Raw genomic sequence first — 57,671 nt, 5'->3', positions numbered from 1 at the left:
GAAGGGTAATTTCCTGAACATTTTTGAACGTTCCGCCAATGTATTTATTGCCTTCCCATTTTCCACCTTCTTTTACAGAAAGTTCTGCGTAAGAAAAAGGTACTTTCGGGTTCTTTTTAATCGTTTCAATCACAGAAGTCTGCGCTGAAAAATTTGAAGATAATAATACTCCTGCAGCTAATATTTTAAACAAATTAAGTTTCATACTATTTTTCATTGGATAACCTTTTTTAACAAAGAGTTTTCATGATTATTACTTATTGTTTTTCGGTTATTTTTTTAACAATATCATTAAAATACACTTCAATATTATCGTAATTTTTATCTAAATCTCTCCCGTTGGCATCAGCAAATTTTGGATTTAAACCATTTTTTATTTCCCATTCATCAGGCATTCCGTCATTATCTGAATCGGGTAGAGATTTTCCGGTTTTTAAATTTGGGAATCCGCCAACATCTTTCTGAGAATCGATGATTCCGTTGGTACTGCCTTTTGAACCGTTGTAAGTGAAACTTCCATTTTTTACATCTTTTAAAACATGTAAATCGATTGCATCTCTTACCAAACTGGCTCCTCCGACCTGTAAAATTTTATCATAAGCCTCTTTAGGAGTATCTGTTCTTACATTATTCTGAATATCGTGAGGCTGATTGATTTTTATTTCGTTTTTATCTTTAACTGTTAAATTATATGAAGGTTTCATTTGGGCAAAAACACCCTGCGTCCAATTGTCTTTTGATATTTCAGCATTTCCTTCCATTACATTTCCGTTGATGTAATATTTTCCCCAGATATTGTAAACTTCAGTTTCAGATTTTTCATTTTTATCAATGGCTACAATTCGTTGTTTGGTCATGGTTGCAGGTCCCGGTTTGTAGTAATTATTCACAATATTCACATTCATTCCTTCGCCGCCGTAGACATTGTTGTGCCCCCAATTGTAGATCACATTGTTTCTGAAATCGGTAAGATCGGTCAAAGCAAATTTACTTCCCGCATATTCGCCCAATCTTGGATTTCTGCTGTCATGATGCGCATAGATATTATGATGAAAACTTGCGAATTTTCCGCCAGCAATTCCACCGTAACCGTGAGCGCCCTTCTGATGAACAGAATTTCTTAAACTTTCAGCAATCACACACCATTGAAGCGTTGTGTTTTCATTGACATAAATGGAAACCGTCTCATCGGTAGACCAGCTCATCGAACAATGATCCACCATTAAATTTTTGATAAATCTTGCGCCTAATGCATCACCTTCAAAATTTTTCTGATCGCCCATCCTGAAACGCATGTAACGTATAACCACATTATCTGCGCCAACAAAAGTTTCATAATTAGCAATGGTAATTCCGTCGCCGGGAGCAGTTTGTCCTGCAATGGTAACGTCGCCTTCTTTTATTTTTAAAGGAGACTCCAAATAAATGGTTCCACCTGTTTTAAACACAATATATCTCGGTCCTTTTTGATCTAAAGCATATCTTAATGTACCTTCTGAACCGTCATCCGTTAATTTTGTCACAAAATAAACCTTTCCGCTACGACCACCTGTTGTATATCTTCCGAAACCTTCGGCACCAGGAAAACTCAACACATTTTGAGCATTACTCAGTGTAATACCGAATAAAATTCCTATTGTAAAGAGCTTTTTGAAGTGTTTTTTCATGATTGAAAATTCTTGGTGTTTTTTGATTTAATTTATTTCAAACTTTTCAATGGATTCCAGTTGTCTTTTCCTTTAAGAATATTATTTAGGGTGTACTTTTTTCTTTCTACTTTTGTTAGCTGATGTGACCATGAAACTCTTTTTGTTGCATTCGCTCCAGAACCTTTTGAATTAAACTCTCCGTAGAAAGTGGTTTTTTCTGCATCAGGTTTGTTCCAGTTGTGCCAGCCTTCTGTTTTTATGCTTGAATTGATTTCACAATCGATATAAACGGTTTTTGCAAAAGGTCTCCAGGGTCTTCCTAGATACACCGAATTTTCTTTGGCATTACCGATAATTTTAGAATTAATAAAAACAAATCCAAACTCGTTTTCCTGTGGGGTAGAAGCGGCCGTAACGTAACTTGCCGTTTCTTTGGAATAAATCGTACAGTTTTCAAAAACAGCGGTTCCGGCTCCGAAAATATAGTCGGTGGTCCCTTCGATGTAACAGTTTTTAAAATAATTTCTTGACGATTTTGTTTTATCCGGAGAATCCTGAACCCCTTTTAAATATAAAGTATCCTGATTTCCTAGGAACCTGCAGTTTTCAAAAGCTATTCTGTCGCCTGAAGTCAATACTGCAACGGCTTGTCCAACTCTTCCTGAACTGTTTTCAAATGAAATATTTTTGGCTGTAAAATCATTAGAATAAATGAAAATGGTTGAAGAACCTGTAGTTCCGATATCTTTTCCTTCTGAATTCTTTTTTGAAGCAAAATCATCATAAGTGATGATGGTGTTTTGAGAATTTTCTCCTTCCAAAACAATCGCTCCTTTGGTTTCGGGAATGGTAATTTTTTCTTTGTAAGTTCCTGCTTTAATTAAAATTTTTGTTCTTGTTGAAGAACCGTTTTCAATAGCATCAATCGCTTGTTGTACTGTGGTAAAGTTGCCTTTTCCGTCTTTTGAAACCACGATCGTTTTATCAGCAGTTTTAAAAGAAAGAAGACTTAACAGCAGTATTGAGAATATGGAAAAAAGTTTAAAATTTTTATAAATCAGAGGAGCTTTCATAAAGTTTTAATTTGATTTAAAATACAGACTTAACCTAGGGCTAAGCCTGTATTTTTAACTTGATATGAATGTACTTTTAATTTCTAGTATCCGTAATCTTGGGTAAGATTGTAATTGGAATTAACAACATCTAATGCCAATGGAAGTAGTTCTCTCTTGTTTGGCTGGAAATAGTAGGCATAACTCTTAATTGGATCACCACTGATGTATGGTTGTGTCATCGCCAGTCTCCAGTTTACTTTTGTATAGCCGGAAGGTGTTGCCACACTTTGGTTCGGAGTATAGAAAATATCTGCTTTTGCAACACCGGTTGCTGTGTAGAAATCTATATCTGAAATATTCTGTTGAGCCGTTTTTGTTTTGTCATATGCTACTTTCTTATAGAAAATATATTCCGGCACATTGGCGTAAGCTCCTGTACCATTCATGAATTGGGTAAGCTTAGCTCTTGTTTCATTAATTTTAGTTTCTAATAAATTCCATCGGATAAGATCATATTTTCTAAGTCCTTCTCCACCAAATTCTAGCTGTCTTTCTTTCACAAGATAATTAAAGAATCCTGTTTTATCTGTAGGTATAGTTCCCACCTGTCCAAGATTACCGGTGTAAGCTCTTTGTTTTACCGACATTACAGCGTTAATGGCATCTGCAGAAGGACCATTATGAAGTTCATTATCTGCTTCAGCAAACATGAGCAGGATATCCGAATATCTTAATAAAGGCCAGTCGATACCAAGGTTTTGTGAAGTTCCGGTAATATTTGACCATGATTTTCTGAATTTACCATCATTCCAGTTGATAGATGTCTGCAGTTCCTCCTGTTTTGTTGTATTTACTCTGAAGATCGCAACATTGATGTCTCTTCTTACATCATATTTGCTGAATTCATAAAAATAGGTTGGGATAGCGCTGATTCCTCCTGAAGATTTCCAGTCTGTATCATCATGCCTTAACCCATTGTAGTAACCAATCTTACTGTCGGTTCTAGAGTTTCCTCCGAATGCTCCGATCGCATAAATAACCTCGTTTGTTGCATCTTGAGAATTAGTATGTAATGATCTGAATAATCCTTCATAGCTAGGGTTTAGCTGATGCTGCCCGGAATTGATGATATCTTTACATTCATCATAAGCGATCTGATAATATTTTTGAGGATTGGATCCCTGTAGCATTTGCTGAGGAGCTCTTCTTAATGAATATCCGGCTCTTGCCAATGCGATTCTGGCTCTTAATCCTTTCACGGCACCTTTCGAAATTCTTTGTGCTGTTGTTGCTCCTTCAGATCTCCACGGAACAAGGCTTTCTGCTTTTAATAAATCATCGAGAATTTTTTCGTAGATAATGTCTCTGTCCGTTTTTGGAAGATATAAATCAGGAAGATCTGCTGACGGTACATCCTGAAAAGGTACATCGCCCCAGTTTTTGATAAGATCAGAATAGAATTGAGCTCTCAGTGTTAAAGCTTCACCCAGATATCTGTCCATTAATTTTTTATCTGCTTCAGAACCTGTTTTATAAACTGGCGAAAGCGGAATATTTTTAATAACAAGGTTGGCTCTCTCAATACCAGCATAGGTATCCAAAAAAGGTCTTAAAAGTTCTGTATTGGTAGGTATTGCTCCAAAACAACTGATCCCTCGTCTGTCATTGGCATTATAGTCTCCGGAAGTTCTTAAATCATCTCCGGATTGGGTAAGGATAAGATTCATTCTCTGACCATAGGTATTATCACCCATAGTGGCGTTGTAAACACCAACCAAGGCAGAGAAAGTGTCGGAAGCAGAATCGAATTGTTGTGCTTCTGCGGTATTGGATAAGCTTTCCACATCCAGATATTGGTCGCATGAATTTAAAGTTATTAATCCTGCAATGGAAAATACTATAGCTAAAAATTTATTCTTCTTCATAATATTAGGGTTTAAAAAGTGATGTCAACTCCTGACAAGATAAATCTGCTGCGTGGGTAAGCGGCATAATCTACACCAGGTGTTAAAGGATTTCTTCTTGTATTAGCTTCCGGATCATATCCAGAGTATCCGGTGATTGTAAATACATTGTTCATTGTAAAATACAGTCTGAAATTTGAAAGACCTAATTGTTTAGTAAATTCTTTTCCAAGAGAATAACCGATTGTTACGTTATTTAATCTTAAGAAAGAACCGTCTTCAATAGCATACGAGTGTAAGAAATAAGCACCTGCAGGAGGAGTCCATCCTGTAGTATTGGCATTTAATGCTGCCAGAGCAGTTGGGTCATTTACCTTTTGCCCTGCATCATCAAACCATCTCCATCTGTCAGCAACTTCTGCTAACATATTGTTGTCTTTGTATAAATATTGGGTTGAGTATTCGATTTTATTGGCGTTGTATACTTTATTTCCTACAGAGAAGTTGAACAGTAAGCTCATATCCCAATTTCTGTAACGGAAAGTCTGGCTGAAACCACCATAGAATTTAGGTTGTGCATTTCCTAAATCAGTCATGTCCTTATTATCAATCACACCATCACCATTCAGATCCTGAAGCTTAAGATCTCCCGGCTGTACTAGTTTTGCTCCATTTGCTGCAGCTGCAGAACTTGGAATACCAGCTTTTAAAGTGTATACCTGTGTTGCTGCATTATAGTCGAAATCACTTACTTCATATCTTCCTGCAGTTACATATCCCCAAAAAGTACCTACCGGCTTACCAACCTGTACCAGGAAGTCATTCAAGCTGTTTTGCCAGCCTGAAGGGTACAGATAAGAAAATGAACTTGGAGAGGCATTGTCTCCTAAGCTCTTGATGGTGTTTCTATTTGACGAAATATTGGCATCCATTTTCCATGTGAAGTTATCATTGCTGATGATGGTGCTTCCCACGGAGAATTCAATACCCTTATTTGTTGTGCTTCCTGAGTTTTGATATTGATATTCGTACCCTGTAGTTTTAGGAATCTGCGCTAAAAGCAATAGATCTTTAGTATCAGTCTGGTATAAATCCAGAGCACCATACACTCTTCCTTTAAATAATCCGAAATCTAAACCAATATTTTTAGACGTTGCAGATTCCCATTTCACATTTTTATTTGCCAAGATATTTCCGGTCGTAGCACCAGGAGTTACATTGGTGCCAAATGCGTATCCGTAATCAGATGATGTTGTAAAGAAAGTATCGTATAAGAAAGATCCGATTCTGTTATTTCCTGATAAACCATATCCCAAACGAAGTTTTAATTCGCTGACTGTTTTGTTACCTTTTAAGAAATTTTCTTCAGTAATCTTCCAGGCTGCAGAAGCTGCAGGGAAATATCCCCATCTGTTTCCAGGTCCGAAAACACTTGAACCATCTGCTCTCATGGAAGCGGTAAGGATATATTTATTTTTGAAAATATAATTGGCTCTGCCAAAAAATGATGCCAGACGATCAGGGTTTCTTCCTGCTCTCGGTGCGTCCTGTACCAATCCTCCAGGTGGAGAAGCTGACTGAATGTTGGCAAATGCTTCTTCAGCACTTATAGATTTTGGAAACCATTTAATGGTCATTGCCAACGATTCTCCATCTGTTTTTACCATTTCCTGACCTACCAATAAATCTAATTTATGATTTCCAAATGTCTTTCTGTAATTTAAAGTATTGGTGTTGGTAATTCTTCTTGTTTGAGATTTATTTAAAAGGACAACTGGCTGATCATTATTCTGTCTTGCCACTGATGTTATCGGTCCGGAAAACTGATTGATAAATTCATCTCTCTGTACATATCCGATCACACTTCTGAATGTAAAATCTTTACTGATTTTATATTCTAAAGTTCCATTAAGTAATAAATCATTTCTGCCATTTTCTTTTATCTCGTTATTCGCTAAAAGAATAGGGTTTACAAGATTGGTCTCATTGGCAAATAAAGGATCGAAATCATCAACATCCACTGCAGAACCGCCTTCAAAAGGCTGATACCTAACGGCATTTCTCAGTCTGTTGGTACTTTGCGAACCTGTAGAAGATGTTCCGGCTCCGAAAATAGTCTGTCTGCTGTATCTGGCATTCAGAGTCATATTTAATTTCTTAGAAATCTCATAATCATACTTGAAGTTGGCCATATTTCTTTTAAATCCTGAACCAATCATGATCCCGTCTTCCTGCACATTATTTAATGATAATGAGAAAGAAGAATTATCAGATCCTCCGGTTACAGAAAGGTTGTGAGTAAAGTTGAAAGCCTCTCTACCGAATACTTCATCCTGCCAGTCTCTTTTTTTAACTTTTTTGTAGTCCTCAATTTTGTCATAAGTACCATATCTTGCTACAAATGCATCCATATCTGTCTGTACGCCACCCTTATTGTACAATTCATACTGATAAAGTACAAATTGATATGGGTCTAATACATCAATTGTATTCTGTATTTTTCTTACGCCTAAAAATCCGTTATAGTTGATAGATGTTTTAGCTCTTTTACGGCCTCCTTTCGTTGTAATTAAAACTACTCCGTTTGCCCCTCTGGCGCCATAAATATTGGTAGAAGAAGCATCTTTTAAAACCTCAATAGACTCGATCTCTTTTGGTGATAAAATTGATAGCGCATTATCCATCTGTACTCCATCCACGATATAGAGCGGTGCATTACTCCCCGTGATAGAGTTACCTCCACGAATTACGATATCCACATCAGCTCCCGGCGAACCTTCACTTAATGAAACCTGTACTCCGGCCATTCTTCCTTGGATTGCTTCAGCAGCATTGGTGGACGGCATATCTTTAATAGCATCTGCTTTTACAGAAGCAACAGAATTGGTAACATCCTTTTTAGAAACTTTGGTATAGCCTACCAAAACCACTTCATCAATGTTTTTTTCGGTTTCCTTTTTCGGTTCTTTTTCTTGAGCCATAGCAAGGACAGGAAGTAGAAAGACAGTTAAATATAACCACTTTATTGAATGTACTTTTTTATCCATTTTGTATCCTTATAGTTTTAATTCTTTTGTTGAAAGTCTTTTCTCAATCTTTGTTTTTTTGTGGATTTTGTAAGTATTCTATGTTGATGATAGTGGTAATATTTTAAAAGTTTTACGCTTTTTAGAAGTGCAATCGATTGCGTAATTATTCGTAATAAAATATCTTGGCTTCTAAACTAATATTATTTTCCAATATGCAAAGAAAAAAATATTATTTTTTCATTAATTTGACTGTTTGAGTTTTTAAAATTAACAAAACATTTGTTAGTTAGGTTACTTTAAATTATTGTTAATCAATTGCTTTTGTATTTTATTTGATTTTATTAATACTATTTAAAAAAAATAAAAAATCTTTATGTTTAATATTGAAAAACTTAAAATTTGCTTAAAAAATGACCTGTTTTTATCTTAAAAAATTCCCAAAATTAGTAGTTAAGACCAAAATTTTAACAAGTTTCCTGATTTTTGTCATCTTTTTGGGTTGATATTTTTAACCAAATTTTGCACTTAATAACAATTAATCTTATTGTCTATAATATATAGTAAGATTATAAGATATTTTTGTCGAATCAATATTGAATGTTTTGTGGTTTTATTTTGGCATGATTTTATATTTATTATGTTGTTAAGCATTAATTTTGGTTATTTTTAACCGTCCTTTTTTCTTTATATTTTTCTCTTTTTCTAAAAAAAATAAATTTTATTTAATTGTAAATCAGTAATTTGAAAATTTAAATTAATTTTTTGTTAACTAATTGAAGAATAATTATATATTTATCCCACAAGTATTTCTATCAAATTTTAGTGTAATTTTATGCAATCGATTACGCAATGTTTAACAGGTTTTGATAAAACCGCAAAAAGAAAAAGTATAAAGTAGTATGACAAAATCAGAATTTCGTTACGCCCATCATCCCGAAGATGTAAAAAAATATACAACTGAAGAATTGAGAAGGGAGTTTTTGATGAATGATTTATTTAATGAAGATCAGATCAATGTAGTGTATTCTATGTATGACAGAATGATCGTTGGTGGTGCAATGCCTTTAAAAAGTGCTTTGAAACTGGAACCGACAGACGATCTTAAAGCTGAGAATTTCTTAGACAGAAGAGAATTGGGAATCATCAATGTAGGCGCGCCTGGAAAGGTGACTGTTGATGGTGAAGTTTTCGAGTTGGGAAATAAAGAAGCTTTATACATTGGGAAAGGAGCAAAAGATGTAGTTTTTGAAAATGGAAATGAAGGTCAGACTTTATTTTATTTCAACTCTGCGCCGGCTCATCATTCTTATCCTACAAAGAAAATTACTAAAAACGAAGCTGAAATTGTAGAATTGGGCGAAACAAAATATGCAAACAGAAGAACAATCAATAAACTGATTGTCAACAGCGTATTGGAAACGTGCCAGCTACAAATGGGAATGACTGAGTTGCACGAAGGAAGTGTTTGGAACACAATGCCTTCTCATACTCACACCCGCAGAATGGAAGTTTATTTTTATTTTGATCTGGAGGAAGGTCAGGCGGTAAGCCATTTTCTTGGTCAGCCTAATGAAACGCGTCATATTTTTATGAAAAATAATGAAGCGGTATTGTCTCCGGAATGGTCTATTCACTCAGGAGTTGGAACTTCCAACTATACATTTATCTGGGGTATGGCTGGAGAAAATATGGATTATGGCGATATGGACGCTGTTAAAACTAACGAACTAAAGTAATTTTTCTAATGAATTTATTTGATTTATCCGGTAAAGTAGCAGTCGTTACAGGCGGTACTCACGGATTAGGAATGGCAATGGCAGAAGGTCTTGCCGCTGCAGGTGCTGAACTGGCGATCACAAGTACGACACCATCAAAATTAGAGGAAGCTTTAAACTATTATCATTCCAAAGGATACAAAGCAACCGGTTATCTTTTTGATGTGACGGACGAGCTGGAAGCCGCTCAGAAAGTAGCTTTAATGGAAGCTACCCATGGAAAAATAGACATCCTGGTCAATAATGCAGGAATCATCAAACGTATTCCGGCTATTGAGATGGAAGTGGAAGACTTTAGAAAAGTAATCGATGTAGATCTTACAGGACCTTTTATCATGTCGAAATTAGTCGGCAAATATATGATTAAAAGAAAATCCGGTAAGATTATCAACATCTGCTCAATGATGAGTGAGCTGGGTCGTGACAATGTAGTGGCGTATGCTTCTGCAAAAGGCGGTCTGAAAATGCTTACCAAAAATCTGGCGACAGAATGGGCAAAGCATAATATTCAGGTGAACGGAATCGGTCCCGGATATTTTGCGACTTCTCAGACAGAACCAATCCGAGTGGATGGACATCCTTTCAATGATTTTATCATCAGCAGAACGCCGGAAGGAAGATGGGGAAATCCTGAAGACCTTGCTGGAACGGCTATTTTCCTGGCTTCGGATGCTAGCAGATTCATCAACGGACAGATTATTTACGTTGATGGCGGAATTTTGGCGACCATCGGGAAACCTGCTAATGAGTAACAACAGAATTAGATTAGAATGAAACCTTTTATTACAGATAATTTTTTATTACAAAATAAATACGCTGAAGAATTATACTTCAAATACGCGGAAAAGCAACCCATCATTGATTATCACAATCATTTGATTCCTAAAGATATTGCAGAAGACACTGTTTTCGAAAATATTTCAAAGGTGTGGATTGCGGGCGACCATTACAAATGGAGAGCTATGCGTACGATGGGCGTGAACGAAAAATTCATCACGGGAGATGCTTCAGATAAAGAAAAATTTGAGGCTTGGGCTAAAACAGTTCCGTATACATTGAGAAATCCTTTGTATCACTGGACGCATTTAGAATTAAAAAGATATTTCGGAATTGATGAATTATTAAATGCAGATAATGCATCTGAAATTTACGAAAATATCACTGCTCAGCTTCAGACTCCTGAAAAATCGACAAGAGGTTTGTTAAAAATGATGAATGTAGAATCTCTGTGCACAACGGAAGATCCTACAGATATTTTGAATTACCATCAGGATTTGGCGAAAAGCGATTTTAGCATTAAAGTAAGTACCGCTTTCCGTCCTGATAAAGCTATTTTGATTGAAAATCACAATTTTGCAGATTATATTTCAAAATTAGGCGAGTCAGCTGGAATTGAAATTAATTCTTACCAGACTTTGTGCGATGCTTTACTAAAAAGAATTGAATATTTCCACGAAAACGGATGCAGATTGTGCGACCACGGATTGAATAATATTTCTTTCGAAGAATTTACAGAAGCAGAAGTTAGCACGATTTTCAATGATAAAATTTCAGGAAAAGTAATCGCTGAAAAGCAGGTAAATCAGTTCAAAACAGCTATTTTATTATTCTTAGGTGAAGCTTACCATAAATACGGTTGGGTTCAGCAGTTCCACTTGGGCGCTTTGAGAAATAATAACGAAAGAATGCACAGAATTCTAGGTCCTGATACGGGTTGGGATTCTATCGGTGACTTCGTTCAGGCTGAAACCTTGTCTAAATTATTGAACACTTTAGACGGTAAAGATAAATTAACAAAAACCATTTTATATAATTTAAATCCTGCCGACAACGAGATTTTTGCGACAATGATCGGGAATTTCAATGACGGCAGTATCAAAGGAAAAGTACAGTTCGGTTCAGGATGGTGGTTCCTGGATCAGAAAGACGGAATGATCAAGCAGATGAATGCCCTTTCCAATATGGGATTGATCAGCTGTTTCGTTGGAATGTTAACGGATTCCAGAAGTTTCCTTTCTTACCCGAGACACGAATATTTCAGAAGAGTATTGTGTAATCTTTTCGGAGAGGAAATGAAAAACGGAGAATTACCAGATGATATCGAACTGATTGGTAAAACCATTTCAGATATTTGTTATCATAATGCTAAAAATTATTTTGATTTTTAAATAATTAAGGCTGTAGAATGCGGAATGCTTCGACAGGCTCAGCATGACAGCGTTGACATTAACAGTTAGTATTAGAAATGTCACACTGAGCCTGTCGAAGTGTTTTGTCTTTGATTTCAACAAAAAGTATTAAATAAAAAATAGAATAAACTCTATTTAAATTAAGAAAATGAGCAACAAAATAGTCACATTCGGAGAAGTCATCATGCGACTTTCGCCACCCGGAAGCAGAACGATGAAGCAAAGCCACGAAATGGAATTCTTTTTTGGCGGAACAGAGTTGAATGTAGCATCTTCATTAGCAACAATGGGTTGTGACGTAAGACATATCAGCAGTGTTTCTGATGATTTTGTAGGGGAGTCAGCGCTTTCTTTTGTAAAAAGCTTCGGAATTGATACCCATTTTATTTCTAAAAATGAACATCCTTTGGGATTATACTTTTTAGAAGTAGGATCATCAGTTCGTGCAAGCAGAATTGCTTACAACAGATTAAATGGTTCTTTTGCAAATATTCTGCCTGAGGAAATTGACTGGAAAAAAGCGCTTGAAGGCTGTCAATATTTTCATTGGACAGGCATCAGCCCCGGAATTTCCGAATCGGCTTATGAAAGTTTAAAAGAAGGTTTACAAACTGCCCGTGAACTGGGAATTGAAGTAACAACCGATCCGGCTTACCGTTCCAACCTTTGGAAATATGGAAAAAAAGGAAACGATGTTTTGAAAGAACTGGTTTCTTTATCAACGATTTTCATCGGTGGAGTGAATGAAATTAATGAAATCCTTGGAACTCAGTTTTCATCAGATAAAGAAGGTTTTTTACAGGCTTGTAAAGAATTGAAAGAACAATGTCCTTCTATTCATAAGATTTTCGATAAAATAAGAATAGGTGTTACAGCAAGTTCTCAGCAAACGCAGGGAAGAGCTTTGGTAAACGATCATTATTTTGAAACTGAATTGCTCGAAGTCAATCCTGTAGTCGACAGAATCGGAACAGGAGATGCTTTTGCGGCAGGTTTAATTTACGGTCTAATCAATTTTGATGATGAAAAAGCATTGAATTTTGCCAACGCAGCCTGCGCAATAAAACACACTATTTTAGGTGATATCAATTACAGCAGCGCTGAAGATATTCTGGAAGTCATGAATGGAGATTCAGGCGGAAGAATAAAAAGGTAAATAGTTTAGCAATTTACTAACCGATATAACATTGTCAGGCTGAGCTTGTCGAAGCCTTAGCATAAAAAAAGTCAAAAAACATGACAAAAATTCAAACCGTTACAAATGCTATTATCAATCAGGGGATTTTACCTCTGTATTATAACGCTGATGAAACAGTAACGATAGACATATTAAAATCGCTTTACAAAGCAGGAATCCGTGCCGTAGAATATACAAGCCGAGGTGAAGCTGCATTGAGTAATTTCACTAAAATGGTTGAAATCCGTAATGCGGAAATGCCGGAAATGCTTTTGGGAATCGGAACAATAAAGAATGTACAGCAAGCTGAAGAATATTACAAAGCGGGTGCAGATTTCTTTATCAGTCCGGGTTTTGTGGAGGAAGTTGCGGAATTTTTAATTCCAAAAGATATATTGTACAGTCCGGGTTGTATGACACCGACAGAAATTATTACCGCGGAAGCTGCAGGAGTAACTTTCATTAAATTATTTCCTGGAAATGCTTTAGGAACAGGATTTATGAGCGCTATTAAAGATGTTTTCCCGAATCTTAAATTTATGCCGACTGGTGGGGTTGATACGACAAAAGAAAGCATCGAAAGCTGGTTCAAAGCTGGAGTTTCAGCAGTTGGAATGGGAAGCAAACTGGTAAGCAAAGAATTGATGCTTGCAAAAGACTACGTAACGATTGAAAACGAAACTAAAAAAGTTCTTGAAATCATTCAAGCTTTAAAATAATAATGATAAAGCAAAGCAAAAAACTTTGTGATCTTATTTAAGTCAAGCGCCTTTGCGCTTAAAAAATCATTATTAAAACGAACACAACAAAAACGAACTAATTCTAAAACTAATATGAGTTTAGTTAAATCTCCTAAACCGAGTACTTTCAGATGGACGATATGCTTTTTGCTGTTCATTGCGACTACGATCAATTATCTTGATCGTCAGGTTTTATCTTTGACGTGGAAAGATTTTATCGCTCCGGAATTTCACTGGAACAATAATGATTACGGAAATATCACCGCCTTATTTTCTATTTTTTATGCGGTGGGAATGCTTTTCGCTGGAAAATTTGTGGACTGGATGGATACTAAAAAAGGTTTCCTTTGGGCGATAGGAATTTGGTCTATCGGCGCGGTTTTACATGCATTTTGCGGAATTGCCACTTCAGGAATTCTTACCGGAAACTGGATGGCCGGTTTTCATGGTTCTAAAGAATTAATAGGAACGGTTTCCAATACTTCTGCCATCATCAGTACCAGTGTGTCTCTGTTTATTTTTGCACGTTTTGTACTGGCTATCGGGGAAGCAGGAAATTTTCCGGCAGCAATTAAAACAACCGCTGAATATTTTCCTAAAAAAGACAGAGCTTTATCCACAAGTATCTGGAATGCAGGAGCTACGGTTGGAGCTTTAGCAGCACCCATTACGATTCCTTTCATTGCTAAATCAATGGGTTGGGAATGGGCGTTTATCATTATTGGTGCTTTAGGATTTATCTGGATGGGACTTTGGGTATTTTACTATAAAAAACCTCACGAACATCATAAAGTTAATGAACATGAATTAAACTATATTCAACAAGACGTAGAAGATTTTCCGGTTGAAGAAAATAAAACAGAAATAGAAGAAAGGAAATTCACTTTCAAAGAATGTTTCAGTCATAGACAGACTTGGGCTTTTGCTTTCGGAAAGTTTATGACAGACGGTGTTTGGTGGTTCTTTTTATTCTGGACGCCTGCTTATTTAAGTTCGGTTTACAAAATGGATTCCACGCAAAGTGCATTCCCGCTATTCGTTCTTTATATGATTACATTATTATCAATCATTGGCGGGTGGCTTCCAAAATATTTCGTTGAAAAGAAAGGGATGAACGCCTATTCAGGAAGAATGAAAGCAATGTTAATTTTCGCATTTTTCCCATTATTAGCGCTTTTAGCACAACCCTTAGGGTCAGTGACCTATTGGATTCCTGTTTTAATCATCGGAATTGCAGGAGCAGCGCATCAGGCGTGGTCGGCAAATATTTTCTCGACTGTTGGCGATATGTTCCCTAAAAAAGCCATCGCAACCATCACCGGAATTGGCGGAATGGCAGGTGGAATTGGTTCATTCATTATTAATAAATCTTCAGGAGTGTTATTCGATCACGCTCACAAGGCCTGGTCAACGGTTGATGGAACTCCTTTATTGGAAAAATATCCTCAATATATTAACGAAAGATTACCGGACGGATTTTTTGAGCAATTGGAAAAATCTGGATCAGTAGTTGTAGACGGAATTGATAAAGGCTATATGATTATATTTTCAGCATGTGCAGTAGCATATCTTATTGCATGGAGTGTAATGAAAACATTAGTCCCAAAATATAAAGTAATTAAATAATATCTTATTCTAAACCTTGGAGGTTGGATTAAGATAAAACTCTGCGATCTTATTTAAGTGAAACGCCTTTGCGAACTTAAAATATACATCAAGTTTTAAAAGAAAAATCTTTGCGCCCTTTGCGTTTAAAATAAAACCAAAACAAGCGCAACAATATTAGAAAAGATGGAAAATCAGATAAAACAAAAATTAAATCGTGAATTAAACGGTTCTCAGGAAAAACTACCAACCAAAATTATACAGTTTGGAGGTGGAAATTTCATGAGAGGATTCACAGATTATGTGATTGATAAATTAAATAAAGAAGCGGGATTCAATGCAGGAATTGTCAACGTTCAGCCAACTCAGGGCGGTTCGGTTCACAAACTGGAAGAGCAGGACAATCTGTACACGCTTTTTACAAGAGGAATTAAAAAAGGTGAGATTATTGATGAAAAGCAGATAATTTCTGCCATTCAGAAGTCGATAAATCCTTATACTAATTATAACGAATTTCTGGAATTAGCAAAAGAAGAAGAACTTGAATTTATCTTCTCTAACACTACAGAAACAGGAATCGCTTATGATGAGACTGAAAACAATTTTCAGGGACCTCACAAGAATTTCCCTGCAAAATTAACTGTGTTGTTATTTGAAAGATTCAAACATTTCAATGGAGCAGCAGATAAAGGCGTAAGAATTATTCCTTGTGAATTAATTGAAGACAATGCGTTTGTGTTGAGAGATATTATCTTAAAATATGCCCAACTTTGGGATTTAGATATTAACTTTGCGCAATGGATTACGCAAAATAATTATTTCCATAATACATTGGTTGATAGGATTGTTCCGGGGTATCCAAAAGATGATGCAGAATCTTACGAAGACCAATTGGATTATGAAGATAAAATGATGGTGGTTTCTGAAACGTTCTTACTTTGGGTTATTCAGGATGCCGGAAATTTGAAGGAAAGATTTCCTTTTGATCAAATTAATGAACAGATTTTGGTAGTTGATGATATTCAGCCATATCGTTTAAGAAAAGTAAGAATTCTGAACGGTGGACATACGTTGATGTTGGCTCCGGCGGTTTTATCAGGAAAAGAAACGGTAAAAGAATCTATTGATGATGCATTTATTGGTCAGTTTTTAAGTGAAACGATTTTTAATGAAGTCAATCCAACATTGGGTTTAGATGAAAAGGAATTAAAAGATTTTGCGGAAGAAGTTTTCGACAGATTCAGGAATCCTTTTATTAAACATTATCAGGCGAGCATTGCATTGTACTTTGTTTCTAAATTTAAAGTAAGAATCCTTCCGAGCTTGTTAGGATATGTTGAAATCAACAAAAAATTACCGCTGAATTTAGTATTCTCTTTAGCAAGTTTGATCAGATTCTATCAGGGAAGTTTTGGCGAAAAAGCTTTACCAATCAATGATGAAGAAGCTATTGTTGCTAAATTCAAAGAAATCTGGACAAACGAAGATTATGAAAAAGTAGCAGAACTTTCATTAAGCGAAACTGCTTTTTGGGATACAGATCTTACGCAGGTTGAAGGCCTGAAAGTCGCAGTCGCAAAAGCTTTGTGGGAAATAGACCACAACGGCGTAGAAACGGCCTATCAAAACTTTATACAATTTTATTCTTAGAAAAAATGCAAAAGAAAGTACTAAAAGTAAATCCCAAGGATAATGTAGCGGTGGCGCTGGTAGATCTGGCGCAAGGGGAGACTGTTACTTTGGGTGAACTTACTTATGAAATTATAAAAGATACGAAGGCGAAACACAAATTCGTGACTGAAGATCTTGCCGCAGGTGATTCTATCATCATGTACGGTGTTTTGGTGGGAAAAGCCAATCAGCCCATCCAAAAAGGAGAGGTGATTACCACGGAAAACGTAAAACACCAAAGCGCAAAAGTAGAAGGAAAAACAGAAACAACTTCTTGGACGGCTCCGAATGTTGATAAATGGAAAGATAAAACTTTCATGGGCTATCATAGAGAAGACGGGCAAGTAGGAACGGAAAATGTTTGGTTGTTTTTCCCGTTGGTTTTTTGTGAAAACAGAAATGTGGAGATCTTAAAAGATGTTTTTGAAAAAGAATTGTTATTCGAAAAAGTAACAAAACATCAGCTTTTATTAAGATCATTAATTAATAATTCAGAAACGGAAGCTGCTGTCGAAGAAGAGCAGGATTCAAGAGTTTTTAAAAATATCGAAGTTAAATTCATTACGCACCAAGGCGGCTGTGGCGGTATTCGTCAGGATGCGGAAGCATTGGGAAGATTATTGGCAGGATATGTTAATAATCCGAACGTAGCCGGAGCAACGGTGTTGAGCCTGGGTTGTCAGAATTTACAGGTTCAGATTTTTAAGGATGCTTTAGATAAAATCAGTCCGAACAATAAAAAACCAATTATCGTTTACGAACAGCAAAAATCGGGAACGGTGGATGAAATGCTAAGCGGAATCATTAAAGATTCTTACGAAGCCATTAAGCAAGCCAATGAAATAGAAAGAAAGCCGGCACCAATTTCTAAGTTAGTTTTAGGCTTGGAATGTGGTGGTTCAGACGGTTTTTCCGGAATTTCGGCCAATCCTGTTTTAGGACAATTGTCAGATTTGATGGCGGGAATCGGAGGCTCAACCATCCTTTCGGAATTCCCGGAATTGTGTGGAGTAGAGCAGGAGTTGGTTAACCGTTGTGTAAACGAAAATGATGCGGAAAGGTTTTTACAATTAATGAAAGATTTTGAAAATTCAGTCGTTGCTGCAGGATCTGGCTTTGATATGAATCCGTCGCCGGGGAATATTAAAGATGGACTAATAACCGATGCCATGAAATCTGCAGGAGCGGCTAAAAAAGGAGGTTCATCGCCTATAAATGATGTACTCGATTTTACAGAATATATCAAAGAACCGGGCCTAAATTTGCTTTGCACGCCTGGAAATGACGTAGAATGTACGACGGCTTTGGTGGGATCTGGTTCCAATGTGGTTTTATTCACAACAGGGTTGGGAACACCCACTGGAAATCCTGTCGTTCCGGTAGTGAAAATTTCGTCCAATACATCGTTATCAGAGAGAATGCCCGACATCATCGATTTCAACACAGGAGACGTGATCACAGGTGAAAAGTCAATAGACGAAAAAGCAGAAGAATTGTTAGAATTTATTATAGAGGTTGCCAGCGGAGACGTAAAAACTAAAGCTGCAATTCTCAATCAAAATGATTTTATTCCTTGGAGACGAGGCGTAAGTTTATAATTATTGTTTTAATTATATAAATATTAGGGTTGAAAATGCTTTCTACATTTTGTGGGAAGCATTTTCTTTTTGATGATAATGCGGGTTTGTAATCCGTGCTTCCCAAATCCCAAATAAAATGTCACGAATTAAAAATCCGCGACATCATTTATATTTTTATATTGATTCTACTAAAATTATTGCTTGGCTACTTTATTTCCAACTCCTGTAAGTGATGTGTCTGGTTTTCCACTTTTTGTACCGGAAGTTTTATAGAATATGGTATTATTACCTCCTTCCATGACGATTTTATCTACTTTATCAATGTATACCTTATTCCCAGTTCCGGAAATGGATATCTTTTTAGCGCTGCCTTTAATGGTGATCGTATTATCACCTCCTTCCACTTCTACAATACCTCCGTTAAGAGTATAATTCAGCTTATGACCGATGCCTTCTACCTGTATTTTTTTATCGTTGTCTGTTTTTTCTACCCCTTTCATGGATTCTGTCTTTCTGGATTGAGAAAAAGCGGTACCCGTACCCAAAAAGAGAATCGCCAGGATTGCTGCTGTTTTAATACTTTTCATATTGAATTTGAATTTAGTTGAAGGTAAATATAAGTATAAAATGGATTTTCATTGACTGTTTAAAAGTTAAAGGATTATAAAATTTATGACAAATTAGATAGAGAGGATTTGTAATCCGTGCTTAGAATGTTTGCAGAAAGTCACGGATTATAAATATTTGATATCAGATTGAAAATGCTTTATGTGTTGTGGAAGGAATTTCCTTTTTTTGTATATTCGACAAACTAAAATTAATAATCATGACAAATAAAAGCTATGTAATGTGGAACAATAAAGGAGGTGTAGGAAAAAGTACTATAACTTTTCATATTGCCTCCGCGTATGCTGAAAAACATCCAGAAAGAGATGTTATCGTTATAGATATGTGTCCACAAGCTAACTCATCTTCAATGTTAATGGGAGGAGGAAGAGAAAGTGAAGATGCTCTTCAATATCTAATATCAAAACCTGAACCACAAACTATAGTTGGATATATCACTGCAGAAACTTTAACAGGTAATGCTGATATCAAACAGTTTATTACTCAAGTCGCAACAATTAATTCAAATTTATCAGAGAATTTATATCTAATTTCAGGTGACGGTAATCTTGAATTAATAGCACCTCTTCTTTCACAAAGAGCAGGAGCAACACCTCTATCTTCTTCTGATAATCCTTGGATTAAGATCCACACAATCATTAAAAACCTTACTGAAAAAAGAATAGATGAAGATAGACCATGTACTTATTTTATTGATACAAATCCAAGCTTTGCCATATATACCCAACTAGCAATTGTTGGTGGTCAAGAGTTATTGGTACCAGTAAACGCTGATGACTCATCTATTTTTGCTATTACAGGATTATTTAATCTTATTTGGGGTAGCATTGATATTCATCCAGTTTATGGTAAGTATACTTTTGCAGAAAAAGCGAAGGACCATGGTTTAAGCTTGCCGAAAATATCATATCTACTAGGAAATAGATTTACTCAAAAGATTGGTGCTGCAAATGCTTTTAAGGCTCTCTCTGATGAAGCAATTGGTAGAATGTTTACTGAGTATGAAGATGACCCAAATAAATTTGAAAGTAGAGGTGTCACAATTAGGACAAAAGATGATTTTGAACGAGCGTATAGTGTTGAGCTTCGTGACTTTAATAGTGCAGGTGTAGTAGCTGCCAATCAAGGAATTCCCTTGAGTAAAATGACTCAACATACTTATGAAGTATATGGTATGAAAATTCAGGTTTCAAAAGAACAGAGAGAACTTTGTAAAAAAGCAATTGACGATCTTGTTGCAAAATTGTAGGTATATAAAAAGATGACGATTTATCTAGGTAACCAGGAGAAGGCTTTAATAAGGCTTAAAAAATAATTGCCTATAAAATAATAAGCACGGATTATAAATCCGTGCTTATTATTTTATAGAAAAGGAGTGAATGTTTTGTAAATTTTCCTCACACTAGTGCGAGCATCTCGCTTGTGCCAATTAAGAACACACGAACGAGACACTCGCACTAGCGAAATACATGTTATCCCCCCAAAAAAAATTACTGTCCAAAACTCATCCAGAGACCTTATACAGAAGTTCCAACATATTCTACAAAGGTTCCGATAAGTTATGCTACCTATCTAGAGACATTCATCAAAAGTCAAACGGGTTTATTAATGCATCCGATGGCATAAAATATATCTTCCGACCGTTATCTATGGCAATAAAATATAATCTAAATTTTAGCATTCAGATTCCAAGTCTTGAATTTTTATTTCTTTTGTTATCAAGATAAAAGAAAAATCACTTCCTTTTTGAAGACTTTCTGATATAAATCTGCGGCGCCAAAACCACCTTCTTCTCAGTAGAAACTCCAGAACCATTTTCTTTCACACTTTGCAGGAAAACCTGTCCCGCCATTTTTCCCATTGTCACAGGAGTCTGGTCTACAGAACTCATAGGCAGCTCCATAAATTGGGTGAAAGGTTCGTTGGAAAAGCCGATAACAGCTACTTCTTCAGGGATTTTGATCTTACGTTTTTTCAATTCCTGACAGGCACCTAATGCAGCAAAATCACTCGAAGAGAAAATAGCATCAGGAATAGATTTTCTGTCCCATAATTTTTTGATGGCTTCAATTCCCGCATCAATCGAACTTCCGGTAGTGATGATATTTTCATCTTTTACGGCTAAATGATGATCTATTAAAGCTTGTTTATAGCCATTTAAACGGTTTTGATAAATCTCAAGATTCAGATCTCCGGAAAAATGACATATATTTTTGTAGCCTTCCTGAATAAGGTGTTCCGTTGCGATATAACCTCCACGATAGTCATCGATAACTACAGTACTGATTCCCGGAATATCTTTCTTTCTGTCGAAAAATATAATCGGCGTGTTGGTGGTATCCAAAATACTTTGAATATGCTCTGTGTCAATTGTTGTTTTTGAAACCGACATGAAAATTCCGTCAACCTGTGCATTAAGCAAAGTATTTAAGTGTCTTTTTTCAATAGTGACATCTTCATGACTCTGACAGATGATGACATGATAACCAAAATGAGAAAGCTCTTCCTCGATTCCGCGGATGACGGATGAGAAGAAGTTGGTGTTTACAAAAGGAACGATAATTCCCACGTTTTTCGTTTCACCACTTTTTAAGGCTTTGGCCAGATTATTCTGCTTATAGTTCATTTCTTTAGCAGTCTTCTTTACCAAATCTTTTGTTGCCTGGCTTATTCTCGGATGATCGTTAAGTGCTCTGGAAACAGTTGCCACACTTACATTTAGCTTTTTCGAAATATCGTATATCGTGGCACTTTTCTTATTCATATATGTTTTTTTCTAGCTGTTTTTGTATGTCAAAATGAAATACATTATTGACGTAAATTTAATCAAATTATGTCTATCAAAAAGTAAATATTATGTATTTTATACAAGATAATGTTTAATGAAAACCAAATTACCCATAAAATACTTTTAAATGCTTAATTTTCTTTAGATTAAGATAGATTTTACTTAAAATAAAACCCTTTGCAATCTGAAAGTCAAACGTATTTGTATCACAAAAAAGTGTTTAGTTACATTTTAAATGATAAAAAACAGATAAGCTGTTTAACCAAAAAGGACACCGAAAATCGATGTCCTTGAATGACTAAGTATGAATGTGAAAAATATTTTATTTCTTCCAAAGCTTCTCAATTTCTTCTAATGATTTTCCTTTGGTTTCCGGAACCATTTTCCAGACAAAAAGTAATGATAAAACGCTCATCACACCATAAAAACCGTAGGTAAATGCTCCGCTGAATTCCATCATAAACGGATAGGTTGAAGAAATTAAATAATTGGCTGCCCATTGAGCTGCAACCGCGATGGCAATGGCTGATCCTCTGATTTTATTAGGAAAGAGCTCTGAAATTAAAACCCAGCAAATCGGTCCCCATGACATCATAAAAGATGCAGTATAAACGATGATAAATACCAATGTAGCAATCCCGATAATATGCAGATAGGAAAAAATTGCAATTGCAAACATGCCAATAGCCATCCCAATAGAACCTACAATGAGAAGTGGTTTTCGTCCCCATTTATCAACGGTGAAAATGGCTACAACGGTGAAAACTACGTTAACCAATCCCATCACAACGGTCTGCAGCATCGAAGCGTCTTTGTGAACGCCCATACTTTCGAAAATTCTCGGAGCATAGTATAACGCTACATTGATTCCTACAAATTGTTGAAAGACAGACAGTAGAATGCCAATAATGATTACTGTTTTCCCAAAAGCGAAAATTTCACTTTTATGTTCAGCCACTGTTCCTTTTATTTCATTGAAAATCTGATGTCCGCGAAGTTGACCATTAATTTTGGTTAAAATTTTAAGCGCTTCATCGTCTTTTTTAATCAGGGTAAGATATCGCGGTGTTTCAGGAACGAAGAATAATAAAATTCCGAATAATGCGGCAGGAATTGTTAATGATAAAAACATATAGCGCCATCCGATATCATTGATCCATTCTACTGATTTTCCGTCGGCAATTCCCCAATTGACAAAATAAACAACCAGCATCCCGAAAATTATTGCAAACTGATTTAAAGAAACCAGCCTTCCTCTTACTTCTGCAGGGGCAATTTCGCCAATATACATCGGACAGACTGCTGAAGCTAGCCCAACACCAATACCTCCGATAATTCTGTAAAAGTTAAAAGCCAATAAAACACCCATTGAGTGCTCGCCTTGTTTAAAAAATAAAAATTCGGGATAAGCTGCTCCCAAAGCACTGATGAAAAATAAAAATGCAGAAAGCATCAGTGATTTTTTTCTTCCCAGTTTTGATGAAAAATATCCTGAGACCGCTCCGCCGATGATACAGCCAATTAAGGCACTGGAAATTGTTGCTCCGTGTGCTAAGGAACTTAATCCCAAAGGGATAATAAGATATTCCTGAATCGATTTTTCGGCTCCGGAAATTACGGCTGTATCATAACCGAACAAAAGTCCGCCTAATGTGGCTACCAAAGTAAGTACAGTCACATAGGTCATGTTGATTTCCGCTTTTACTCCGTCTGAGGAATATTTGGGTCCGGAATCTATTATTTGCATAGTTTCATAGTAGTTTTAATTATGGGTAAAATTGTTGTTTAACGCAAAGACGCAAAGTTTTATCAGAATATAATGTTCTTAGGACGCAAGAAAATCAAAGATTTTCAGCAAGTTTTATTGAGGCGCAAGAATTAGTACGATAAAACCTAGCTCCTTTGCGTTTTCCCAACCAAAAAAATTATAAATACTGGTTGATCAAGCTCTCCAGATATTCCTGTTTTCCGCTTTCTCTGCCAACTTCTCCAAGACTTTCTGCATGAGAAGCAAGATCAGTTAAAGACAATTTTCCGTCTTCAAAATCTTTTCCTTTTCCGGCATCAAAAGAAGAGTATCTGTTGGCTCTGATCTCAGAATATTTTGATTTTTCGAGAATAGTATCTGCAGCAAGGAAGGCTCTTGCAAAATTGTCCATACCGCTGATATGTGCGATAAAGATATCTTCTAAGTCGGTGGAATTTCTTCTGATTTTTGCATCAAAATTTACTCCGCCACCCTGAAAGCCTCCGGCCTGGATAATCACCAGCATGGCTTGAGTCATTTCGTATAAATCAACAGGGAACTGATCTGTATCCCAGCCATTCTGATAGTCTCCACGGTTGGCATCGATGCTTCCTAAAACATTATTGTCTGCAGCAACCTGAAGTTCATGTTCAAAAGTATGCTGAGCAAGTGTGGCGTGATTAACTTCAATATTAAGTTTGAAATCATCCAGCAAATCATATTGACGAAGGAAGTTTAAACAAGTGGCAGCATCGAAATCATATTGATGTTTTGTCGGCTCCATAGGCTTCGGTTCAAGGAAGAAAACACCTTTAAAGCCCTGTGAACGGGCATAATCTTTAGCTAAATGTAAAAATTTCGCCATATGTTCCTGTTCACGTTTCATATTGGTGTTCAGTAAGGACATATAACCTTCACGTCCGCCCCAGAAAACATAATTTTCACCTTCCAATTTAATGGTTGCGTCCAGCGCATTTTTTACCTGCCCGCCTGCATAGGCCAATACATCAAAAGACGGATTGGTAGCGGCTCCATTCATGAATCTTGGATTAGAAAAACAGTTTGAAGTTCCCCACAACAATTTTACACCTGAAGCTGCCTGTTTTTCTTTAGCATAATCTGTGATAAACTCCAGCCTTTTTGTAGATTCAGTGAAATTGTCGGCTTCATCGATTAAATCATAATCATGAAAACAATAATAAGGAACACCTAATTTGGTGAAAAACTCAAAGGCGGCATCCATTTTTTCTGTTGCTTTTTGTTTAGCGTCTGAAGCGGTCAGCCAATCAAAGTTTTGCGTTCCTACACCGAACGGATCTCCACCTGTAGCACAGAAGGTATGCCAGTAAGCAGTTGCAAATTTGAAGTATTCCTTCATGGTTTTCCCACGAACAACTTTATTTTCATCATAAAATTTAAAAGCCAGAGGATTATCTGATTCCCTGCCTTCAAACTGAATTTTTCCTATTCCTTTAAAATACTCTTTGTTGCCTGTTGTAATAGCCATTATATTTTGTTTAATTTAATTTTTAGATAAAACTTAATTCCTATTTTCCTTTAAAAATATTTTTTTAATTAAAAATTGTAATCGATTGCATTTGTTTTAATTAAAAATCTAAATAGTTTTAAAATGTAAGAATTAAACAATTGAAAACCTTTAAATGTAATAATTTTATATAGAATGTGTTAGATTTTTATGGATTTGTAAATATTAATGGTAAGTCTTTTTGTTTGCTGTTTATTCTCAGTATTTTAAGATAACACCTATTCATAAAAATTATGATAAGGAATGAAGTTTACGGATTTTTATATTTTTTTTCTTCCCCGAATCATCTCCTGAGAAGCCAATTTCCTAAAAGATGATTTCGCCAGAGACTTTGCTATTTTTGAAAGGTTACATGAAATTAAAACTTATAGTAAAATGTCAGGAGTCTAACGGCATGTTTAAATTTAGTTCAAAAAATATCTAAGATTTCGATAGTTCGGTAAGCTCACTACAGGCTAAGCTCAATCTGACACCGTTAAATCATACATTTAGTATTAGGTTTGTCAGTCTGAGCCTGTCGAAGACTAGAATTAATATGTATTGAAAATCATTATAATAAAAATATTAGAAAGATTTTTAAACAGGCTCTAAAAATACAGGTTCAAAGATTAAAATTTTTCCCAGAAATTGATCTCGTAAAATGGATTTTGAACAGTAAAGAGGTAATAAAATACTGATCTTAATTATTTTTAATCTACTACATTTCTACATTGCTTAATATGGTAACTATTTTGTTTACAGTATTTTATGTTTGTGTAGTGTATTTGTAGTAATGATTTTTTTACAGAAAGGTTATACTTTTGCCATGTAATTCAACAACATAGATGATTAAATAAAAATATCCCCTCAACCAAGTTCCCAGACTTTTAAATTTAGATGAAAAAAAATTATTACTGAGGGGATATTTTAAAAATTAATTAATTTTCATCCAGATCAATTTATTGTTTTCCAAAGAAATTTCAATCTGATCACCTTCTTTATATTCGCCTGAAACTATTTTTTTTGCTAATGGTCTTCTCAGTTTTCCCCGGATAATACCTTTTAACGGGCGGGCTCCATATCTGATGTCAAAATCCAGAGTTGATAAATATTCTTTAACTTCCTGACTGATAATCAATTCTATAGATAATCCCTTTACCATGTCAAGAAGTTCTTTTTTAAGATGGATTTCAAAAATTTTTAGTGCATTTTCTCTGTTGATAGGGGCAAAAGGAATCGTTTCTGTCAGTCTTCCTAAAAATTCGGGACGGAAAAAGCGACTCATCATTTCCAAAAGTTTTGATGATGGAGGAATATTTCCTTTTTCAAAAGATTCAACAATAAATTCTGACCCAATATTTGAAGTAAATAAAATAATGGCATTAGAAAAATCACCTTCCTTGCCCAGCCTGTCATGAAGTTTTCCTTCGTCCATGATTTGTAAAAAAACATCAAACACAGAAGCATGAGCTTTTTCAATTTCGTCAAATAGAACTATAGAGTAGGGCTTTTGCCTTATTTTATTGACTAAAAGTCCGCCTTCTTCGTAACCTACATATCCCGGAGGAGCTCCGTACAATAATGCGGCGGAATGTTCTTCTTTAAATTCTGACATATCAAATCGGATAATGGCATTTTCATCCTGAAATAGAAACTCAGCTAAAGATTTTGCAAGTTCCGTTTTTCCTGTTCCGGTAGGTCCTAAAAAGAAAAAGGAACCAATGGGCTGCCCTGCTTTATTTAATCCTGACCGGGTTTCCAATACGGCTTCTGATATCACTGAAATGGCATGATCCTGACCAATAACCCTTCTCGCGAGAATATTTTCCATATCGTTAAGCCTTTGTTTTTCTTCCTCTTTCAATTTTCCGACAGGGATATTGGTTTTTTGAGAAATAATTAAAGCAAGATCTAAATCTGTGGTATGAGTCCTTTTTTCTAAGGCAATTTTCTCCACTTTCTCAATTAATTTTCTGCAAAATGCTAAGGTTTCATGGGTATTTTGAAATTGTGGAATTATATTTTCTTCTTTGTGATCATGTGAGGTGCTGAGAAGATGTCCTGTTTTTTCGGTTAAATCTTTAAGTAACCATTTTGCATAGAGATGACGATCATTTTCAGAAAAATGATCGGTATTGTTTTCTAAATGAATAATTTGGGTGATTAATTGATTTTTTTCTTTTAAAAACAATTCTCCTGCGGTTTTTAAAGCTGACATCGTATGGTCGATGAGATCAATGGCTGAGGCAGGAAGACTTTTTTCTTTAAGATATCTTTTTGAAAGACGGATGGCTTCTTTTATGGTAGAATCATCTATCGTTATATTATGATGTTTCTGATAATCTTTCAGAGTCTGCTTTAACATTCTGAAATGAGTTTCATTTTCTGTTTCTTCAATTCTTACCACTTCAAACATTCCTGCAAGACCTTGTTCTTTTTCAATTTTCTTGGTGTAGTCTTCAATCGTTGAAGTGGCAATAATGGTCAATCCGTTGGAAATTTCACTTTTCAGGATATTTACAATTCCGGTATCAGAACCATGACTCCCAAGAAGGGAATGAAATTCCTCAATGATTAACACAGACTTTGGAAAAGACTGAAGTTCTTCAGCGATGTTTTTAATTCTGTCTTCGATTTCTCCTTTATAAGATGCGCCTGCAGTTAAAGCACCCATGTTGAGCTCAAAAATCTGCAATCCATGCATAATATCAGGAAGTTGGTGCAGGATGTTTTTATATACAAAGCCTTCTATCAATGATGTTTTTCCGATACCGTGGTCACCGATGATTAGTACATTTTGCTTGCTGAAGCGACAAAGAATTTCTGTGATTTTACTGATTTCGTTATCTCTTCCTATTAAAGGTTCTTTTTTATTTTTCTTTTGTATCTGTTCGTTTTTATTGATACAGTATTTTTGTATAAAACCCTCGCTGGTCTTTGAAAATGCTGTTGAATTTGCTGATGATCTAGCTTTGTCATCAACTGAATCTATATTTTTTAGTAACTCATTTCGGGTAAACGGAAAAGTTTTCATCTGGTCAAAGCTAAAGGCAACTCCTGGAGAACTAATGGCTGTAATTAATGCAAATAATGAGATTTCCTCTTCGCCTAAAATTTCTCTTACTGAATCTGCTTCAGCAAAGACTTCATCGATAATTTCATCAGGCTCACAAGAATACTGACCGGGAGATTTTGGACATTCTTCAATCCTTACTTCTGCCCATTCTTCAAGATAAAAAACATCAATTCCCAGTGATTCCAGATGTTTTAAAAGCGATAAATCTCTAATGAGCATTGCTTTTAATAAATGGGCTCCTGTAAAATATGAATTAAGATTTTCCCGTCCTATTTTCTGAGCAACGGTTAATGCTCTGGTCACTTCCTGACTATAAGTTATTTCATTCTGATTCATCATTTGTTTGTGCTTTTATAACAGAAACCGGAAAATAAAACTGGTTTCCAATTTCTCAAATTATTATTCTTTAATCCAGATCATCATTTTCTTTACTTTATACTGTACATTAATGTTTTGGATACAGTTTTTAGAATCTTTATTTAAGCGTAGCGCGGTAATTTTAATTTTTTTGCCCATAATACTTTGACAGAACTGTCCGAAAGGCATCAGTTTTTTATCATTAATAACAACAGGAATATCATAATTTCCGCATACATACTCTTTAAAATCATCTTTTGTTTTAGCCTGTGCTGCCACCTGATTTAATAGAAGCTGAAACTGCTCATTAGAAATTTCCGGTGCTTTTTTCTCAGTTATAAGAGAGTCTTTTTTTGACTTTGATTTTGGGGAAACAGGTATGTACTGAAGCATATCTACCAATGGGTCTTTCTGTGCTGCCCCCCTTGGGAGAGAGAAAGCTTCTGCCGGTTTTTCAAATTCGTATGAACTGATGTCTATTTTTTGTTTTGCTTTTATTGTTTTTGGTGCTACATAGATTGTTTTAACGGCAATATGTTCAATGTCACCATTCACAATCAGGGTTATTTTTTTATCACCTACAGATTTAAATTTATAAACAGGTGTTTTTCCCAGTGCATCTGTGCTGGATGTTTCTCCAAAGCTCCATTCCCAGGATTCCCCGCCTTGTTTTTCGGCATTAAACTGTACATTTTCTCCCACTGTTACTACATTAGGGCTCATAATAACAGGAAGATAGCCTGTGTCTTGGCTTATGCTGGAAATAGTGATCATTTTCTCATGGATACAGCTGCCGTTGATTTTTAATTTGACGATATAGTCTCCGGGTTTCCGGTATTTATGGAAAGTGATTTGCCGCTTGTCAACAACCGTACTGTCGCCGAAATCCCATTCCCAGGTTTTGGCTCCTTTTGTGTTATCCTGATAATCCACAACTCTGTTGATGACATATTCATCTGCATGAACAATGAAATTGGCATCGTCACAGTCCACATGTCTAGTAAATTGATACAGTAAAAATAAAACGCTGACGAGGAGGAGTATTCCGAAAGATAAGTAGATTCTATAATCTACATTAGGGAATAATGTTTGATTATTTTTTTTCATTGAAGTTGTTTGTGTTTGCAGCAAATATATTTAGATTTTCAATACAAACAAATTTTTTATCAAAAAAAAGGGATTTATTTTTTGGAGTATTAAAAAAAATTATATATTTGTAGCAAACACACACGATGAAATTCATTACCAACTATTTACACATATTTGTAGTACTCTCATTTTTGGGTTCCTGTGGAGGAAAAAAGTACATTAGAGAGATTCCTTATAACTACTCTTCCGATCAATATACCAAAGAAAAAAATCAGCAAAAAAATCTATCTACTTCTGATTATTTTATTGTAGATGACAATTCTGAAGGATTAAACGATGATACTTTAAGAGTTAAAGAAAAATATTCTATTATCATGGGAGTAATGCCTAAAGATATTAGAGATTATAAGTTGTATGCCTATCTTGATGAATGGATAGGCACTCCTTATAAAAAGCAAATGCTGGAAAAAGGAATAGGGGTAGATGCCTCTTATTTTGTTCAGGCTCTGTATAGTGACGTATATGATGCGACATTTTCGAAAACTCCGGATGGTATCTTCCGATCAAAAGATATTCAGCTTTTTACCGGGAGAGCTTTTCTGCAGGAGGGTGACATTGTATTTTTCAGATATGATAAAGGACATCCGATTTCTGATGTGGGTATTTACCTTCATAATGACAGAATTTTGGCCTGTACATCGACCGGGCTTAATATTTATAATTTCAACGATGAGTATTTCCAGTTGCGATATGTAGCAGCAGGGCGTTTAAAACAAAAATAACGCATCATGAAAAACTTAGAACATCTTACAAAGCAGATCAATGCACTAAAATATGATATCAGGGCTGAGGTTGTTGTGAATGATTTGCTGAAAAATAACGAAATTGATGAAAGCCAATATATCATTCAAAACGATGGGCAATTTTCCCGTGCCTATAGATTTGATATTCTGGAATCTGATGTGACAGATTTTGACTACGACAGCATGCAGATGCTTAAGCTGAGCCTTTCCAGGGACAGTATTTATGATATGCTTCCTGAAAATTTGACTCATCATACCAAAAATGATACTCCCAATAAGGATGTTGAGGTAATGATCGGGGAACATCAGGCACAAAAAAAACAACAGAAAGCGGCAAGAACGTTTTTTCAGCCTTTTGAAAATGAAATGTTCAGCTATGGGGTAAGTGTTGAAAATCTGGAGAATGAATTTTTATTTGAGCTCAATAGCTATCTGGCACCCGAGATGTTTTATGATTTTTGGGGGATCGACAGGGATTTCCCTCCATTGTTGGTTTCAAAATTCATAAGGCTGTTACCATTTGCATATAAAATTGTAGGAAATATTGAAGAGGCCTGCCACATTTTATCTGTTTTATTAGAAGAAGAGGTGAAGGTTACGTACAGAGGTCATCAACAATATGCGGATGAATCCCAGAATATTGAATTGGGTGTGAATAGGCTAGGATTGGACCTGATTGCAGGTAATTCATATGATGATTATTCCAATCACCTTGATCTGCAGATTGGTCCGTTACAGAATTCATTATTTACGGATTATATTCATGACGGAAAAAAGAAAAAATTTGTAGACATGTTTTACGATCATTTTTTTCCCATCGAGGTTGAAATAAAAACCATCATTCTCTTACCAAAAGACAGGCAGGATTTTGAATTTGCAGGTTCTGAAAGCCCGGTATTAGGCTATAATACAAGAATATAAAAACACAAACAAATGACACAAATCAATATCAAAAAATATTTTATTAACCTCCTTGATCCTAAATTGCTGGTAATGCTTGTCATCGTATTGGCATTGTGTGTCCTATTGACCATGATTTTTAATCAGAAAGCTTCGGATCCAAAGCAGACTAAAAGTAAATTTTATACATATTTATTTTCTTTTGCCTTTGTATATGCTATCATTGGACTTCTTGGATATAATAAATTATTTTCAGATGATAATTTGTATGAATTTATTTTTTATCAGCTGAGCTCGCTGGTTATCGGTATTATTCATTGTATTCTTTACCGGAATTTTTTCAACAAATTTGAATCTGCTAAAGTAGGAACGGAATATTTTTTTGCCCTGATCGCGGTATTGTATGCAAGTATTCCTTTCTCAATTATTTATACATTTCTGAACGGTGCTGATTTCGTTTTTCTGATGTTAGGCAATTTTATAGTGTTTTTCATTCCTACATTTCTGAATGATACTTTTAATAAGGCAATGGCGATCCCTCCCAAAATTTACAAAACCTGGCAGTTTCCGGAAGATTATCTTGAGGATAAAGGATTGAGTGAAGCAGAAAGGAAGGATATGGTAGTATTTACTTTCTTAATGGATAAAAATAAAGAAGCTTTAAAATACAGTGTTTACAGAGCAAAAGGTCCTACAAGAGTAGATTTCGGAAGGCTTTTTTACAATTTCGTTCTGGATTATAATGATAAGCATCCTGAAGATGAAATTCAGATTGAAGATGAAAACGGATTATTCAGCTGGGTATTTTTTCTACAGCCTAAATGGTATGAGTCAACAAAATATGTGGATCCCGGATTGACGTTATATATGAACGGAATCGAAGAAAATACAGTGGTATTCTGTATGAGAACAGATCAGGTGATGGATGATGAAAGAGAAAAACCTGAAGTGACAGACTTCGAATACAGTCAGGAGAATGAAAAGAAAAGAATAGCAAAAAAAGAGGAAGAGGCAGAAGCAATAAGCCAAGGATGAGATGAATTTTATCAATGAGTTTACGTAATATCAAAAAGAATGAATCAGAATGTGTTATATAAAAGGCAGGCTTTCCGTAAGGGATATAAAGTCGAGCAGACCATTTTTGAAAATGGTAATGAAAAGATGTATATCGCTTTTGTGATGGAAGTGGAAAAAACTGACTCCTGTCAATATCTGATTGAAAGAAGAGAAATATTGATTAATAATCAGCTTCCAAGCCTTGTGTTAGAACAGGTTTCAGATAAAATAGGAAATCTGTTTTTTCCTCTGAAAGTGGAAACATTTGAAAACGGACATTTAAAACATATAACGAATCTGGAGGAAATCAGAAAGCGCTGGAAAAATTTAAAACCTGAATTTTCATATTATTATAAAGGAGAATATGCTCAGAAATTAATCCAGATTATAGAAAATGAATTAGGATTTAAGAGTAAAATACAAAACAGAATATTAAACAGCTTATTCTATCGTCTTTACTTTTTGCCATTTCAAGATTATATTAATGAAAAAGACCTTTATTTTGACTTGTACTTACCCATTTTTCCATTCAGAAATAAAGTAAAATACAGCATTAAAACAATTGAGAAACCTGAATTGTCAGAAAATGGAAAACTTCATATTGAGATGATAGGAAGCTGTTCAGATTCAAGAAATTTTGAAGAGATAATAAATAGTCAGAAAAAAGTAGAATCAGAAAGATGTGAAAATATCTGTCCCGGAAAAATAGAAAGTACTTATCAACTTAACTTGAAAGACGGCTCAGTTCTCTCAATACATACTGAAATTGTACTACAGAGTGAAGACGGAAAAAATAATCGGAAAATAGTTTTTAAACTGAATCCAATATAAAAAACACAAAATATGATGAAAGAGAAACACTTAGTATGCCAGGGAGCAACATGCAAATGTAAATTTGGTACGGCTCCTGATCGACTGAAGGTGAAAACCCAAAGTAAAAGATACATCAATGATAAAGACGGAAAAGAAAAATTAACGGCTACCGATAAAGAGTTGGGAAAAACCTTTGAGAAAAATACTTTCGGAAGCTGTGCAAAAATGAATCATAATCCTTGTCAGGTTATCGTAACAGAATGGAGCGGATATTATGAAAAAATACTTATTGAAGATAATACAGGAAAAGTTTTATTAGAAGACAGCAAAGCAACCTGTCCGGTTGGAGGAAAAGACTGTATAGAAATTATAAACCATGGTCAAACGGCTGAAATAACATCTCAGAATTTTAAGAATGCAAATCCTGATGCGTTGGTAGAGATCTGCCCGTTCTTGGATTTTAAAGAAATTTCAGAAGATATGGAAATGGAAGAAGAGAATACTGATTACAGGTAATCTTAAACACAAACACAATGAGCAAAAAAGGTATTTCCCAAATTAAAGGTCCAGCCGAGATTCATATCGGAGAGACTGCTTACTATGAAGTGAGCCGGATTTACGACCTCGCAGATAAAAAGAAAGTAGATGGGGCGAGATGGAAGCTCTATGTTTTAGATTTTAAACACCATGAACATTGGCGTGAACTGAAACCTGCGGCTGATGCACCTCCCAAAATGGGACACCGTATTCCACTTACAGTAACCAAACAGTCTTTAGCTGGAAGTGAGCTGATGCTGGAAGCCTATATTTATGAACCGGAAAAGCGCCTTCCTCCAGGATTGAAAATTAAAGTTCTTCCGGCAATAGGAAAAAAATTCAGCCGTGTTGATCTTTTTAAAGTGGACGATACACCTATTAAAGATGATACCATAATGAAGTACGGGCAGACGATAAAAATAAAAGTTTACAGCCAGAATATGCAGGAGGAAATGGTAAAATTAAGTTTGTACGAAGATGATGCACAAGGTGGCGGGGATAATCCAAAGAATAAGAAAAACCTTGTTGCACAGGCTCGTAAAGCTCTCAATAAAAAAGGGTTTTTGTGCCATGAATTTAAACTGAATGCCAATTTTGCTAAAATAGCCAACGCCATGATGGACGGTAGTCACGATAAATTACATGAGTACTATATTGTTGTGGAAACTGCAGAACATAAATCAGTAAGCAAAAATGTAGAGGTACAAAATCCAACGTATGTAAAGGAGCAAACCGTAAGCAGCAGCCATCCGCCTGAAAAAATAAAAGTGATTGAAATCGAAGAGATTTTAGTTAAAGTAAAATTTAAAAAAAAGGTAGCCATAGATCCGGTAAAGGAAAGTAACCAAGTGGTAAAGGTATTTGAGCCTGAGAAGAAGGAGGAAGAACCTGTTTGCGACTGTAAAAAGTATGACTTGATTTGGGGAAATAAAGTTAGTTGTGAGTTTAGAAAGAAGGTGGTTGAAATTTGTGCTGATCTTTGGGGAGAACAAGATAAAATAAGAATGGCAAATAATTTAATGGCAGTTTTTCAATGGGAAAGTGGCGGAACTTTTAAAGCAGATGCTCCGAATCAAGCTAATTCAGGGGGGACAGGATTAATACAATTTATGCCTAATACAGCTTCAAAATTGCTTGGAAAAGAAATTACAATAGAAGTTGTTAAAAATTATTATGGAAAAAAATATAATAAGAAAACTAAACAGAAAGAAGACTGGAATTTAAAAAGAGTTAAAGAGTTTGCTGAAATGACTTCTATTAAGCAATTGGATTATGTAAAAAAGTATTTTGAACCTCTAAGGGGGAAAATTGTAGATTTTATAGATTTTTATCTTCAAGTTTTATTTCCGGCTTCCTCATTACAAGAAGAACATATAGTCTTTGCTTCATCTTTAAACAAATTAACAACAAGAATATCAGAACCTGAAAAAACCAAAAGTTTGAGGGTAAATGCTTATAGTTCGAATAGAGGTTTAGATATAAATAATGATGGGGAAATTTGGAAATCTGAAATCAAGACTAAAGTTCAAGTATATATCACAGAAGGGCTAGTGAATAAGGAAACAAAGTTTGAGTGTAATAATCAAATTGAATCAAAAGAAAATAAAAATACAACTTTGGATTGTAAAACAAATTGTATATGTAATTTAGAAATGATCTCCGTTGTTAATGGATTTATTGATAATTCTCAAATCAATAAACATAGAGTAGACGTTTTAGAACAATCTAGATTTATTGATTCTAAAAAGCTTTCTGGAATTATTTTGCATAGAACTGTTACAAAAACAACTCAGGCAACTATTAATGCATTTAGCAATAAAAGGTTAGGAGTATATTATGGAACACATTTTATAGTAGGAAAAGATGGTGATATAACTCAAACTGCACATTTAGATTATAAAACAAATCATGCAAAAGGATGGAATTCTAAATCTATTGGGATAGAAGTAGTTGGTATGCCAATAGATAAAGATGGAAGTCCAACAATTGATGATAAAAGAATTGTTGGATGGGAAGATTTAACAGAAAAACAAGTAAAGTCAGTAGCTTGTCTTACAAAAGCACTTTTAAAATATTATTCATTAAAATTCGAAGATTTACATTGTCACGAAGATGTTGCAAGTAAAACAAAAGGTGAAGGAGAATACGTATTAAAAGCCATTCAACCATATTTTAAATAAAAAAAATGAAATATATAATTTTTCTTTTGGTGTTTATTAGTTTGCAAGATTGCAAAGGGCAAAATGACAAAAAAATAAAAGAAGCATCAGGTTCAAAACAAATAGAAATAGTAAATGTTAGTAATAGCATATGTGGGGAAAATTCTTCTTCACAAGAGGATTTTTCACAGATCAAACAGTGGAAGTTATCCAGCAAAGATGTTTTGGAAATAGTCAATCAATCTGAAAAAATTAATACGGCAGATTTACATTATGTCTACAGTAATCTTCCATGTGAAATTGAAGCGATTATAAAATTAAATGGGAAAACGAATAAAATAACAATAAACGCAGGTGGATATTATTATTTAAATAATGATGTATATGCTTGTAAAACATCTAAATGTTACAGTTTTTTTCCTAAAGAAGCAAAGGAGGGGAATGATTCTGATGATACGAAAAATGAAACTATTTTAAATTCATCAAATATAGACAGTATTTGGTTTGGAAATTATTCATTATCAATAGATTATGGTAATTTAGATCAATTTTCTGAAATGGCTATTGACTATGATATTGAAATATCTGATAATAAATGCATATTCTCGGGAATGGGGTATCAAACCTCATTTACTGACCAATGTAAGATTGAAGAGAAAGGTAATCAACTTATCTTAAAATATGAGAAAAATATTGAAGGAGATGGTTTCTCAGATCATTCGAAAATAGATACTCTTGCAATTTTAATATTAAAAAATAATAAATATTATATCAAGAGCCCAATCGTTGCTAATAAAAATTGGGATTATAATACAGAGATAATACTCAATAAAAAATGAAACATATAATTTTTCTTTTAATGCTTATCAGTATACAAAATTACAATGGTCAAAATGAGAAAAAGATAAGATTGAGTATTATGATAGAGAATATTTAAATAATAAAAATTTTAAAATAAAACAATTAAAAACACCAAAATGATAGAAAAATTAAACCACTTCCCAGTCAACTGGATCGACGGTATGAAGATCAATAAGACACATTTCAATGCGGTTCAGGATTTTATAAGCGACGTTATCAGAGATTCGGTAGGGATTCATACATCGATGATCAATTATGGATTGTTGCCTGTCAGTGATTCTATAAAAATGAATCTGATTATAGACAATCATAAATTGTTAAGAATAAGAGTGGAGCAGTGCCATGCCATTACCCCGAACGGTTCCAGAATAGATATCGGTGGCGAAACAGGAGACGAAATTTCTCTGTCTCTGCCTTATCCGGAAGCTTCTCATGAAATAAAAGAGAATGAAAGCATGGTACTTTTTGCCTGTCTTTCTGTAAATCATTTTAAAAGAACACCTTCAGGAGAACCGGATCCAGATGAAAATCCGCCAAGATATCCTTTTACACAGCCCGAATATTCACTCAACTTAATTCCGGAATCGGACTTAAAGAATATTTTGGGATTTGGATCTGATTATCTCACGATCGGAAAAATTCTGGTTAATGCCAACGAATCGAAAATTGATGATAATTATATTCCGCCGTCAGTCTATGTTTCAAGTCATAAAAAACTGCAGGAGCTTTATATGGAGATAGACCGTTTTTATGGTCAGATTGAACTGTATTCCGTTCAGATTGCGCAAAAGATATACAGTAAAAAACAAAGTCATGCGTTGGCTGTAATGATGGAGTTGATGACGGATAAAACCTTGAATTATCTGGGAAAAGAAATCAACAGATTTCGATGGATGTCTCCACACACAGAGCCTTCCCAGATGCTTTTATCAGTAGTGGCCTTGGCCAGAACAATTAAGAATTTTATCGATGCCAGATCGGGAGCAGGAAAAGAAGAACTGCTGAATTATTTTGCAGAATGGTGTAATGTAAGTCAGGGAAATTTCGAAATCATTTTCTCTGAAGTGATCAATACGGAGTATAACCATAATCAGATGGATGCCAGTATTGTAAAGATTGTAAGGTTTATGAAAACTCTGGAAGAGCTGTTTTCGGTATTAAGCAGACTGGATTATATCGGTAAAAAACGGGATGGAAGCATCTTTGTTTCTGAAAATACCGATGACAGAGATTCTGTAATTCATGCTAAGCGCAGCCGTACTTTTCTGGCAGATTAAATATTATTTTAAAATATAATTTATGGAAGTATTAAATAAAGGTGAACGGTCGAAGGCATTTTCGATGTTTATATTATTTTTCATTATTACAGTTGTAGTTCTTATTACGGCAATTCTTTTTAATGCTTATTTTCCCTTCAAAGAAAACAGTTTGCTGAAGTCTGAAAATGCGAGAATGAAAAAAGAAATGGAAACTCAGGATAAGTTTTCTTTTCAGCTGGAAAAAGTAAAGGCAGCGGCAGACTCTATTGGAGTTCCCAATCAAAATGATTTTTTTAATGAAAAGCTGGCACTTTCAATTCTTGCAGATATGTATAAGCAGCTTCCGAAAGATACTTTGAAAAATAAAGTGATGTATAATAATGCCATCATCGGATATAAAGATCTGATTGATGCTAAAAAGCAGATTAAGCATCTGTCCGGAAATCAGATGACCATGGATAGTTTAAGTTCAATCAATAAAACGCTGAAAGCTGAGTATGATAAAATGAAAACTGATCTGGAAGTCTGCAGACAGCTTTATCAGGCACAATAAAAGTTTTTGTTATGAATAGATTCAAGTGTATTTCCTTTTGTTTGGCTTTTTTCTCTGTCTTTTTTTCAAAAGCACAGAAACCAGCTTCCGACTCGGTATTTGTAAGTTTTGACTGTAATATTGTACAAACGAAACAGAAGCTTAATAAAAAGTTTTTTGCCAGTACTCCTGCGCTTCATCTGAGAGCTAATAATGATGAATTCTCATACGGAACGCTTCAGCTTGGGAAAAGGGATAATAATCTATTCGTTTATATTCAGATTCTTGTAGATAATGTATGTATCAAAAAAGATAAAAATGTAGATATTTTTTTTCAGTCGGGAGAAGTGATCACGCTTCAGAATGAATATCCTTTGAATTGTGAAGGCTTTTTTGCAAGGCAGCTGAAGAGAAAAGAAATTGAAAAGCTGAGAGGAAACGAGATCACGATGATAAAAATTTATACTTACGAAAAAAATTATGAATATTATCTGAGTGATGTGGATAACTACAATCTGGATAATCAAATTGATTGTTTATCAGTTTATAAGGTAAAGAAAACCGATGAGGTGAAAATTAAAAAATAAAAATAGGATGTGCCCATTGCCGGAACTTAATCTGAATTTAGGAATTGTAAAAGATGCCAGTGTACAGTCTCATTCAATTGAAGACGGAGAAATTGTAGTCCGTACAGATTCTGGGTTGAGAAAACATACCATTACAATGACGGTTTCTGATCAGGAAGTGGGAAAGGTGATATTAAAGATCGGAAATCAGAAAGTTGAGGTGCCGACTTTTAAACTCATTGTGACGGATGATAAAACAAATGAAACAGAAGCCTATCAGGTAACAAGGGATACATTAAGCTTTGTAAAAGTGAAGACGAAAAGGAGCATTTTATCTTTTTTAGGAATTAAAAAGTTTGATAAAACATCTTTTTTGTATGAAAACATAGCTTTTGAACCTCATCATGAAGATATCGGGAAGTTTGAATTATCAAAATACAGAAATCTTTCAGAAAACAGTCTGACATATACCTTTAAAGGAAACTGGGAAAATGTAGTACTCTTTGCAGGAAATATTAATGAGTTTAAAAAACCTGAGGATAGGCGTCAATATTTTATCATTGTAGACCATAGTGACGGGATGAGCTTTATCGGAGATATTTTGTACAGAGAAAAATTGGTGAAACTTACTCCAAAAGTTGAGCTTAATATCATCAGGAGAAATAGAATCCCGAAAAATTTTGAAGTTGATGAGAAAGGCCATATCAGAAAGCTGATTTATTTATAAAAACACGACACAAACACAAAAAATGAAAGGAATTTATTATAAGATACCAATTGATTTCGGAGCTGTAACAGAAAAAAAAGACACCGAAAAAATATCAATAGACAGTTCGATTGCACAGCAGATATTTTTAATTGCTACGACTTCTTTGGGAGAGTGCAAATTTGATGAATCTTTTGGATCTGAGATCTGGGAGATGGATTTTGATCTTCTCAAAAGTGATAATATCCTTCGTGAATTTATCATTAATTCCCTGAAAAAAGCGATAACAATTCACGAAAAAAGACTTCAGCTCGGAGATGTTGAAGTACATATCAATGACGAAAATATAGGCGGAATAGGAAAAAAAAGAATGAAAAAACGGGTAGCTGTAGCGATAAAAGGTCTGGTGCTTGAAACAAACCGTCCTTTTTTATTTCAGAACTCTTTTTTTGTAGGACCGTTGTCGTACTAAACTTTTAAAAGTAATTAAAAACACAAAATCAGCATGAATCAAGAACGTATAAAAGACAGAATTCTAAGACGTGCAGCGCGGATGTGGGGCTACAACGAACTGGAAGCGGAAACGTCATTCGATCCTATTGTAAGTCTGCTCTTGTCGGGAGTAGCTTCGGAATTGGAAAAACTGGGTTTTGAGCTTGAAAGTTCAAGATCGAGAATTATCGAAAGGGTATTGGAGGTCATGTTTCCGGAAGAAGTTTCCGGAGTGATTCCTGCTAGAGCACTGCTTCAGGTATATCCCTTAGAAAATAATGTGAAGGTGTCTGTGTATAATCATTTTAAGACTTCAAAAAAAATACATAATGTCTATAATCCTACAGAAAGTATCAGCAAAGAGGTATTTTTTACACCAACAGTAGAAGCTGTTTTAACGACTGCAAAAGCGGAGTATATTGCTTATGAAAATGTTTTAAATCGCGTTGAAAGTTTCTTTTTTACGGACACCATCGCAAGAAGTGAAACACATATTCCTTCCGGTGAGCTCTGGCTGGGACTTCAGTGTCCGAATAAAGTGGACCTTGATCGGGTGATGCTTTATATTGATATTAACAATACTTATCAGAAAGAACTGTTTTTCTATTATTTAAAACAGGCTAAAGTGTATTTCGGAAACCAGGAAATTGCCCTTGAAGAAGGATATAATGTCGATAATCAGGATCTGAATCTTGAACATATTATCACGAAAAATTATTCTGATCTGGAGCAAATTTATACAGATGTCAATCAGTATTATTTTTCGAATTACTTTACGCTGAACGGGAGTTTAAAACATAGTGATAAACCTGAAAAGAAAGAACTTTTTGACCGTTATTTTATTGGAAACCGCTTGGCTGAGGAAGACAATATTATTTGGCTCAAGTTTAAATTTTCAGAAGCTATAGTTGGAGAGGTTTTAGAAAATGTACATATCTCTTTAAACTGCATTCCTGTAGTAAATATGAATAATTCGAGATCTTTTCACAGGGTTACCGGAAGACTGAACATTATCCCTATCGTTTCTGAAAACAGTTTTCTGGATCTGGATTTTGTTGCGGATGAAATGGGGAAAAGGTTTGATGTCAAAAATTATGATACTGAATCTGAAAATATTTCAGTAGTCCTAAGAAAAGGTGGAATTTCAAGGTTCGATCAGAGAAGTGCTTCAGAGCTTCTGCAATATATGCTTGAATTGGTAAAAGACGAAACGGCTGCTTTTGCAGGTATCGGAGGAGATTCGGCGAAGGAAACTCTTCGGCAGATCAGTCAGAATATTGCGGCTTTACATCAGTTGGCCAAAGAGAAAAATTTTTCGCAGGCCAATAACCCATATCTGATTATTACAGCTGATTCTCAGGATAAAGAAATTACCTGCAGTATTTCCTATTGGCTTACGCTTGCGGAGGAAGGAAATGATGTACGTCCCGGAACGGTTCTCTCTGTTGAAGAATCCGAAAATTCGGTGCTGGATAAATCGGCAGTAATGATTAAAGCATCGGTGGGAGGAAGAAAAAGTCTTTCTTCAAAAGATAAGATTTTAGAATACCGTAATGCTCTTCTGACCAGAGGAAGACTCGTAACTGTTGCAGATATCCGTGCATTCGGGATGAAACATTTTAGAAATACGATCAAAAATATAGAAGTAAAAAAGGGAACGAAGAAAGAGGTGTCGCTGAAAGGTGGATTCAGCAGGACTATTGATGTATATCTTATAAGGAATGAGGAAATAACCAAGGAATTAGCTGAAACAGAATGGAGTTATTTATGTGAAAGTTTCCTGCTCAATCTTAAGAAAAAATCGGCCAATATATATCCATACAGGATATTCGAAAAATAAATTTATTAATAATTCAAAACACAAAAACTTATGTTATCAAACAAAGGAATTGGTGGAAATGAAGTTCCACGCGATGCAAATGAGGCGATTGCAGAAATCCCTCAGAACAGGACATTAATTGCTCACAAACTTACAGCAGATGATCCTGTAAAACCTGAGCTGGTAGAGGGTCTTAATACAATTGACAGAGTATTTGAGCATTTCAAACCGGAATTTAAAGTAGATTTTGAAGACGCAGAAGGTGCTGTGAAAATGGAAAATCTGAGATTTAAAAATCTAGGAGATTTCGGAACGAAAGGAATTACAGAACAAAGTAATTTTCTTTCAGGTTTGGAAACTGAAAAAGATCAGTATCAGAAAATTATCAAACAGCTGAAAACAAATAAAATTTTAAAGGCTGCTTTGGAAGATCCGGATGCTAAGAAAGCATTATATGATACCTTACAATCTTTAATCAATGAGTTAGAAGAAAACAAATAAAAAACACAACACAAAAAAATTAAATTATGTCGAATAAGCCACAAGTACAGAGTACAGAAATTCCTGTAATAGATCAACAGGAAAAAATACATTCGGGGAAAGTATCTGTAGAAAAAAGTTTAGAAAAACTGGTACGATACGGAGGTTTTGATCTTTTGGAAACTTCTATTGAAGGGGTTCAGAATATCAATCCTGACAGAAAAGCAAGAAGAAAAATATTCTTGACCGAAAAAAATAAAGAAAAAGAAAGAGATACACTGAAAAAAACACTGCAGCTTTGGGCTGAGGTGATCAATAAAAGCAGTTCACTGACTGATATGGTGGCTGATTGTGAAGATCAGAGAAAACAAGCTGAGGGACTACTGACCAAGAATCTTTCTAAAGCTGTGGAAGTTACCAGAGAGCTTGAGTCAAATTACAGAACGGTAGGAATGTTCTATAAGAATACGGAAACCGAAAAAGTGAAAAATGTAACGATCGTCAATGCGAATCTTGAGCAACTGAAAGATCTTGATAACACAAGATTTATTGACTCTATCCATGCAGAACTTTCTGATAATTATGACAGACTAGATCTTAAAAACAATTACGGGATTCTGGTCATTCCGGGATATCTGGGATCCAATAAAGTGGTTGAAAAATGGGGAAAAATCGCCCACGAAAATAAAGTAATGCTGGTGACGGATTTTGAGCATTTGGATGAACCGGATGATGTTATGGAAATGTTCGATCAGGCTTATCTTACTGGAGGAGATATTTTCAGATCAAATATTTTAATGACCTGTAACTGGCTGGTAGGAAGAGGTCGCTTTGAAGCTATTCATGAGAGTGAAGATTTATTCATTCCGCCTTCTGCAGCGTTAGCAGGTAAAGTATATAAAACACTGATGTCTCAGGTGACGGCCGGTAAAAAATTCGGTGGAATTAATGAGATCGATGGAGTAAAGTTTGATCTTAAGAAAAGTGAAATCGCCAATCTTGAAAATTTAGGATTGATTCCAATGGTGAACGAATACGGAAAAGTAATGGCTTTTTCAGGAAAAACTTTATTTAATGGTGATAATCTTGGCTTGCAAACTTATTCTGTAGTCAGAGTCTTTGATTATGTAACGAAAGTTTTAATGGATTTTTTAAACAGAAGAGCCTTTGAAAATTTTACAGCTGTGACGAGAAAAGAAATTATGGGTCAGATTGTACGTTTTCTGGATGGTATTACAGGTCCTGGTAAACTGATCGAAAATTTTGAGGTTAAAAAATTTGAACAGGATCCCGTGCAAAAAGACAGAATTCATCTGGATATTCATATGAAACCTTACTTTCCTGCCAAAAACTTCCTGATTAAAATGGATGGACATAAAGGAGAGGATGGTAACGAATGGGATACCGAATACGAGCAGAAATAATGAATAATTTGCCGATTTTTAATGGTATTTCAATGAATTTCGGAAGTTATTTCAAATTGAATCACGAAAACTTGTGTGAAGGAAATTAGCTTATATCTTTGATACTGATATATTTCCATCTTTGGTATTATTTATTATTCAAAACAAAAATATATTTATTATGTCATTTAAAACCAAATTCAAAGTTGCGGGTAAAGACCGTAATGTACTGTCGGTAAACTACGACCTACTCCAGGAAACCGACCCTACAGGAAGACCCTCTTCGGTTACAAGAGGCGGAAAAATAGAAATCACCGTGGAAGGTACAGGCGAAACTGATCTTTTTGAATGGATGACAAATTCATTTGAAAGAAAAGACGGAAGTATTGTATTCCTTAAACGTGACGGAGACGCTACCTTAAAAGAGCTTAAATTCAAAGAAGCTTACATCATTCAATACCGTGAGAATTTCGATTCTACAGGGAAAAATCCTCTGACAGAAACTTTTACGCTTTCGGCGAAAGAGATCCAGTTAGGGACTGGTAAACATGTCAATGAATGGGTATAATGCCTTTATTTACATAAAAAATAATCAGATATTTTAAGAATGGGATTTCTTCTGTTTTCAGATAATTCACAGATATCAGGGAAATATATTAATGATGAAAAAAAGACGTCCCATTAAAAAACACAGTATAATCAAACAAATCTTAATTACAAAAACCAATTATTATGTCATTTAAAGCAAAATTAAGCGTAGCAGGTAAAGAATATAATGTACTGAACGTAAGCTATGGATTATTTCAGGAAACAGATGCTACAGGAAGACCATCTACAGTAACAAGAGGAGGGAAAATTGAAGTGATCATCGAAGGGACGGGATCTACTGACCTTTTTGAATGGATGACCAATTCATTCGAGAGAAAAGACGGAAGTGTGAAATTTTTTAAGCGTGACAGTGACGCTACCCTGAAAGAATTGAAATTCACGGAAGGTTACCTTGTAAAACATAGAGAAAATTTTGACTCAACCGGAGAAAATCCACTGACTGAAACATTCACTATTTCGGCAAGAAAAATTGAATTAGGCTCAGGAGCTTATGAAAACGAATGGGTATAATTCATGATTAATAAGTAATGGGTAATACTTCAATACCCATTACTTTTCTTCAGTGAAGAGAAAGTTTGCTAATGTTCAATAGAGGATGATATCAAAAAATAACATATCTGTAAGATATTTATTATGAATAGTAGTATTAGGGTTATCATGCTGAGCCTGTCGAAGCATTATCTATTTATCATAATACCTCTTCATCTATATAACCTTTAACCAATAACTAAAAACACATGTCATTTTTATCAAAATTAGAATTAGACGGAAATACTTATAATATTCTGGAATGTCATTATAGCTTTTCACAGCAGACAGATGGTACCGGAAAACCTCAAGGCATGCCTCAGGGCGGGGAAATTACCATCAGAATAGAAAGCACAGGAAATCCGGAATTATTGGGCTGGATGCTGGATCATAACCAGACTAAAAACGGAAAAATTATTTATTACAGGAGAGATGCGATGAGCAAACTTCAGGAACTGAATTTTGAAAAAGCATACTGTATTAAATTTACAGAACATTTCGAGTCGAAAAATGATGAACCTTTACAAATAGAAATTCATCTTATTGCCAAAAAGTTTGACCTGAACGGAGCAACCCACGAAAAGAGCTGGCGGGAATAAAATATAAATAATGAGTAATTCTGAAAAATACTCTCAATTCAAATTCTCAATATTTACAACTGATCAAACACAAAATACAAACACATGGAAGAAATAAACAGCCCATATACATCAGGTGTCGGCGGAAGACTGAACCATCCTGATGATATAGAAAAATATTTTTCCTCAAAGACTTTCAATGATTTTCTTTTGGATAAAACCAGCCCGTTAGTGTATTGTACACTGAGTCTGGACGGAAAACCATTTTTAGATAAATCTCATTTTGATCTTCATCTTCAACAGAATACCAACGATCACGATTCATTTACAATTACTACTCCTGATGATGCGGTTGACAGTTTCGAAGGCTATGTCATGGAAAATTCCAGGAATATTTTAGGTAAAAAACTGACAATTAATTTTCATCGTTTCGGACAGGTGAAGCAAATGTTTACAGGAATTGTAGCCAATGTCAAGAATAAAAAAGAAAATGGTTACGGTAAGCTACTCATCAGCGGATATGCACCAAGTATACTGTTGGAAAACGGACAGGATTGCCAGAGTTTTGAAGATAAAAGCCTAGAGCAGATTATCAAAACAGCAACTGCAGAATATCCGGAAGACTGCAAGGTTATTGTTGAAAGTCCTAATACCAAATATCAAATTCCCTATACCGTACAATACAAAGAATCGGATTATCAGTTTATCAAAAGACTGGCCATCCGGTATGGAGAATATTTTTACTACAATGGTCAGAATCTGATATTTGGAAATAAGGTACAGCCTATTATTAGTCTGGAAGAAAATATAGATCTTATTGATGTTGAATTTGAAATGAATATCAAACCTCAGGATTTTAATTATCTTTCTTATGATGCAGAAAACGGCGGAAAAATAGAAAAAGATTCCACCTCGGTGCAGATACAGTACAAAGAAAATCCTTTTCAGGCAGTGGCAATTAATGCTTCAAAAAAAGTATATCAGAAGAAACCTGAAATGCTTTTTAATCACAGTGGTATTTCATCTTTTGCAGATCGAGAACTGAAAGAAGCCGTGAGAAAAGAAAAAGAAAAAAGAGAAAATCTGATTTGGGTTCGTGGAAAAAGTAAAGATCCTGAACTGAAAATAGGAGGTAGAGTAAAGTTGAGCGATATCAACGGAAAAGCAATGGAAACCTATCGCGTCATGGAGATACAACATTATCACAACGGAAATATCTATTATAATGAATTTATAGGCATTCCGGATTTATTCAATACTCCCTATCAGGATAATGATGCCATTCCGTTGGGTGAAAAACAGTCTGCAAAAGTATTTGACAACAATGATCCTATGGGAATGGGCAGGGTAAAAGTACAGTTTCCGTGGCAGGAAAAGAAAAGTCAGCAAACACCTTGGCTGAGATTGGTACAACCACATTCGGGAAGTGGAAAAGGTTTTCATTTTATCCCTGAAATCGGAGAAGAAGTTTTGGTAGATTTTGAAAGCAGGAATGCCGAAAAACCTTTTGTTGCCGGAACTCATTACAACGGCTCGGAAACGAGTTCTTATCACACTTCAGGAAATGATAAAAAAGTTATCCATACCCGGTCGGGAACTAAGATTATTCTAAATGATGCGGAAGGTTCTGTTTTTATTGAAGATCCGAGCGGGAATACATATTTGATGGATGGGCAAGGGAATATTAATGTGAATGCGCCGAAGAATATGACTTTTACGGCAGGTGAAAATATTAATATTACGGCAGGAATGAATATTACTTCTAATGCAGGAATGAATATTTCTGAAATAGCAGGTGTAAATCACAGTAGTTTTGCGGGAGGAATGATGATGCAGAATGCTGTGACAGATTATTCTTTAATGGCTGCTAATATTATGGAAGTGGCACAAGGAGAAAGAAAATCTAGAGCTAAAGAAATAAATGAAGATTCTGAAAAGCATACTACCAATTCAAAAGGAGAAACGAATATCCATGCTCAGAAAGAATTGCATAAAAATGCAGGTGAAAAATCAAATTTTAATTAAGGTATGGCGGGTGGAACTATTAATAGAGTTTCATTAGGAAGCTCAATTAAAGAAATAGAAGAAAATTTTACTGTTTATACAGAGAACTTTACAATGAATTCTGGTGGTAAAGGATATTTTTCTTCGGATAAAGAAATTTTGATCGCTAACCCTAAACAACCTAAGCCAGTTGGCAGGTATTTTAAAAGGGGATGGTGGACTGATGAAAATGATAAATCTATAAAAGAAGCATTAGTTGGGCAGAAAGTAAAGTTTCATATAGAAATGGATAAAAGTAAGGTTCCTGCAGGAAGTAAGATCAATTTTACTTTGAAAGATTGGGACGGCTTATTTAATCATGATGATAGTATCAAAATATATTCTTCTCAGAAAGATGCTAAAACTAATATCTATTTACAAGTAGAAGAGATGCAAACAGATGCAAACGGAAAAGCATGTATCTGGATAAATCTTACTGAAAATCTGGTAACGTTAATAAATGATGATGGAGGAAATGAAATTGAATTGTACTTTGCATGTACCTATTATGATAAAAGTGATAAAGAAACGGAGCAATTAGATTTACCTGTCGAAGAATTTAATTATCTTGTTGTCTATGAAAAAGAGTTTTTAATTACTGTTTTGATTGAGCTGCCGCATTCATATTATACACTATTAAATAATCCAATTAGTGCTTTGGGATTAGCAGGACATTCGGCTATGGCGATCGGCGATCGGTATTTTGACTATGGACCGGATTATTCACAATCAACTGTTAATGAAAAACAATATGATTATGATTTCAATGATGATGGAGATAAAGTTGATAATGTAGATCTAAAGGCAAAAGATAAAAATGGAAAACCTATTTATAATATTAATGAAAAATTCTCTCCTGGCAGACCTTGGTGGGGAGAAATGGTTGCTGATAGATTAGAAATTAAAGCAAGTGATGTTAAACTCGATCAAGTACTGGATTTTATAAAACTTGATTGGAAAAAATTCAAAACTGGTGTCTATGGAGAAGTCTATAAAACAGATTTCTACGTAAAAGAAAGCGAAGCTAAAAGAATGATAAAATGGTGGGAAGAACGATATAAACATCTTAAGGTGTATAGCGTTTATCCTTGGACAGGAGAGCAATGCACTACTGCCGTAAAAGCAGCAATTCAAGAGGCTTTTCCATTTGGTGTAACTAAACCTTTGGGGAATTTCATTCCAGATACGACACAGATGCCTTCAGGTTTATTAGAGGACTTGAGATCATTTAAAAGTACATCTAAACAACACAATGAACAATTAGCAAAACAGATTATTATAAAACCGGAAAGTAAAAATTTTCCTTAACAAATGAAAAAAAATATTATTATGTCAATTTTAACATCATTTATTACATTCGTCGGTTGTAAAAGTGAAAAAGATAAATTTTTTCAAGAGAATAAAATTATCTATTATGGAACTACTGAATTTAAAAAGTTTGAGAAAAATGCTCCTATAAAATTAGATGAGGCATGGAATATACAAAAAGATTATGCAAAAAAGAATAATCAAATCTCTGAGAATTGGTTATTCTTTTCTATCAATGATTATTACGTATTTAATTCATCATTAAATCCGAAAGAATCAAAAACTTTTATTAATGGAATTTGGGTAAATTCTAAAACGGGAGAAGTAAGGCAAAATGATTCAAAAATTATGTTGAATTATAAAAATGCTTATAATGGTGATGGAGAAAAATTTCCATTTTAAAAATTTTATGTAAAAGAAAGTGAGGCAAAGAAAATTATTAGTTGGTGGACAGAAAGATATAAACATTTAAAAGCTTACAGTGTTCTCCCTTGGACTGGTGAGCAATGCACTACAACTGTAAAAACTGCAATAAAACAGGTTTTTTACATTTGTAGATGGGGAAAATTGGATTCCTGATATGACGCAAACACCAAAAGGATTATTAGAGGATCTACAGTCCTTTATTAGTACGTCAAAACAACATAATGAAGAATTAGCTAAAATTACTATAATTAAACAAGAAGATAGCACTTGGCCAAAACCTTAAATAATGAAAAAAATAATTACTATTATGGGAATACTTTCGCTTTTAGGATGTAATAAAAATAAGAAGATATATTTAGGTGATTCAAATTTTAATAATGAAGAAAAGCTTATGAAAATTTCTTATACAAAAGCTTATGAAATTTATTTAAAAAATTTTCATAAGAATTTTAATGTTAAAGAAGAACCGTTTAATAAAGATACTTTTTATAAAGTTATATATATGATAATTTTTATTATATAGGATATGCAAGTAATAACGATAAAAGGGACAAAAAAATGGCACCTCTATATTTTTTGGCAAAAATAGATTCAGGCACTGGGGAAATATCAATTGTTAGTCAAGAGTAATGTTCAAAGATACCATTTTCAGCAATGAAAAAATTAATTTACATGACAATATTTTTGTAATAGAAACAATTTTTACAAAAAACTAATTATGAACATTAAAAAAATCATTATCACATTTCTAATCTTTATTTGTATTTATTCTTGTAAAAATCAAAGAATGGGATTGATTTTTAGACAAAATATAAGTCATGAATTTGTTTATATGACTCCAGATATGTATTCGGAAAATAGGGACAGCCTAAAAATAGATATTCCCTTAGAATTTTATATTAAAAATGACAGTGATGAAAATTATGATTATGTTGAAACTGTATTTTATATTAATGGAAAGTATATTTCATTAGGAAATTACAAAAATATAGATAAAAATACAAAAGGAGTTAAGTATGACGAGGATTGGCATTTATCAAAGGGGAAGAGTGATACAATAATATGCCACATAAAAAAACTTTATATTGACATTGATGATGCTAAAAAAGTTTTTAAGAAATATGTTATAAATAAAGATATAGAAAATTTTAGAGACTCGGCTAAAATTGTAACCTATAGACAATTTAGGAAAGATTTTCCTGAAATTATAAAAAAAAATGGAAAAGAATCCTGATGTGATAGAAATCATAACAAGGAGTAAAGGAGAAAAAAATTATAAGTCAAAAAAATATAAAATAAATTGGTAGAATGCAATTTTTTCTTTTATTGCTAAAAATGATCAATTTACGTCTGAACAAAAATGGAAAATAAAGCAAAAACTTAATATAAGTATCCCTGAGAAAGAACTTTTAATAAAGCAGGTAGATATATCGATAGAAAATATCAAAAAATTATCTGATAATGCTTTTGGTACCATATTAATAATTTTTTTATTTTAATATTACAGATTATTACTTTTATTCTAATATTTTCTCCTTTGAGAAGAAAAATAAAAGGCTGTGAAATTATACTCTACTAACTATGAACAACAGAAACCGCGGCAAAACCACTGGAGATGACACTCTTTTCAGCTCAGATAAACAAATTGAAAAACTGAAATCGGCGGTTCAGGATATGCATTATTTATTAACCAGAGATTATCCTGAAAAAACGACTTCCGAGCTGGTGGCACATCGTTATAAATTAAAAACCCGACAAATTCAGGCATTGCGCGGAGCTTCGGCGTCGGAACAGCAGATCCAAAAAAGAAAATTGAAGGAACTTGAGGTTTCAGATCTAAAAAATAGAACCATTTATCTGGATGGTTTTAATGTATTGATATTGTTGGAGAGTTTGCTTTCTGAAGCCTATATTTTCGAAGGAGTTGACGGTTGTTTTCGTGATCTGTCCGGTGTTCACGGTACATATAAAAGAGTGAATCAGACGATGAGGTCAATTGAGCTGGTTGCCGGATTTTTTCAAAAATCTCAGGCAGAAGAACTGATCTGGGTTTTCGATAAGCCGGTTTCAAACAGCGGAAGAATCAAACAAATTATTCTTGAATTTGCTGTTGAAAATAACCTCAATTGGAGAGTTGATTTAGAATTCAATCCGGATAAATTTTTAGTTGAAAATGCTGAAATCATTGTTTCTTCCGATGCCTGGATTTTGGATTATTGTAAAAATTGGTTTAATCTTGTAGGATATTTAATTAGAGAAGAACAACTTTTCGTTAATCTTGTAAAAATGGCCTGATTTTTTTAACAAGAATTACACAAAGACATATGCTTAAAAAAAAGATTTAACTATGGATTTATTTCAACCCTATATTCCGCTATTTTCTAAAGAATGGACAGAAAAATATCAGGCAATTTTAGCGGAAGAACATCTCAGTAATTTAAGTGTAAATATTCAAAAATTTAAAAGCAAAACTTTAGATTGGGATTTACCCAGTTTTAATGAAGAACTTAAGGTCGATCGGGATGGAAGTTTTAACACATTCATTCATATTCTTGAATCTCAAAATTCAGATATACTTAAAACAAAACAATTGGAAGACATTCCTTTTGAAAATTGGTTACATATTTTAGGTCAAAGATTAACACCTGCCAGTCTTCGTGACGAAAACGGAATTCCTCCACTCAAAAATAAACTCATTGAAGCTTGTGAAAAACCTTTTAACAGCGAAATTACTTTTGCTCAGAGAGCCTGGGAAAAGCATGTCGGGAGAATGGAAGACCGGTTTTGGGGTGAAGTAAAAGGCAATAATCAACAGAAACAGCAACTCGTAATGGAAAAAATTAATTTCATTTTAGACCATAAAACCTGGTGGAATGTATTTTTTCATTACAAACACGAATTGGTTTTTGAAGTCAGGGAAAAAGACGGTCACGGAATTCGCTGGAGCCACGGAGGTGAAAATCTGATCGGCTTTCTTGAAGTTTTTATTAATGAATAATAATTTACATACGACAAGAAAAACTTCGTCAATTCGGGTAAAAATTATTTGTAATGAAATGTAGAATAATTTTGTATCGAGAATTTTCAATTTAAATAAGCTTTTCGATACGATTTTTTCAAAATCTACTCAAAGTGATGCAGTCTTACAAATAATATTTTTATTTATAACTCATTTAATAAGAGTTCAATTCAAACCTCCATCCTCCAAATTCTATCTTCCAACTCAAAAAAGATACTCTACGTAAAAACATTGCGCACTGCATCCGTAATTTTGTCGGTGTAAAATAAAAAGCAATGGGATTTTCTAATCAAAATTTTTCGCAAAACGAATGGGAAGCTTGTCTCAAGGTTCTTAATACCCTGAAGGATGAACCATTTTTGAATCCTGATAATAAAACTTTTTCAGGATTAATTACGAAAATTCATAAAAATGCCAAAAAACAAAACCGTCAGGAAAGTTATGCAGAAATGAAAACGAATGATTTGGAAATCAATTCCGAATCTGTTTTGATGAAAAAAGCTTTGGCGGGAGTTTCCGTTTTTTATGACAATCAGAAAGGCGAAACACAGCTTACAAAATTGCAGATTCCCAAAAACTGCTACTGCTGTAACCAAAGCTACCAATATGCACACTCTTTTTATACAAGACTATGCCCGAAATGTGCTGATGAAAATTATGAAAAACGTTTTCTTTCAGCGGATTTATCGGGACGAAATGTGATTTTAACCGGTGGACGGGTAAAGGTAGGTTTTGCAACAGCACTGAAACTGTTGAGAAATGGTGCCAATTTGGTTTTGACAACCCGTTTTCCAGCTCTGGCATTGGAAACTTTGCAGCAGGAAGCAGATTATAGCGAATGGAAAGATAGACTTTGGGTGTATGGTTTGGATCTTAGAAATTTAAAAGCTATTCAGGATTTTATAGATTTTTATAAATCAAATTTTGAAACGCTTGATATTTTGATCAATAATGCGGCTCAGACCATTAAATACCCTGATGAATATTATTTACCCATCATCAGACGTGAAAATGAGATGTTGGTTGAATTTAAAAACAATCAGAAATTAATTCCGAATACAACAGAAATTTCAACAGAGATCGGAAAACTGGAATATGCACAGAATGAAGAAACAAATGTTGCTTTGACACGTTTCGGACAACCTGTTGATAACCGTGATAAAACAAGTTGGAACTCCACATTGGAAGAGGTTTCGATGTATGAATTGGTGGAGGTGAATTTAATTAATCATATTGCACCTTACTTTTTGATTAAAGAGCTGAAAGCTTTAATGAAAAACTCAACTTTTAAAGAAAAATTTATCATCAATGTGACGTCTTCGGAAGGTATCTTCAGCTATGATAATAAAACGATTTTCCATCCGCATACGAATATGACAAAAGCTGCATTAAATATGATGACACTCACTTCAGCAAAAGAATTTGAAAAAGATCAGATTTATATGTCTGCCGTTGATGTAGGTTGGATTTCCACAGGAGCAAAGGAAAGTTTAAGAAAAAAACAGTTTGAACAGGGATATATTCCACCGTTGGATTCTGTAGATGGAGCAGCAAGAATTCTGCATCCGATTGTGGAAGGAATCAACGGAAATTATTTCAGTGGCGTTTTATTGAAAAATTATAAAATTAATAACTGGTAAAATATAGAGGAAGCGTTAGTTCAGCAGCGAAGAATGCCGCCTTATCACGGCGGAGGTCGTGGGTTCGAGCCCCACACGCTTTCCAAAATGGAGATAATAGTAATAATGGAAAAACACATTCTGCTAAAATGAGTTGCAGGTTCGATTCCTGCTTATCTCCCAACATAGACACGTTAGCTCAAGGGAAGAGTGCTGACCTTCCAAGTCAGAGGTTACGGGTTCGAGTCCCGTACGTTTCACAAGGAGTACATAGTTCTAAACTGGAAGAACACTGACCTCACTGATCAGAGGTTGCAGGTTCGAGCCCTGCTGTACTCCCAAAATGAAAACAGTAATTTAAATGGAAAAATATCCCAAACCTCGGGAAATTGCAAGTTCAAATCTTGCCTGTTTTCCTAAATTAATAATAAGCATATAGAAAACCGACCTGGGAAGCTGAATCGTGAAAAAATTAAAAACATGGAAAAATTAAAATCGATATTAAATACAATTCTTAAAGAGAAAAAAGGATACCTCACTTTCCTTACCGGAGCCGGAATCTCCGCAGAAAGTGGTATTCCTACCTATCGTTCCATTGACGGTATCTGGGTTAAAGGAACAAAATATCATCGTCCTGAAGAATTTGGTACGTATAAATATTTCAGCAAAAATCAGGAAGAAGTGTGGCAGTATAATCTTTTCTGGAAAAAACTGATTGAAGAGGCTGAACCTAATTTGGGACATTTTGCCATCACTGAAATTGAAAAAGTTTTGGGAGATAGATTTAAATTAATTACCCAGAATATTGACGGACTTCATCAAAGATCAGGAACTCAGAAAGTCTATGAAATTCACGGAAGCAAACAGAAAGTTCGTTGTTCAAAAGAATGCAGCGAACCGATTGATTTTCCTGAAAATATTAATTTTAAGGAATATACAGAAGATTTAACACCGGATGATATTGATGATCTGAAATGCAAAAAGTGTGGCAACTGGCTTCGTCCTCATACGTTATGGTTTGATGAAAGCTACAACGAAAAATATTATCATTTTGACACGGCATATGACATTGCAGATAATACAGATATTTTATTTGTTGTTGGAACTTCGGGTTCTACAGCTCTGCCCGTGAGTATTGTTGAAACGGTTAAAATCCGTGCAAAGTGGATTGTGCTTATCAATCCTGAAAATGATACTTATTTTGATGATATCTTAAGAGGATGTAAAACATTATATTCAATTCAGGAAAGCAGTTCTGTAGCTTTACCCCAATTAAAAAATATAATTGCCGAAATTATAAGTTCTTAAATATGTTTTTTATGAAAAATATTTACAATAAAAGCTCATTTAGGGCAGGTGAGTACGGAAAAATCCCTCAATATCTACAAAAATATGGAAATAAAAAATGGAGAAGAACTGAAAAGTCTGAGATAGAAAATCAGCTCAGTGATACAATTAAATTTTTTAAACAAAAAAAGAAAAAAAGGAAATTAATTTGGGTGAAAATAACCAGAGAAATTAACGGAAGTGTAGATTCTGATTACAGGAGTTTTTATTCCGAGAGATCATTTAAAAGCTCAATAAGCAGGGCGCATGTAACAAGATATTTTTTAATAAATAATAAAACAAAAAAGAAATGAACATATTGATAGACATTGGTATCAATTTAACCAATAAACAATTTTATAACGAACATGAAGAAATCATCAATCGTGCCCTCGACAATGGAGTAGAGCAAATGATCCTTACGGGGACAAGTGTTCGCGGAAGTAAAGAATCAGCGGAAATTGCGGCAGACTATCCGGAAATTTTATTTTCAACTGCAGGAATTCATCCGCACGATGCAAAATCTTTTAATAATGAAAGTATTTATGAATTAAGACAATTGCTAAAACAGGATCACGTTATTTCCGTTGGAGAATGTGGACTTGATTTGGACAGAGATTTTTCGCCAAGACCAATTCAGGAAAAATGCTATCGTGCTCAGCTGGAATTAGCTGTTGAAATCAATAAGCCTCTTTTTCTTCACGAAAGGTCGGCTTTCAGAAGATTTAATGAAATTACAGATGAATATTTATCCAAACTTCCAAAAGCTGTTGTCCATTGTTTTACCGGAACATTGAATGAAGCGAAAACTTATTTAGATAAAGGTTTTTATTTAGGATTTACAGGAGCAATCAGTGATCAGAACAGATTCAGACATTTAGAAGAAGTGATCCGATATGTTCCTCTCGATAGAATGATGATCGAAACCGATGCGCCGTTTATGCTTCCGAAAAATATGCCGAGGATGCAAAACCGAAGAAACGAACCTTCCTTCTTACCTTATGTTGCGCAGACCATCGCTGGGTTAAAGAAAATCAGCATTTCTGAAGTCGCCGGTGAAACCACTGAAGTCGCCAGAAATTTTTTCAGAATATAAAAAAAGAGTTCTACAGATCATGTAAAACTCTTTTTTATTAGTATTGGCTCAGTATGTATTCGCCTTATATTTTTATAAACTCTTCCAGGCAGCTTCCAAAGCCAGTTCCATCATTGGTTTCAGGGCTGTTTCTCTTTGGTCTGCTGAAATTTTCTCATGAGTAGGGATAATATCTGTTACAGTAAGGATAGTTGCCGCATTTTTTCCTAAATGCTTTGCATTGGCAAATAATCCAAAAGCTTCCATTTCTACCGCCGGGCAGTTATATTTTGTGGCGATTGCAGGGATAGCCGGATCTTTTCTGTAGAAAATATCGCTGCTGTGAACGTTGATGGCTTTAGTTTTTAAAGACAGTTCGTCTGCAGTAGCATTAATGGTATCAAAAATATTTCCCTGATGAGAAAGAATGTCTCCTTCAATTTCCCAGGCATATTTTGCATAAGTACTTTCACTGGCTGCATTTTCAACATTTAAAATGTCAAAAGTTTTCAGATCTGTTGTATAAGCGCCACAGGTTCCGATTCTGATGATGGTGTCAACTTCATATTCCGTAAATAATTCAAAAGAATAAATTCCGATGCTTGGAAATCCCATTCCACTTGCTCCAACTGTGATTTCTTTACCTTTATAAAGACCTGTATAGTAAAAAATGCCTCTTGTTTTGCTGACTAATTTTGCATTTTCCAAATAATTTTCAGCAATATATTGTGCGCGAAGCGGATCCCCCGGCTGCAACAAAACTTTAGCAATTTCTCCTTTTTTTGCACTAATGTGAATACTCATAATTTTATTTTGAATGTGCAAAGATAATAATTATGTGAATAGTGAACGTCCAATCTTGTATGTTATGAATGTCATTGCACCAAGAAAAGCAAACAAATAATTTTATATTTAAAAGGTCTTCTATTTCCGGAATTGAAGAAAAAATAAAAATTATCCACAATAAGATAAACCTCTATCATCCTTCTTCCGACGTCCTATCTTTTTAGAAGCTTTTTCCTGCTCTCCGCACTCGCTATTTTCTATATATTTCGGGGCGGGGGGGGGGGGGGGGGGGCGCCCCCGCAAAAAAAAAAAAAAAAAAAAAAAAAAAAAAATAACCGCGGGGGATGAAGAAAATAATAAGAAAGAAGTTAATGTTTTTATGGTG

Annotated in this window: 51 protein-coding genes and 3 tRNA genes (1 of these 54 running past the window's edge); 41 read left to right on the top strand and 13 right to left on the bottom strand. The window is 34.6% G+C overall.

Annotation, left to right across the window (positions count from 1 at the left end; genetic code table 11):
• The 5 genes from M2373_RS20790 to M2373_RS20770 all read right to left on the bottom strand — a co-directional run.
• A protein-coding gene (locus M2373_RS20790) for a DUF4861 domain-containing protein (protein ID WP_259113184.1) crosses the window boundary here: on the bottom strand, positions 1–217 show its beginning. The gene continues 791 nt to the left of window position 1, outside the view; 217 of the gene's 1,008 nt are visible here — the first part of the coding sequence; it begins with the start codon at positions 215–217; its stop codon lies beyond the left edge, outside the window.
• Positions 218–257: 40 nt separating this feature from the next.
• Positions 258–1,667: a polysaccharide lyase family 1 protein gene (locus M2373_RS20785; RefSeq protein ID WP_259113183.1), complete on the bottom strand. Its 1,410-nt coding sequence runs from the start codon at positions 1,665–1,667 to the stop codon at positions 258–260.
• 32 nt (positions 1,668–1,699) lie between these two features.
• The gene (locus tag M2373_RS20780) at positions 1,700–2,722 is read right to left on the bottom strand and encodes a pectinesterase family protein (RefSeq protein WP_259113182.1); all 1,023 of its coding nucleotides are present in this window, start codon (positions 2,720–2,722) and stop codon (positions 1,700–1,702) included.
• Between the two features lie 83 nt (positions 2,723–2,805).
• The gene (locus M2373_RS20775; RefSeq protein ID WP_259113181.1) at positions 2,806–4,629 is read right to left on the bottom strand and encodes a RagB/SusD family nutrient uptake outer membrane protein; all 1,824 of its coding nucleotides are present in this window, start codon (positions 4,627–4,629) and stop codon (positions 2,806–2,808) included.
• Positions 4,630–4,640: 11 nt separating this feature from the next.
• Positions 4,641–7,655, bottom strand: coding sequence for a TonB-dependent receptor (locus M2373_RS20770; RefSeq protein ID WP_259113180.1), 3,015 nt, complete (start codon positions 7,653–7,655; stop codon positions 4,641–4,643).
• 881 nt (positions 7,656–8,536) lie between these two features.
• Between M2373_RS20770 and kduI the strand changes: the two genes are divergently transcribed.
• The 8 genes from kduI (at position 8,537) to M2373_RS20730 (ending at position 18,392) form a co-directional block, all read left to right on the top strand.
• The gene (kduI, locus tag M2373_RS20765; protein WP_259113179.1) at positions 8,537–9,373 is read left to right on the top strand and encodes a 5-dehydro-4-deoxy-D-glucuronate isomerase; all 837 of its coding nucleotides are present in this window, start codon (positions 8,537–8,539) and stop codon (positions 9,371–9,373) included.
• 8 nt (positions 9,374–9,381) lie between these two features.
• Complete coding sequence (locus M2373_RS20760) at positions 9,382–10,164, top strand: gluconate 5-dehydrogenase (RefSeq protein ID WP_259113178.1); 783 nt, start codon at positions 9,382–9,384, stop codon at positions 10,162–10,164.
• An 18-nt stretch (positions 10,165–10,182) separates the two neighbouring features.
• Positions 10,183–11,580 (top strand): glucuronate isomerase, encoded by a 1,398-nt coding sequence (gene uxaC / locus M2373_RS20755; protein WP_259113177.1) that lies wholly within the window; start codon positions 10,183–10,185, stop codon positions 11,578–11,580.
• 169 nt (positions 11,581–11,749) lie between these two features.
• Positions 11,750–12,757 carry a sugar kinase gene (locus M2373_RS20750; RefSeq protein WP_259113176.1) on the top strand — a complete coding sequence of 336 codons (1,008 nt, stop codon included), beginning with the start codon at positions 11,750–11,752 and terminating at the stop codon, positions 12,755–12,757.
• 80 nt (positions 12,758–12,837) lie between these two features.
• Positions 12,838–13,497, top strand: a complete 660-nt coding sequence (locus M2373_RS20745) for a bifunctional 4-hydroxy-2-oxoglutarate aldolase/2-dehydro-3-deoxy-phosphogluconate aldolase (protein ID WP_259113175.1) — start codon at positions 12,838–12,840, stop codon at positions 13,495–13,497.
• A 114-nt stretch (positions 13,498–13,611) separates the two neighbouring features.
• Positions 13,612–15,144, top strand: a complete 1,533-nt coding sequence (locus M2373_RS20740) for an MFS transporter (protein WP_259113174.1) — start codon at positions 13,612–13,614, stop codon at positions 15,142–15,144.
• Between the two features lie 165 nt (positions 15,145–15,309).
• On the top strand, positions 15,310–16,773 hold the full coding sequence (locus M2373_RS20735) for a tagaturonate reductase (protein ID WP_259113173.1): 1,464 nt from the start codon (positions 15,310–15,312) through the stop codon (positions 16,771–16,773).
• Between the two features lie 5 nt (positions 16,774–16,778).
• Positions 16,779–18,392, top strand: a complete 1,614-nt coding sequence (locus tag M2373_RS20730) for a UxaA family hydrolase (protein WP_259113171.1) — start codon at positions 16,779–16,781, stop codon at positions 18,390–18,392.
• A 176-nt stretch (positions 18,393–18,568) separates the two neighbouring features.
• Here the strand turns inward: M2373_RS20730 and M2373_RS20725 are convergent, their stop codons facing one another.
• Positions 18,569–18,961 (bottom strand): DUF3060 domain-containing protein, encoded by a 393-nt coding sequence (locus M2373_RS20725; RefSeq protein ID WP_259113170.1) that lies wholly within the window; start codon positions 18,959–18,961, stop codon positions 18,569–18,571.
• 239 nt (positions 18,962–19,200) lie between these two features.
• Between M2373_RS20725 and M2373_RS20720 the strand changes: the two genes are divergently transcribed.
• Positions 19,201–20,250, top strand: a complete 1,050-nt coding sequence (locus M2373_RS20720; protein ID WP_259113169.1) for a ParA family protein — start codon at positions 19,201–19,203, stop codon at positions 20,248–20,250.
• A gap of 486 nt (positions 20,251–20,736) precedes the next feature.
• Here the strand turns inward: M2373_RS20720 and M2373_RS20715 are convergent, their stop codons facing one another.
• From M2373_RS20715 to M2373_RS20695, 5 genes are all read right to left on the bottom strand, one after another.
• Positions 20,737–21,765, bottom strand: coding sequence for a LacI family DNA-binding transcriptional regulator (locus M2373_RS20715; RefSeq protein ID WP_259113168.1), 1,029 nt, complete (start codon positions 21,763–21,765; stop codon positions 20,737–20,739).
• Positions 21,766–22,111: 346 nt separating this feature from the next.
• Positions 22,112–23,536, bottom strand: a complete 1,425-nt coding sequence (xylE, locus tag M2373_RS20710) for a D-xylose transporter XylE (RefSeq protein ID WP_259113167.1) — start codon at positions 23,534–23,536, stop codon at positions 22,112–22,114.
• A gap of 178 nt (positions 23,537–23,714) precedes the next feature.
• On the bottom strand, positions 23,715–25,043 hold the full coding sequence (xylA, locus tag M2373_RS20705; protein WP_259113166.1) for a xylose isomerase: 1,329 nt from the start codon (positions 25,041–25,043) through the stop codon (positions 23,715–23,717).
• A 952-nt stretch (positions 25,044–25,995) separates the two neighbouring features.
• The gene (locus M2373_RS20700) at positions 25,996–28,473 is read right to left on the bottom strand and encodes an AAA family ATPase (protein WP_259113218.1); all 2,478 of its coding nucleotides are present in this window, start codon (positions 28,471–28,473) and stop codon (positions 25,996–25,998) included.
• Positions 28,474–28,536: 63 nt separating this feature from the next.
• Positions 28,537–29,601, bottom strand: coding sequence for a PKD domain-containing protein (locus M2373_RS20695; protein ID WP_259113165.1), 1,065 nt, complete (start codon positions 29,599–29,601; stop codon positions 28,537–28,539).
• A gap of 125 nt (positions 29,602–29,726) precedes the next feature.
• On the opposite strand from M2373_RS20695, the gene M2373_RS20690 reads away from it, so the two are divergent.
• The 32 genes from M2373_RS20690 to M2373_RS20535 all read left to right on the top strand — a co-directional run bounded on the left by M2373_RS20690 (position 29,727) and on the right by M2373_RS20535 (position 56,521).
• Complete coding sequence (locus M2373_RS20690) at positions 29,727–30,365, top strand: C40 family peptidase (protein ID WP_259113164.1); 639 nt, start codon at positions 29,727–29,729, stop codon at positions 30,363–30,365.
• Positions 30,366–30,371: 6 nt separating this feature from the next.
• On the top strand, positions 30,372–31,307 hold the full coding sequence (locus M2373_RS20685) for a type VI secretion system baseplate subunit TssG (protein ID WP_259113163.1): 936 nt from the start codon (positions 30,372–30,374) through the stop codon (positions 31,305–31,307).
• A gap of 12 nt (positions 31,308–31,319) precedes the next feature.
• Positions 31,320–32,321, top strand: coding sequence for a TssN family type VI secretion system protein (locus tag M2373_RS20680; RefSeq protein ID WP_259113162.1), 1,002 nt, complete (start codon positions 31,320–31,322; stop codon positions 32,319–32,321).
• 39 nt (positions 32,322–32,360) lie between these two features.
• A complete protein-coding gene (locus M2373_RS20675) occupies positions 32,361–33,173 on the top strand; it encodes a hypothetical protein (protein WP_259113161.1) in 813 nt (270 codons plus the stop codon).
• Between the two features lie 15 nt (positions 33,174–33,188).
• Entirely contained in the window at positions 33,189–33,671 is a 483-nt protein-coding gene (locus M2373_RS20670) for a DUF4280 domain-containing protein (protein WP_259113217.1), read from the top strand.
• Positions 33,672–33,688: 17 nt separating this feature from the next.
• Positions 33,689–35,872 (top strand): peptidoglycan recognition family protein, encoded by a 2,184-nt coding sequence (locus M2373_RS20665; RefSeq protein ID WP_259113160.1) that lies wholly within the window; start codon positions 33,689–33,691, stop codon positions 35,870–35,872.
• 5 nt (positions 35,873–35,877) lie between these two features.
• Complete coding sequence (locus M2373_RS20660) at positions 35,878–36,690, top strand: DUF5991 domain-containing protein (protein WP_259113159.1); 813 nt, start codon at positions 35,878–35,880, stop codon at positions 36,688–36,690.
• A gap of 138 nt (positions 36,691–36,828) precedes the next feature.
• A complete protein-coding gene (locus tag M2373_RS20655) occupies positions 36,829–37,989 on the top strand; it encodes a hypothetical protein (RefSeq protein WP_259113158.1) in 1,161 nt (386 codons plus the stop codon).
• A gap of 22 nt (positions 37,990–38,011) precedes the next feature.
• Complete coding sequence (locus tag M2373_RS20650) at positions 38,012–38,524, top strand: type VI secretion system transmembrane protein TssO (protein ID WP_259113157.1); 513 nt, start codon at positions 38,012–38,014, stop codon at positions 38,522–38,524.
• An 11-nt stretch (positions 38,525–38,535) separates the two neighbouring features.
• Complete coding sequence (locus M2373_RS20645) at positions 38,536–39,090, top strand: hypothetical protein (protein ID WP_259113156.1); 555 nt, start codon at positions 38,536–38,538, stop codon at positions 39,088–39,090.
• Between the two features lie 7 nt (positions 39,091–39,097).
• Positions 39,098–39,796 (top strand): hypothetical protein, encoded by a 699-nt coding sequence (locus tag M2373_RS20640; RefSeq protein WP_259113155.1) that lies wholly within the window; start codon positions 39,098–39,100, stop codon positions 39,794–39,796.
• 22 nt (positions 39,797–39,818) lie between these two features.
• A complete protein-coding gene (locus M2373_RS20635; protein WP_259113154.1) occupies positions 39,819–40,247 on the top strand; it encodes a GPW/gp25 family protein in 429 nt (142 codons plus the stop codon).
• Positions 40,248–40,280: 33 nt separating this feature from the next.
• Positions 40,281–42,107 carry a type VI secretion system baseplate subunit TssF gene (locus tag M2373_RS20630; protein WP_259113153.1) on the top strand — a complete coding sequence of 609 codons (1,827 nt, stop codon included), beginning with the start codon at positions 40,281–40,283 and terminating at the stop codon, positions 42,105–42,107.
• 30 nt (positions 42,108–42,137) lie between these two features.
• On the top strand, positions 42,138–42,587 hold the full coding sequence (locus tag M2373_RS20625) for a hypothetical protein (protein WP_259113152.1): 450 nt from the start codon (positions 42,138–42,140) through the stop codon (positions 42,585–42,587).
• Between the two features lie 26 nt (positions 42,588–42,613).
• A complete protein-coding gene (locus tag M2373_RS20620) occupies positions 42,614–43,990 on the top strand; it encodes a DUF5458 family protein (RefSeq protein ID WP_259113151.1) in 1,377 nt (458 codons plus the stop codon).
• 160 nt (positions 43,991–44,150) lie between these two features.
• Complete coding sequence (tssD, locus tag M2373_RS20615; RefSeq protein WP_259113150.1) at positions 44,151–44,537, top strand: type VI secretion system tube protein TssD; 387 nt, start codon at positions 44,151–44,153, stop codon at positions 44,535–44,537.
• Between the two features lie 164 nt (positions 44,538–44,701).
• Positions 44,702–45,088 carry a type VI secretion system tube protein TssD gene (gene tssD, locus M2373_RS20610; RefSeq protein ID WP_259113149.1) on the top strand — a complete coding sequence of 129 codons (387 nt, stop codon included), beginning with the start codon at positions 44,702–44,704 and terminating at the stop codon, positions 45,086–45,088.
• Between the two features lie 227 nt (positions 45,089–45,315).
• Complete coding sequence (gene tssD / locus M2373_RS20605) at positions 45,316–45,705, top strand: type VI secretion system tube protein TssD (RefSeq protein WP_259113147.1); 390 nt, start codon at positions 45,316–45,318, stop codon at positions 45,703–45,705.
• Between the two features lie 84 nt (positions 45,706–45,789).
• On the top strand, positions 45,790–47,709 hold the full coding sequence (locus tag M2373_RS20600; RefSeq protein ID WP_259113146.1) for a type VI secretion system Vgr family protein: 1,920 nt from the start codon (positions 45,790–45,792) through the stop codon (positions 47,707–47,709).
• Positions 47,710–47,712: 3 nt separating this feature from the next.
• The gene (locus M2373_RS20595; protein ID WP_259113145.1) at positions 47,713–49,035 is read left to right on the top strand and encodes a hypothetical protein; all 1,323 of its coding nucleotides are present in this window, start codon (positions 47,713–47,715) and stop codon (positions 49,033–49,035) included.
• Positions 49,036–49,038: 3 nt separating this feature from the next.
• Positions 49,039–49,437 carry a hypothetical protein gene (locus M2373_RS20590; protein ID WP_259113144.1) on the top strand — a complete coding sequence of 133 codons (399 nt, stop codon included), beginning with the start codon at positions 49,039–49,041 and terminating at the stop codon, positions 49,435–49,437.
• Positions 49,438–49,747: 310 nt separating this feature from the next.
• Positions 49,748–49,984, top strand: coding sequence for a hypothetical protein (locus M2373_RS20585; RefSeq protein ID WP_259113143.1), 237 nt, complete (start codon positions 49,748–49,750; stop codon positions 49,982–49,984).
• Between the two features lie 264 nt (positions 49,985–50,248).
• Positions 50,249–50,695: a hypothetical protein gene (locus tag M2373_RS20580; protein ID WP_259113142.1), complete on the top strand. Its 447-nt coding sequence runs from the start codon at positions 50,249–50,251 to the stop codon at positions 50,693–50,695.
• A 347-nt stretch (positions 50,696–51,042) separates the two neighbouring features.
• Positions 51,043–51,756 carry a DUF434 domain-containing protein gene (locus M2373_RS20575; protein ID WP_259113141.1) on the top strand — a complete coding sequence of 238 codons (714 nt, stop codon included), beginning with the start codon at positions 51,043–51,045 and terminating at the stop codon, positions 51,754–51,756.
• A 52-nt stretch (positions 51,757–51,808) separates the two neighbouring features.
• Complete coding sequence (locus tag M2373_RS20570; protein WP_259113140.1) at positions 51,809–52,459, top strand: hypothetical protein; 651 nt, start codon at positions 51,809–51,811, stop codon at positions 52,457–52,459.
• A gap of 296 nt (positions 52,460–52,755) precedes the next feature.
• Positions 52,756–54,120: an SDR family NAD(P)-dependent oxidoreductase gene (locus M2373_RS20565; protein ID WP_259113139.1), complete on the top strand. Its 1,365-nt coding sequence runs from the start codon at positions 52,756–52,758 to the stop codon at positions 54,118–54,120.
• 9 nt (positions 54,121–54,129) lie between these two features.
• Positions 54,130–54,203 (top strand) — tRNA-Asp (locus M2373_RS20560).
• 7 nt (positions 54,204–54,210) lie between these two features.
• Positions 54,211–54,280: transfer RNA gene (locus M2373_RS20555), tRNA-Ser, on the top strand.
• A gap of 7 nt (positions 54,281–54,287) precedes the next feature.
• Positions 54,288–54,359 (top strand) — tRNA-Gly (locus M2373_RS20550).
• A gap of 220 nt (positions 54,360–54,579) precedes the next feature.
• Positions 54,580–55,407, top strand: a complete 828-nt coding sequence (locus M2373_RS20545) for a Sir2 family NAD-dependent protein deacetylase (protein WP_259113138.1) — start codon at positions 54,580–54,582, stop codon at positions 55,405–55,407.
• Between the two features lie 11 nt (positions 55,408–55,418).
• Positions 55,419–55,739, top strand: coding sequence for a hypothetical protein (locus tag M2373_RS20540; protein WP_259113137.1), 321 nt, complete (start codon positions 55,419–55,421; stop codon positions 55,737–55,739).
• Positions 55,736–56,521 carry a TatD family hydrolase gene (locus tag M2373_RS20535; RefSeq protein WP_259113136.1) on the top strand — a complete coding sequence of 262 codons (786 nt, stop codon included), beginning with the start codon at positions 55,736–55,738 and terminating at the stop codon, positions 56,519–56,521. Before M2373_RS20540 ends, M2373_RS20535 begins: the two co-directional genes overlap by 4 nt.
• Positions 56,522–56,593: 72 nt before the next feature.
• On the opposite strand, the gene deoD is transcribed toward M2373_RS20535, so the two are convergent.
• Complete coding sequence (deoD, locus tag M2373_RS20530) at positions 56,594–57,304, bottom strand: purine-nucleoside phosphorylase (RefSeq protein WP_259113135.1); 711 nt, start codon at positions 57,302–57,304, stop codon at positions 56,594–56,596.
• A gap of 150 nt (positions 57,305–57,454) precedes the next feature.
• A partial coding sequence (locus M2373_RS20525) for a hypothetical protein (RefSeq protein ID WP_259113134.1) occupies positions 57,455–57,671 on the bottom strand: 217 nt, incomplete at its 5' end.

Source organism: Chryseobacterium sp. JUb7, assembly GCF_024806495.1.
Lineage (GTDB): Bacteria > Bacteroidota > Bacteroidia > Flavobacteriales > Weeksellaceae > Chryseobacterium.
Note: the sequence above shows the minus strand (reverse complement) of the source record. Positions and strands in the feature narration are given on the sequence as shown.

What these genes read in the sequence shown, in the direction of transcription:
- M2373_RS20785 (WP_259113183.1), bottom strand. Translation starts at nt 1,667, where the DNA reads ATGAAAAAACACTTCAAAAAGCTCTTTACAATAGGAATTTTATTCGGT.
- M2373_RS20780 (WP_259113182.1), bottom strand. Translation starts at nt 2,722, where the DNA reads ATGAAAGCTCCTCTGATTTATAAAAATTTTAAACTTTTTTCCATATTC.
- M2373_RS20775 (WP_259113181.1), bottom strand. Translation starts at nt 4,629, where the DNA reads ATGAAGAAGAATAAATTTTTAGCTATAGTATTTTCCATTGCAGGATTA.
- M2373_RS20770 (WP_259113180.1), bottom strand. Translation starts at nt 7,655, where the DNA reads ATGGATAAAAAAGTACATTCAATAAAGTGGTTATATTTAACTGTCTTT.
- kduI (WP_259113179.1), top strand. Translation starts at nt 8,537, where the DNA reads ATGACAAAATCAGAATTTCGTTACGCCCATCATCCCGAAGATGTAAAA.
- M2373_RS20760 (WP_259113178.1), top strand. Translation starts at nt 9,382, where the DNA reads ATGAATTTATTTGATTTATCCGGTAAAGTAGCAGTCGTTACAGGCGGT.
- uxaC (WP_259113177.1), top strand. Translation starts at nt 10,183, where the DNA reads ATGAAACCTTTTATTACAGATAATTTTTTATTACAAAATAAATACGCT.
- M2373_RS20750 (WP_259113176.1), top strand. Translation starts at nt 11,750, where the DNA reads ATGAGCAACAAAATAGTCACATTCGGAGAAGTCATCATGCGACTTTCG.
- M2373_RS20745 (WP_259113175.1), top strand. Translation starts at nt 12,838, where the DNA reads ATGACAAAAATTCAAACCGTTACAAATGCTATTATCAATCAGGGGATT.
- M2373_RS20740 (WP_259113174.1), top strand. Translation starts at nt 13,612, where the DNA reads ATGAGTTTAGTTAAATCTCCTAAACCGAGTACTTTCAGATGGACGATA.
- M2373_RS20735 (WP_259113173.1), top strand. Translation starts at nt 15,310, where the DNA reads ATGGAAAATCAGATAAAACAAAAATTAAATCGTGAATTAAACGGTTCT.
- M2373_RS20730 (WP_259113171.1), top strand. Translation starts at nt 16,779, where the DNA reads ATGCAAAAGAAAGTACTAAAAGTAAATCCCAAGGATAATGTAGCGGTG.
- M2373_RS20725 (WP_259113170.1), bottom strand. Translation starts at nt 18,961, where the DNA reads ATGAAAAGTATTAAAACAGCAGCAATCCTGGCGATTCTCTTTTTGGGT.
- M2373_RS20720 (WP_259113169.1), top strand. Translation starts at nt 19,201, where the DNA reads ATGACAAATAAAAGCTATGTAATGTGGAACAATAAAGGAGGTGTAGGA.
- M2373_RS20715 (WP_259113168.1), bottom strand. Translation starts at nt 21,765, where the DNA reads ATGAATAAGAAAAGTGCCACGATATACGATATTTCGAAAAAGCTAAAT.
- xylE (WP_259113167.1), bottom strand. Translation starts at nt 23,536, where the DNA reads ATGCAAATAATAGATTCCGGACCCAAATATTCCTCAGACGGAGTAAAA.
- xylA (WP_259113166.1), bottom strand. Translation starts at nt 25,043, where the DNA reads ATGGCTATTACAACAGGCAACAAAGAGTATTTTAAAGGAATAGGAAAA.
- M2373_RS20700 (WP_259113218.1), bottom strand. Translation starts at nt 28,473, where the DNA reads ATGAATCAGAATGAAATAACTTATAGTCAGGAAGTGACCAGAGCATTA.
- M2373_RS20695 (WP_259113165.1), bottom strand. Translation starts at nt 29,601, where the DNA reads ATGAAAAAAAATAATCAAACATTATTCCCTAATGTAGATTATAGAATC.
- M2373_RS20690 (WP_259113164.1), top strand. Translation starts at nt 29,727, where the DNA reads ATGAAATTCATTACCAACTATTTACACATATTTGTAGTACTCTCATTT.
- M2373_RS20685 (WP_259113163.1), top strand. Translation starts at nt 30,372, where the DNA reads ATGAAAAACTTAGAACATCTTACAAAGCAGATCAATGCACTAAAATAT.
- M2373_RS20680 (WP_259113162.1), top strand. Translation starts at nt 31,320, where the DNA reads ATGACACAAATCAATATCAAAAAATATTTTATTAACCTCCTTGATCCT.
- M2373_RS20675 (WP_259113161.1), top strand. Translation starts at nt 32,361, where the DNA reads ATGAATCAGAATGTGTTATATAAAAGGCAGGCTTTCCGTAAGGGATAT.
- M2373_RS20670 (WP_259113217.1), top strand. Translation starts at nt 33,189, where the DNA reads ATGAAAGAGAAACACTTAGTATGCCAGGGAGCAACATGCAAATGTAAA.
- M2373_RS20665 (WP_259113160.1), top strand. Translation starts at nt 33,689, where the DNA reads ATGAGCAAAAAAGGTATTTCCCAAATTAAAGGTCCAGCCGAGATTCAT.
- M2373_RS20660 (WP_259113159.1), top strand. Translation starts at nt 35,878, where the DNA reads ATGAAATATATAATTTTTCTTTTGGTGTTTATTAGTTTGCAAGATTGC.
- M2373_RS20655 (WP_259113158.1), top strand. Translation starts at nt 36,829, where the DNA reads ATGATAGAAAAATTAAACCACTTCCCAGTCAACTGGATCGACGGTATG.
- M2373_RS20650 (WP_259113157.1), top strand. Translation starts at nt 38,012, where the DNA reads ATGGAAGTATTAAATAAAGGTGAACGGTCGAAGGCATTTTCGATGTTT.
- M2373_RS20645 (WP_259113156.1), top strand. Translation starts at nt 38,536, where the DNA reads ATGAATAGATTCAAGTGTATTTCCTTTTGTTTGGCTTTTTTCTCTGTC.
- M2373_RS20640 (WP_259113155.1), top strand. Translation starts at nt 39,098, where the DNA reads ATGTGCCCATTGCCGGAACTTAATCTGAATTTAGGAATTGTAAAAGAT.
- M2373_RS20635 (WP_259113154.1), top strand. Translation starts at nt 39,819, where the DNA reads ATGAAAGGAATTTATTATAAGATACCAATTGATTTCGGAGCTGTAACA.
- M2373_RS20630 (WP_259113153.1), top strand. Translation starts at nt 40,281, where the DNA reads ATGAATCAAGAACGTATAAAAGACAGAATTCTAAGACGTGCAGCGCGG.
- M2373_RS20625 (WP_259113152.1), top strand. Translation starts at nt 42,138, where the DNA reads ATGTTATCAAACAAAGGAATTGGTGGAAATGAAGTTCCACGCGATGCA.
- M2373_RS20620 (WP_259113151.1), top strand. Translation starts at nt 42,614, where the DNA reads ATGTCGAATAAGCCACAAGTACAGAGTACAGAAATTCCTGTAATAGAT.
- tssD (WP_259113150.1), top strand. Translation starts at nt 44,151, where the DNA reads ATGTCATTTAAAACCAAATTCAAAGTTGCGGGTAAAGACCGTAATGTA.
- tssD (WP_259113149.1), top strand. Translation starts at nt 44,702, where the DNA reads ATGTCATTTAAAGCAAAATTAAGCGTAGCAGGTAAAGAATATAATGTA.
- tssD (WP_259113147.1), top strand. Translation starts at nt 45,316, where the DNA reads ATGTCATTTTTATCAAAATTAGAATTAGACGGAAATACTTATAATATT.
- M2373_RS20600 (WP_259113146.1), top strand. Translation starts at nt 45,790, where the DNA reads ATGGAAGAAATAAACAGCCCATATACATCAGGTGTCGGCGGAAGACTG.
- M2373_RS20595 (WP_259113145.1), top strand. Translation starts at nt 47,713, where the DNA reads ATGGCGGGTGGAACTATTAATAGAGTTTCATTAGGAAGCTCAATTAAA.
- M2373_RS20590 (WP_259113144.1), top strand. Translation starts at nt 49,039, where the DNA reads ATGAAAAAAAATATTATTATGTCAATTTTAACATCATTTATTACATTC.
- M2373_RS20585 (WP_259113143.1), top strand. Translation starts at nt 49,748, where the DNA reads ATGAAAAAAATAATTACTATTATGGGAATACTTTCGCTTTTAGGATGT.
- M2373_RS20580 (WP_259113142.1), top strand. Translation starts at nt 50,249, where the DNA reads ATGGGATTGATTTTTAGACAAAATATAAGTCATGAATTTGTTTATATG.
- M2373_RS20575 (WP_259113141.1), top strand. Translation starts at nt 51,043, where the DNA reads ATGAACAACAGAAACCGCGGCAAAACCACTGGAGATGACACTCTTTTC.
- M2373_RS20570 (WP_259113140.1), top strand. Translation starts at nt 51,809, where the DNA reads ATGGATTTATTTCAACCCTATATTCCGCTATTTTCTAAAGAATGGACA.
- M2373_RS20565 (WP_259113139.1), top strand. Translation starts at nt 52,756, where the DNA reads ATGGGATTTTCTAATCAAAATTTTTCGCAAAACGAATGGGAAGCTTGT.
- M2373_RS20545 (WP_259113138.1), top strand. Translation starts at nt 54,580, where the DNA reads ATGGAAAAATTAAAATCGATATTAAATACAATTCTTAAAGAGAAAAAA.
- M2373_RS20540 (WP_259113137.1), top strand. Translation starts at nt 55,419, where the DNA reads ATGAAAAATATTTACAATAAAAGCTCATTTAGGGCAGGTGAGTACGGA.
- M2373_RS20535 (WP_259113136.1), top strand. Translation starts at nt 55,736, where the DNA reads ATGAACATATTGATAGACATTGGTATCAATTTAACCAATAAACAATTT.
- deoD (WP_259113135.1), bottom strand. Translation starts at nt 57,304, where the DNA reads ATGAGTATTCACATTAGTGCAAAAAAAGGAGAAATTGCTAAAGTTTTG.